This is a genomic window from Streptomyces sp. NPDC046977, assembly GCF_040644455.1.
Classification (GTDB): Bacteria; Actinomycetota; Actinomycetes; order Streptomycetales; family Streptomycetaceae; genus Actinacidiphila.
In genome coordinates, this window is the sequence record NZ_JBEYWO010000033.1 from 1 (window position 1) to 57,671 (window position 57,671).

Consider the following 57,671-nt stretch of genomic DNA (forward strand, 5'->3'; position numbering starts at 1 on the left):
GTGGACTGTCCATGTTGCCGCAGACGAATCCGTACAGCCCTCCGCACCCGCTACGGCCACCCCCACGCCAGGGGTGAACGAGCCCGGCAGCGCGAGCACCCCCCGCCCTCGCAGCAGCAGCGACCGGTCCCTGTCGGCGCTCGCGAAGACAGCCGACAGCACGGGGATCGCGACGCAGAACGTTGTCATCGACGACGGCCACGTGGATGCGATCGCCGGGAAGATGGTGGGCGGCACGCTGCGGACGCTGTTCAAGGACAGCCGCAATCCCGGCAACATCATCTGGCGGGAACCATCCTCGGTGGTCGTCCACGTCAAGCAACAGGCCAAGGAGAAGGTGCCCGGCAACAGCACCTACGCCTTCCTGGGCAAGCCTGGAAGCGACTTCTGGCTCATCCCGCAGGTCCAAAAGCAGGGCGTGGTCTGGGCCGGATGGAACACCGAGGCGCTCGGCAGCAGCGACTTCAAGGGGCCACTCGACATGATGCTGACCAAGGTCAGCGGACCGGGATCGCTGGCCATCTGGGAAACTGCGGGCCTGGGTGGGGCTCAGGTCCTCTACAACAGCAGGGACGGCCTTCCCGACTCCCAGAAGGTCAACCTCGGCGTCCACGCGCACGGCAACTGGGGCTTCAGCAAGCAGGGCGTCTACAAGCTGACGTTGCAGCTCAGCGGAACACTGGCATCGGGAAAGACCGCGTCCGACACCCGGACGTACACCTTCGCGGTCGGTGACGTCGGCACCTCGCACGTCACCCCCGGTGGCGGCAACACCACCGGGCCAGGCGGATCCACCGGCGGACCCGGCAAGACCGGATCTTCCGACGGTTCGACTCCGAGCGGCTCGGGTTCCTCCACTACCGACGGCAGCCTTGCCCACACCGGCAGCGGCCCGGCCCAGGCCCTCGCGCTCGGTGCCGGAGTGCTCGTTCTGGGAGGCGCCGCCGCCGTCGGCATGAGTGCGGCAGCCCGCCGGCGTGCTACCGCATCCGGCTCGCGCGACATCGCCCAGCCATGAACGGGTGCCCGCCACACCTTCGGCGGCGGGCACTCTTCCCCGGGCGGCGCCGGGCCCTGCTGTCCCCCTCACCCGGCGCCGCCCCCTGTCTAGGGAGTCCTCTTCTCATGCCTTTGCCCCGCCCGATGACCCGGGCACTGGCCACCGCGGCAGTCCTCGGTCTCGCCGTGACCGGCTGCAAGGGAAACGCCCGGCCCGTGGCCGACACCGACAACCCGAACGCAGCCCTGCGCGTGGTCACCACCACCGAAATCCTTGCCGACCTGGTACGTCAGGTCGGCGGCGACCGGGTCCAGGTCGACTCGATCGTGCCACCCGGCGGCGACCCGCACTCCTACGAGCCTACGCCCAGGGACGCCGACGCGGTCTCCAAGGCCGATGTCACCTTCACCAACCATCTGCTCCTGGAAGAGCACGCCCTGATCAAGACCGTCGATTTCAACGCACGCAAGGGCACCCCCAACGTCTCCCTCGCCGAGGCGTCGGAAACCTACGGCGCGAACGTCATCCCGCTGGTCGAGAACATCGGACTGGATGTGATCTGGCTCGGACTGCGGGTCCGCGGCGAAGGAGAAGCACGAGGAGCCACCCGCTCCTCCGACATCCTGCTGACGGCCACCGATGTCCAGGGCCCCGGTGATCTGGTGGCCTACCTCACGGAGTCCCTCGGTCAGCCGAAGATCTACTTCAACTCCGCCGACGGCTTCACCACCACGGACACCACCACTCTTCCACCGGCCGCCCACACTCATCTGAACTGGGCCTTCACCAAACCCGGCGTGTACAGGCTCAGCCTGGAAGCCAAGCTGAAGAACCCCGGGAACACGTCACCACAGCCGGTCGGCAGGGGAACCTTCACCTTTGCGGTGGGCGTCGACCCGCACACCGTGGCCGGACCCGGAGACACGATCCTGGACGACGGCCACACGGACCTGACGGTCAACATCGACACCGGGCAGATGTCCGCCTACACGGACCTGCGAACCGAAGGAAAGACGCAAGAGGAGATACCGCCCGGTGACGTCGTCATCGACGTACCCAACCGGGCCCTGGACAAGGTCCCTGCCGGCAAGCAGTTCTCCTTCCTCGGCCACCCTGGCGGGGACGTCTACCAACTGCCACAGGCAGTCCTGGGCAAGCACGTGCACGGCGAGATCGACCCGCACCTGTGGCAGGACGTCCAGAACGCCAAGGCCTACGTGCAACTGATCCGCGACACCCTCAAGAAGCAGGACCCCGACGGCGCCTCCGCCTACGACGCGAACAGCCGCCGCTACGAGAACCAACTCGACACCCTGGACGGCTACGTACGCGGTCGGATCGCCAGGATTCCCGCCGACAAGCGGCAGCTGATCACCACCCACGACGCCTTCGGCTACCTCGCCGACGCCTACGGCATGACCGTCGCCGGGTTCGTCGTCCCCAACCCCGCCCAGGAGCCCAGTGCGGAAGACGTCGAAAAGCTCTCCCGCACCATCGCGAACCTCAAGGTCCCGGCCGTGTTCATGGAACCCAACCTGGTCCAGCGCGCCACCGTGCTCACCCAGGTCGCCAAGGACCAGCACGTGAAGGTCTGCATGCTCTACGGCGACGCCTTCGACGAGCACGCCCGGCACTACACCGACATGATGCGGCACAACGCCGACGAGCTCCTGTCCTGTCTCGGAGGCAGCACGCCATGAACCTCCCCCCTCTACGCGCCGCAACCATCACGGTCACCGCACTGCTGATCGCCATGAGCCCCCTGACCGCCTCGGCAGCCCCCGCACCGTCAACGGCCCCGACCTCGGGACCGGAGTCCGACGCGGCACCGGAGACCGGCCGCGGTCGCACCGTCATCGGCGACGGGCACATCGACATGGGTCCGCGCTTCGACCACGGACGATGGACGGTGCAAATCCGCGACGACACCGGCAAACCCGCGGTATGGCGCAACACCGACGACGTGGTCCTGCAGGTCAAGGACCAGGCCAAGGTCGAAGTCCCGCAGGACAAGACATTCGCTTTCCTCGGCAAGCCCGGCAGCCACGTCTGGCTGCTTCCCCAGGTGCAGCAGGACGGCGTGCTCTGGCCGGGCTGGAACAGCCAGGAACCCGAGGTCGCCGCCACCGTCGAACGTGAGGTGACCTGGCAGCTCACCGACGTGAACGGCCCCGGCGACTTCATCCTCTTCCTCAACGGCAGCTTCGGCACGCCCGGCATCATCTTCGACGGACGCAAGCGGCTTCCGCAGGAGACGGGCATCGAGGTCAACAGCCACGTCCACGGCAACTGGGCCTTCACCCGTCCCGGCACCTATCTCATCCAGGTGCGGATGAGCGCGAAGATCAAGGACGGCACCGGCCACACCGACACCCGCACGCTGCGGTTCTCGGTCGGCCCGCAGGACCCCCACAAGGCCTTCGCCGCAAAGACTGCCCAGACCCCCGACGCCGCCAAACCGGCAGGACCGTCCACCGACGCCTCCTCCGCCGCCCTGTGGTGGGGAGCCGGAGCGGCCGCGGCCGCGCTGGCGGCATCCGTGGTCTGGCGCCGCGGCCGCCGCCTGCAGACCGCGCCCGGAGCCAGCGATGCCGCTACCGAAGGGGACACGAAGTGACTGACACTCCCGCGCTGAAGGTGGAGTCCGTCTCGGTGGAACTGGGCGGGCGCCTGGCCCTGCACGATGTCGACCTCGCCGTGCACACCGGTGAACTGGTCGGCCTGATCGGGCCCAACGGTGCAGGCAAGACCACCCTCCTGCGTACGATCCTGGGCCTGCTGCCTCCTCACGGCGGCGTCATTCGCCTCGACGGGCAGCCCGCCGGGCGTCGACGCGGCACCATCGGATATGTCCCCCAGCGCCACGAGTTCGCCTGGGACTTCCCGCTGTCGGTGGAGAAGGCCGTCCTCACCGGCCGCACCCACAAGGTCGGCTGGCTGCGGCGGCCCGGCAAAGCCGACCGTGAGGCGGTCCACGAGGCGCTCGAACGTGTCGCCATGACCGACCTGCGGAGCCGTCCGATCGGTGAACTGTCCGGGGGCCAGCGCCAGCGCGTCCTGGTGGCCCGCGCCCTGGCCCTGCGTCCGACTCTCTTGTTGCTGGACGAGCCGTTCACCGGCTTGGACGTACCCACCCAGGAACTGCTCACCACCCTGTTCCGGCAGCTGCAGCGGGAGGACAAAGCGCTTCTGATGACCACGCACGACCTGCCGGCGGCAGCGGACATGGCCGGCCGCCTGTGCCTGCTCAACAAAACAGTGATCGCCGACGGCCCGCCCGAGACCCTGCGGGACCCTGCGGTGTGGCTGCGCGCCTTCGGCGTGACCAAGTCCGACCAGCTCCTGACCTCCCTGGCGGTGACTCGATGAGCGCGATCGTCGACTTCCTCACCGGACCGTGGGAGCACCTGTTCATGCAGCGTGCGTTCGCCGTCGCCGTCATGTGCGGCATCGTCTCGGGCGTCATCGGTGCTCATGTCGTCCTGCGCGGCATGGCCTTCATCGGCGACGCGGTCTCCCACTCCGTCTTCCCCGGAGTGGCCATCGCCTTCGTCTTCCAGTTCAACCTGGTCCTCGGCGGCGCCATAGCCGGCCTGCTCACCGCACTGGCCGTAGCGGTCTTCTCCCAGAACCGGCGCCTGAAGGAGGACAGCGTCATCGGTGTCTTCTTCGCCGCCGCCTTCGGCCTGGGCATCGTCATCCTCAGCACCGCACCCGGCTACAGCGGATCCCTAGAATCCTTCCTGTTCGGACAGATCCTCGGCATCAGCGACGGCGACGTCGCCACCGTCGCCGTGATGGGACTGCTCCTGCTCCTGGTGGCCGCGGCCATACACAAGGAACTCGTCACCGTCAGCCTGGACCGGGAGACCGCCAAAGCCGCGGGACTTCCCGTCTTCGCCCTCGACATCGTGCTGTACGCGCTGGTCACGGTCACCGTGGTGATCTCCCTGCAGGCGGTCGGCAACATCCTCGTACTCGCGCTGCTCATCACACCCGCGGCGTGCGCGCGGCTGCTGACCGACCGTATCGGCACCATGGTGGTCCTCGCCCCCGCGATCGGCGCGGGGTCGGCCGTGGTGGGCCTGTACCTGTCGTACGCCTACAACCTCGCCGCGGGCGGCCTGATCGTCCTGGTCGTCACGGCCGTATTCATCCTGTGCTGGCTTCTTGCCCCGCGCCACGGGCTCTTGGTGGCCAGGCGCGGACGGCGCAGCCCCGCCGTTGAACCGTCCCAGGCTCAGGAGCCCGGGCCCCGGTCCACCCCGGACCGGGTACCGCTTGAGGAGTCGGCGACGTCGTGACCACGAGCCACCGGCTGCTTCGCGGCGCGAGCGATGCCGCGCTGACCCTGGGTCTGCTGCTGGTGCTGTTCGCGACCTACCTGTTGTGGTGGACCAACCACACCGCTCAGGCGCAGGCACGCCAGGAGGTGCACCGGCTGGAGCAGCAGTGGGCCCAGAGCGACCGGGTGGGCATCCCCGACAGGGCCGGTGAATCCGCCGCGGCCACGAAGAGCGACGGCTCCCGCCGGCCGGCGAAGGATCGCAGCCCGGGTGCGGGGGCGCCAGCAGAGCTGCGGTCCTTCGCGATCCTGCGGATCCCGCGGCTCGCGCTGAACGTGCCGGTCACGGAAGGCGTGGACAAGCACCGGATCCTGGACCGGGGCTTCGTCGGACACTACCCGGGCACGGCGCTGCCCGGCCGTGAAGGGAACTTCGCGGTGGCCGCGCACCGCAACACCCACGGTGAACCCTTCCGGTATCTGAACCGGATGCGCCCCGGCGACATTGTGACCGTCACCACCGCCGACGGCGACTTCCAGTACCGGATCGACTCCGTGCTGCCGCAGACCTCACCCAGCGACAGTGCCACCATTGCGCCGGTGCCGACCACGTCGCTGGCTCACCGGATGCGTGCCGTCGGGTATGACATACCCGGTCGCTACCTCACGCTGACCACCTGCACACCGGAATTCACCTCCCGCTACCGGATGGTGGTCTGGGGCCATCTCGTAGGAGTCCGCTGACCTGCGGCCGACAACAGCGCCCGTGCCCGCATGCCGGGCCTTATCCGTCGGCACGTCAGCACGTGTGTGGGGGACCGCAGTCCTGCGGTCCCCCACACACGTCCCGGACGGGGTCAGCAGTCACGGAACTCCGGCGATTGGTTGAGCACCTGGGACCGGACCGAGGTGAAGCGGGCGTGGATCTCGCCGCCCTGGTCCTCGGGCCGGAAGACGGCAACCCGGTGACAGTTCTGGAAGGCCAGCGTCACCCCGAAGTGCCGCTCCAGGCTTCCACGGATCGCGTCGCTCGCCAGGGCCCGCAGCAACTGGCCGCGTTCCTTCTCCGACGGCGGAGGAGTCTGGTTGTCGGCGAAGGTCGCGCTGCCGGCACGCAACTGGTCCACGAGTGCGGCGATCAGGTTGTAGGCGTAGGGCAGTGAGGTGCGGACGGTGTCGACGAAGTCCTGCGGGTCGACGTCGCCGCTTTCGGCGTCGGCAAGCAGCTGGGGCGAAACATCCAAAGACATGGCGGGGGTTCCTGTCGGGTAGCGGGTCGGATGATCGGTTGCGAAACGTTGCCCAGCGGTTATCAGGCCGCAGGCGTCGTCAATGCGGCGGGGCCGTGCCGGAAGTCGGGGTCGATCTGGTCGGCGAGGTTGCGGCCGGTGGCCCGGTTCGCCCATGCGGTGGCGTTGCGAAGGTGAAACTCGACGGCGTGAGCCTGGAACGCCGTCCAGTCCTTGTTGCGGGCGTCGAGGGCGGCCCGCAGCTGGCGCAGGGTATGGAGATTGTGCGGCTCGAGCTCTCCCTGGCCGCGGCCCTGTTCCTGGGCCCGGACCCAGGAGGAGTGCGCGCAGTAGGCCAGCAGGTCGTCGCCCACGTGCTCCTTGAGGAAGAGCAGGTCGTCCTCGTCCTGCACCTTGTTGCCGACCACCGCCAGGGGAATGCCGAATTCGGCGGCGTGGTCCCGGTACTGCCGGTATACCGATACGCCCTTGCGGGTGGGCTCGGCGACCAGGAACGTCATGTCGAAGCGTGTGAACAGGCCCGAGGCGAAGGCATCGGCGCCTGCGGTCATGTCGACGACGACGTACTCTCCCGGCCCGTCCACGAGGTGATTGAGGTAGAGCTCCACCGCGCCGAGCTTGGAGTGGTAGCACGCCACTCCCAGGTCACTCTCGTCGAAAGCGCCGGTGACCATCAGCGGGACCCCGCTGACGGGCTGGACATGCCGGGCGTGCACCGGGTCGTCGCCGAGGAGCCGCAACAGACGCGAGCCCCGCCCGGGCGGCGTCGTCTTGACCATAGCCTCGCGGGACGGGATCCGCGGATTGGTTCCCCGTAGGTAGTCCTTGATCTCGCCCACCTGGGTACCCAGGGGTGGGGCAGCGAAGGAACCACCATCCTGCAGCCCCAGCGCGTGCGCCAGGTGCTGGTTGATGTCCCCGTCGATGGCGACGACCGGCGCACCCGACTGGGCCAGATGCCGGGCGAAGAGAGCCGACAGGGTCGTCTTTCCGCTGCCGCCCTTGCCGACGAACGCGGCGCGCACCGTCACCACCACCTTTTGAAAATGGATGTCATGTTCCAAGACTCATCAGTTGCGGGAGCGGTGTCAAATCACGTGGGACCAACTGGCCCGGACTCGCAATGCAGTTCGAAGTTCAGGGAGTCCTTGGAATGCCTCGGGTTGCGGCGAGCGTGGCACTGGGAGGGGCTGGGGGCGGCGAGGACGTGCTTTAAAAATGGAAACCATATTCATTAGGGGCTGATGTGGAGCACAGACCGCCCAGCCGACGCAGGCAGCGGTCCAGCCTGGCTGCGCGTGCCGCGTGCCGGCACGCGGAGCCGGGGCGGGCGCTGGATCGTTCCTGCCAGGGGCACTACCCGCACTGCGTCTCGCTTGCGACCAGGTTTCGAAGGGCGGCGCTGCGGTGCACCCCGGCGCGGTCCTGCAACGGGATCCCCGGGATCGCGGGTGTGGTCAAAAGCCTGGGGCCCTTCGGGTCCGACGTCCTTGCCGAGGCGGCTGCCGGCTGGTTGCGGGGCGGCCTGCCGCGTCGTCTTCGTCCCGTGCCGGCTTTTCGGCAGCACCGATCCGAGCCGAGGGGAAACCTGTGCCCAAGGGCAGTCTGACGGTGGTCATCGGCAATACGCCGGCGTCGAGGGGCGCCGCGGTCGACGAACTGTCGCGAGCGCACCCGGACGCCGTACTCATGGCTGTCTCCGTTCACAACCGGGACAGCCGCTATCCGCTGGTGCAGCGCTTCACGGTCGGCGCGCACCCCGGGGCCATCCCGTCCACACCCCGTGGCGCCACCGGAGACCCCGCTGTCATCGTCCACCAGGACCTGATGGCCCTGCGTAAGGCGATGGGGAACCCGCGGGTCATCCTCGCCCTGCCTGATGAACTGGACACCGCGTCATTCGTGGTGGAGCTCTGGCGCCCCCGGGTGGGTCACAGTGCTCTGGAAGACCACTACGAACCGGCCCCCATCGTCATGGGCCTGGATCCCGGGTCCTTCCTCATCGACCTGAAGTGCGTCCACCAGGCGCAACCGCTCTGGGACGGCGGCAATGGGGCGGTGCGAATGACGACTGCGGAAATCGCCGCCCGCCAAGTGGAAGCCGCCGACTGCGTGTTCTTGCTCGGAACCTCCGGCGGCCAGCAAGGCGTCGACAGGGCCGAAGTCCTCGTACGCCACTTGAACCCTGCGGTAGCGCTACACGTTGCGGAGAGCAGTGGAGCCGTCGACGTACCTGCCGACAACAGCACACTCCTGGATGCCTGGCGACATCGCCTTGAACCGATACGAGTGCTTCGCGTCCACGGGGCCACCGGCCACGACATCGGTTCCTTCGTGTGGCGGACCCGCAGGCCCGTGCACCCCCAACGGCTGGCCGACGCGCTCGGGGTCGTCATGTTCGGAGTGCTGCGCAGCCGCGGTCACCTGTGGCTCTGCAGCCGTCCCGAAGCTGTGGTCCTCTGGCGATCTGCCGGTCCCCACCTCGAACTGCTGGAATCCGGGCACTGGCTGAAGGAGGACGACATCTCGGCATGGCAGACGGCCTCCGCGCAGCGCAGGACGATGGCCTCATGGTTCTTGCACACACGCTTCGGCGAACGCCGTAACGAGATCGCTTTCACGGGTGCTCTGCTTGACCACTGCCGCATTCGCGGTGCCCTCGATGCGGCCTTGCTGGACGACTCCGAACTCGCGCTGGGCCCGCAGAGCTGGGCATCCGTCCATGACCCGCTGCTTTTCGAAGCCGACCCGTGAACGAACTCAGAGCTGGGTCACGCGCGCAGCCCCGCTGCACCGACCGTAGTCGTCCTGGGGCTCATGAATGCCGCTGCCGCGCCGGGGGCTGCACCCGCCGGCGGGGGGAGTCGTCTCAGTGGTCGTCCCAGTGTCCGTCGTGGGCCGCGTGACGGTGCCCATCGTGGACGTAGTCGACGTGGTCACCATGCGGCACGCCAACATGCCCGCAATCCTCGGCGTGCTCGTGACTGTGCCCCTCGTGGGCCACGTGCGCCGTCGCCTCGCATTCGTCGATGTGGTCGCCGTGGGTGCGATGAACGTGTCCGTCGTGGGCGTAGTCAGTGTGATCGCCGTGCGGCACGGAAACATGGCCGCAGCCTTCGCCATGGGTGTGCTCGTGCTGGTCGTGCGGGCGGTGCTGGTCTGTGCTCTGCATCCGAACTCCTTCGGGACGCCTCGCGCGTGCACGAGCCGCCGGTCACTCGTCACCACTGGCGCATCTCCGGCCGAAAGGCATCGTATCGCCGGATATGCTCCCATCGCTCGCCGATGCCCGCACCGACGGACACGGACAGGCCCGCGTTTATCGCAGAAGTAGATGGTTTTGAAATTCGTTCTCATCTACTCTGGAGGCACCTTGAACTCCGCCGTCACAAGGCCCCGCAACTGTCGAAAGAGACCCTCCATCGTGATCGCCGCCATAGCACCACCCATCCGCCGCCGGCCACTCCTCAACAGCTCCGGTCCGCTGTGACGCTCGCCGGTGAGCAGGCCTGGACCGTCACGTACGGTCGATCCGCTGTTGCCCCGACCTGGAGGCCGGCGTGACAGCCATCCGTTACGACGGAGAAGTGGTCGTGCTGGGCGGCCGACGCACCCCTCAACGCAAATGGGTCCTGAACGCCCTGATCGACAGCAATGGCTTCGTGAGCGCGCAGACCCTCTACACCCGCCTGGTCCAGCTGGGTAGCCCGGTGGGGCTGAGTACCGTGTACCGGACCCTCAGAGTTCTGACCGAGGGCGGCCGCGCCGACATCGTCCGAGACAGCAACGGCGAGCGGCTCTTTCGCTACCGCCCATCTGTCGAACATCAGCATTACATCCTGTGCCGTCGCTGCGGACTCAGTACGGCGGTCGAAGCCACAGCGGTTGAGGCGTGGGCCAAGAACGTCGCCACATTCTCGGGCTTCGCCGAAGTCGAGCACACGGTCGAACTCAGCGGTCTGTGCCCGCAGTGCCGCGTACGGGGATGAGTGTCGGCAACGTCCGAGACGGTGACGCTCGCAAGTTCGGCGAGGTCTGGCTCGCGTCGCTTTCGGGCGTCGAGAAGAACCGCTCACTGCCCCAAAGTTTCGTCACATATGGTGCGAATAGCGCAGATCTGACGGCGCAGGTCGTTAACCTGGCCTCACAGTTGGAAGGTGAGGGTATGGCCGATCACGACCGTGTCTTGGTGCCGTCACGGCCATCCGAGCGCGAGCAGAGCCGGTCATCCGGTCTGGGAGGCCCGATTCGGTGGGCAGCCGCGGCCATGCGCGCTGGCGTCGTCGTGGCCCTCGCCGGGTGCGCAGCAGCGCTGGTCGGTATCACCAGCGTCCTTCTGGGACCTGAACTCGTACTCTGGCTGAACACTGGCGCCGCGGCGGCCTGGCGGACCGTGTTCATTGCGATCGTCGTCCAGGGTGTGCCGTTTCTCCTGCTCGGTACCTTGGTCTCGGCAGCCATCAGCGCCTTCGTCCCAGCCCACGTCTTCACACGCGTACTGCCCCGCAACCCCGTGCTCGCGGTGCCCGTGGCGGGTGCTGCGGGTGTTGTGCTCCCGGGATGCGAGTGCGCATCAGTTCCCGTCGCGGGCAGCCTGATGCGCCGCGGGGTCACCCCAGCTGCCGCCCTCGCATTCCTGCTGTCCGCCCCGGCCATCAACCCCATAGTGCTTGTCGCCACCTACGTGGCTTTCCCTGCCAGCCCGCAGATGGTGGCGGCACGGTTGCTCGCCTCACTGGCCACTTCTGTTCTCATGGGCTGGCTGTGGCTCACGGTCGGCCGTCCCGAGTGGTTGCGGCTGTCCAAGGGCCCGACCGGTCACGCCCCGGGCGCCGGCCGGCTGGAGGAGTTCAGGCTCTCACTTCAGCACGACTTCCTTCACGCCGGAGGGTTCCTCGTCCTGGGCAGTGCGGCCGCAGCCACCTTCAACGTCGCCGTCCCGCACTCCGTGCTGAGCCTGTTCTCCGACAACCCCTGGCTGTCGGTTCTCATGCTCGCGCTGCTCGCCGTCGTCCTGGCCGTCTGCTCCGAAGCAGACGCCTTTGTCGCGGCCTCACTCACCGGGTTCTCCCCGACCGCACGGCTCGCCTTCATGGTCGTCGGCCCAATGGTCGACCTGAAACTCATCGCCTTGCAGTCCGGTACCTTCAGTCGCGCCTTCGCTTTCCGCTTTTCCTCGGTCACCTGGATCACGGCAGTGCTGTGCAGCGCCGGCGTCGGATGGTGGCTGCTGTGAAACGCAACCTGCAGGTTCTCCTGTTGCTTCTCACCGGTGCAGGGCTGCTCCACATCACGGTGTTCACCGACCTGTACCTGCGTTACGTCCAGCCCGGTCTGCGACCGCTGCTCATCGCGTCGGCAGTGGTGCTGACCATCCTCGGCGTCGTCAGCGCTGCGCGAGACGGCTTTCCGTTCACCCGCCACAGCGGTCATGACGGCCACATGCAAGACCAGGATCGTGGCCACGACGTCAGCCACGGCCACGACCACACCTCAGGCCCCCTCATCGCCTGGCTGTTGTACGTCCCAGCATTGATCTTGATCCTCTTCGCGCCGCCGGCGCTGGGCTCGTACACCGCCGCCCGCGACGATGCCCGCGCTTCGGTGGCAGGCGCCGGTGGTTTCCCAGCGCTTCCCGGTACTGGGACGATCACCCTCTCACTGAGCGAGTTCAGCTCTCGCGCCGTGTGGGACACCAGCAGCTCCCTGCAGGGACGCACCGTGCGCCTCACGGGTTTTGTCACGCCCGGCGATGATGGCATCTGGTACCTGAGCCGCCTGCTCGTCTCCTGCTGTGCCGCCGATGCCCGGGTTCTCAAAGTGCGCATCCATGCAGCCGCGCCACCGCCCGCTGACAGTTGGGCGACGGTGACCGGCACCTGGCACCCGGAGGGCAAGCCAGGCACTGACTCCGCCAACCCGTCCCTGGACGCCCTGCGGGTCCAGCGAGTCGACGCCCCGGCCAACCCGTACAAGGATGCCGCTGATACGCGGAAACGGAACTGACGCCAATACGTGGCGAAACAGCAGCGTCGGCCTTGCGAATCGGTCTGTGGCGGGGCCGGGCAGTGCCGTGGCTGCGGCCACCGCCCGGCCCGGGGTCTAGAGGGACTGCGTCAACTAACCCGCATGCTCGTGCTCACAGGCATCGTCCGCCTCGTGGACGAGCCACTCGGGAAACGGGTCGCTCGCCGGGGCGTCGTCCTCGTCGGCCATCAGGCAGGCCGTCAGTGCCGCGTGCAAGGCCTCCGAGCGCAGGCCCACTCCGATGAACACCAGCTCCTGGGCGTGGGGCGAGTCGGCCTCAAGAGCGCCGGAGGGTTCGAACCGCGCGACGGAACCGGCCTGCGACCACAGCCCCGTCACCTGCGGCCTGCTGACGAGGCGGAAGAACCCCTTGGAACGCAGCACTTGCCCGAAGGCGCCGCTGTCGAGACTTCCCGTGACGAAGGCCCACAGGCGCCCGGGATGAAAGAGGCGGTCGGAGCGAAAGACGGTGCTGGAGATGCCGTACTCCTCGGTCTCCGGCACATGGTCCCCGTTGAGTTCCATGACCCACCCAGGAGCTTGCTGAGCCCGTTCCAGGTCGAATCGCCCGGTGCCGAGCACCTGACGGACATCGACCCGACCGTGCCGGGCCGGCACGATGTGCGCGGCCGGGTTGAGGCGCGTGAGCGTCGCCTGAAGCCGGTCGGCGTCGCGGTCGTCCACGAGGTCGAGCTTGTTGAGCACGATGACGTCGGCGAACTCGATCTGGTCCACGAGCAGGTCGCTGACCGTACGCTCGTCGTCCTCGTACTGGTCGAGTCCACGTTCGGCGAGACCGTCCCCGCCTGCGAGTTCGGACAGGAAGTTCGCGGCGTCGACGACGGTGACCATGGTGTCGAGCTGGGCCAGATCGCCGAGCGTCGCGCCGTCGTCGCGGGGGAAAGCGAAGGTCGCAGCCACCGGCATCGGCTCGGAGATGCCGCTGGACTCGATGAGCAGGTAATCGAAGCGCCCCTCCCCGGCCAGCCGGGCCACTTCTTCGAGCAGGTCGTCCCGCAGGGTGCAGCAGATGCAGCCCCGTTGGTCATCTCGACCAGGCGTTCCTCTGTGCGGGACAGGGCCGCCTGGCCGCCACGCACCAGTGCGGCATCGATGTTGATCTCGCTCATGTCGTTGACGATCACCGCGACACGCAGGCCGTCGCGATTGCGGAGCACATGGTTGAGCAGCGTGGTCTTGCCCGCGCCGAGGAAGCCCGACAGCACCGTCACCGGCAGTCGATCGTGTGCCACGCCCGTCAGCCTTCCGGGCGGAGCAGGCCTCGCTCGTAGGCCCTGGCCAGCCTGCGAGGTACCCGGTACACCGATCCGTCCACCACGACGGGGACCAACTCCGCCGGAGTGGCCTTCCACTGGGCCCGGCGATGGCGGGTGTTGCTCCGAGACACCTTGCGCTTCGGTACGGCCACGACAGATCACTCCTCGTTGAAGTCGAGGCCACGCTATATGAAAATGATTTCCGTTACAAAAAGGGTCCGTAGTGGCCACTCCGGAGGGTGGGGTGACAGATTTCGGCGCCGAAGTGTCGCGATGGCAAGCACCTGACGCGCGACGCCCCCCTTCGCCGGTAATACGGCGCCTCAAGCGCACGCTCGCCCTGCCATCGACTTCGGCAGCGGCGCGAGCTGCTGGGGGCGTGGAGTGAGGGTGCGGCAGCCTTCGCGGGCTCTTTACTTACCCCATGTCGATAGTGGTAGTCGTTTTCATCTAAGCTGCCTGTGTGTGCGTGGCCATGAGCCCGCTCCAACGACTTCTCTTCGTAGGCCTTGGAGGCTTCCTTCATGTCCCAGTCTTCTTCCCGCCTTGCCGTGCTGCTGGCCGGTGCCGCATCGCTCAGCCTGCTGACCGGCTGCGGGGGTGCCTCCGACGACGCCGCCAGCGACAAGAGCAGCGGTTCCGCGTCCAAGGTCACCGTCGTCGCCTCCACCAACGTCTACGGCGACATCGTCGAGCGCATAGGCGGCGACCGGGTCGACGTCACGTCGATCATCAGCGACCCCGACCAGGACCCGCACTCCTACGAGGCCAGCACCCGCAACCAGCTCGCCCTGTCCAAGGCGAAGGTCGTGGTGGAGAACGGCGGCGGCTACGACGACTTCATCGACCGGATGCTGGACAGCGGCAACGCCTCCGTGGACGTCATCAACGCCGTCGAGGTCTCGGGCCACACCGCTCCCGCCGGCGAGGAACTCAACGAACACGTCTGGTACGACTTCCCCTCGGTGAGCAAGATTGCCGACCGCATCGCCGACGCCCTGGGCAAGGCGGACCCGGACAACGCCGCCACCTTCACCAAGAACGCGGCCGCCTTCAAGGAGAAGGTCACTGCGCTGGAGGACAAGGAAGCCGCCCTCAAGTCTGCGCACACCGGCGACGGCGTGGCGATCACCGAACCGGTGCCGGTGTACCTGCTCGAAGCGTCCGGCCTGGTCAACAAGACCCCCGGGGAGTTCAGCGAGGCCATTGAGGAGGGCGACGACGTGTCCGCCAAGGTCCTCAAGGCCACCCTGGACCTCTTCTCCGGCAAGAAGGTCAAGGCCCTCGTCTACAACGAGCAAACCTCCGGCGCCCAGACCGAGAAGGTCAAGTCGGCCGCCGAGGCGGCCGGTGTGCCCGTGGTGCCCGTCACCGAGACCCTGCCCGAGGGCAAGGACTACCTGACCTGGATGGGCGACAACGTCGACGCACTCGCCGACGCCCTGAACAAGTGACCGGCGAGACCCCGCCGTCGGTACCCGGGCCCCGTACCGGGAACACCGGCGGTCATGGCGGGCCGGGGCCCCTGATCCGGATGAGGAAGGGCGGTCTGCGGTACGGGGACCGCACCCTGTGGAAGGACCTCGATCTGGACGTGGCCCCCGGGGAGTTCTGGGCGGTGCTCGGACCGAACGGCTCCGGCAAGTCCAGTCTGGTCCAGGCCCTCCTGGGACGCCGGCCGCTGTCCTTTGGCAGCCTCAGCGTCCTCGGCGGCCAACCCCGGCAGGCCGCGCGCCACATCGGGTACGTGCCGCAGCAGGGAACAGCCACGTCGAACGACATGGTCCGGGCCCGCGATCTGGTGGGCTACGGCTTGGACGGACACCGGTTCGGGCTCCGCCGGCGCGACGCCGCCACCCGGCGCCGCATCGACGCCATCCTGGATGCCGTCGGCGCGTCGGCCTACGCGAACGCGCCGCTCGGCTCCCTCTCGGGCGGCGAACGGCAGCGCGTCCGCATCGGGCAGGCCCTGGCCACCGACCCGCGCGTGCTGCTGTGCGACGAGCCGACACTCTCCCTGGACCTCCACCACCAGCGGGCGGTGACCGAGCTCATCGACCGCAGGCGCCGAGAGCACGGGACCGCGGTGGTGTTCGTGACCCATGAGATCAATCCCGTCCTCGACCTGGTGGACCGGGTGCTCTACCTCGCCCCACAGGGACACCGCACCGGTACGCCGGAGGAGGTACTCACCTCGGAGTCCCTGTCGGCCCTGTACGGCTCGCAGGTCGACGTGCTGCGCGTACGAGGCAGGATCGTTGTCGTCGGCACCCATGACCAGCAGGCTGTGCACCACCCAGAACTCGATGCTGCGGACGAACATGCGACGGACGGAGCACGCCCATGACGGCAGCTGAGATGTGGCACCAGATGTTCAACTTTCAGGACTACGGCGCCCTGCTCGGCCTGGTGCGCAACTCACTGATCGTGGGCGGCGTGCTGGGGCTGGTCGGCGGGCTGACCGGAGTCTTTGTGGTGCTCCGGGACCTGCCCTTCGCGGTCCACGGGATCAGCGAGCTGTCCTTTGCAGGCGCCTCGGCTGCCCTGCTGCTCGGGGTGAACGTGGTGGCGGGCTCGATCGCTGGCTCGCTCATCGCCGCCCTGGTCATTGGAGTGCTGGGCGCCCGCGCCCGGGACCGCAACTCGGTGATCGGCATCCTGATGCCGTTCGGGCTCGGCCTCGGTGTGCTGTTCCTGGCCCTCTACAAAGGTCGCTCCGCCAATAAGTTCGGTCTGCTGACCGGCCAGATCGTCGCCGTCGACAACCCTCAGACCGGATGGATGCTGGCGGTGTCCGCACTGGTACTGGTCGTCCTCGCTGCCATCTGGCGTCCCTTGACCTTCGCCAGCGCCGACCCGCAGGTCGCCGAGGCGCGCGGCCTGCCCGTCCGTGGCCTGTCCGTGGCCTTCATGCTCCTCCTGGGACTGACGATCGCCCTCTCTGTACAGGTAGTTGGAGCACTCCTAGTCCTCAGCCTGGTCGTCACCCCCGCCGCCGCGGCCTCCCGGGTGACAGCCTCTCCGGTACTCCGGCCCCTGCTCAGCGTGCTGTTCGCCATCGTCGCCATGGAGGGCGGCATCCTCCTCGCCCTCGGCAGCAGCATCCCCATCAGCCCCTACGTCACGACGATCTCTTTCCTCGTCTACGTCGTGTGCCGGCTGATCGGGACCCGTCGCACTCGACACGGACGGACAATCCGCACCGTGACAGGGCTTGCCGGCGAATCGGTACGCCTCTGAAGTGCTTACAGAGCCTGCAAACTTCCCTGCCGCCAAGCCTCCAATCGGGCAGTTGGTCGGGACTCGGCGTGAGCGAAGTGACGTAGACGAATCCGCGGGAGGGGACGCTCGCAGCCGACTCGTTGGAATGCAGATCGGCCGAAGGTCGCCACGTCAGGGCATCGAGGGCGGCGCCTTCGGCCTGTAGGACTCCCGGACGCAAGAGCGGCGGCATCCGGGCGGGTGCCGCCGCTCGGCGTTGACGCCGGGGTCAGGGCCGGCGCCGCCGGCGGGTGAGGTCGGGGACCGAGGCATGGGCGACCACCTGCTGCTCCAGGGCCGCGTTGGTCTCCTTGAGCTTGCTGTTCTCGATCTCCAGGACGTGGACGATTCTGGCCAGGAGCTGCGCCTGCCCGCGCAGATCGTCGCGTTCGGCGCGGACGCGGGCCAGGTCCTGCTGCTGCTTGGCCGCACGGGCCCGCGCCGAGTCGGACAACGTCTCGGGGACGGGGGTGCGGGCCTTGACCAGGGCATAGAACAGGTCCTTGAGGCCGGTGTGCTTGTGGGTGAGCTTGTTGCGGCGCAGTCCGGCTTCGGCGGCCAGGGAGACAACGGTCAGCTTGCCGTCGGAGTGCAGCGGGGCGCCGATCAGCAGGCGCACCATGGCGTCGGTGATGGCTCTGATCTCCGCGGCGTCCTCGGTGGCTGCGTAGCCCTGGGCGTGGGCCAAGGCCTCGCCGACGAGCTGGGCCAGCGCCGCGCTGTCGCGCGGTCCGGGGGCGGCCGCGGCAGGGCCATTCATTGTCGCTCCGCAGGTTCGGTGTCGGCCGGCGGCTGGGCGTCGTGGCGGCGGATGATGACGGTGAGTTGGTTCTTGCGCTGCTGTTCGCGGGCGGCTGGGGTAGGGGTCGAGGCCAGCGTCGGCGGCGGCGTCGATCCGCGCGACCTCGGTGCGCAGGGCGGTGATCTGGCTGTCGGTGCGGCTGATGTTCGCGCACGCCGGGTGGCAGCGGGAGTGGTCTGGGGTGTTCCGGCCGCTGTCGCCTGCCCGGTCACGGTCGGGGTTGCACAGCGCGGTGAACGCGTCGTGGTTGCAGGTCAGGAACGCCTTCGGGTCCTCGTAGACCTGGAGGCGGGGGTTGGCTACCAGCGCGCGCAGTTCGCGTTTGCCGAGGTAGGTCCCGGTGTAGCGGTCGGAGAACTCGGCGGCCGCGGCGCGGTAGCGATCGGCGGCCGGGCCGCTGACCTGCTCGCCGGCGGCCAGGCGTTCGCTGGCCTCGGTGAGGGTCTCGGCCAGGGCCAGGCCCTTCTCCTGGTCCAGGACCTCGAGCATGTCGGTCGCCGGGCGTGACCTGAGAGAGTTCGGTGATGCCGCGGCCGCCGAGCCAGGAGGCGAAGCGGGTCCAGATCTGAAAGTAGTGGCGCAAAGTGCCCGGTTGGGTGGTGGAGCGCGAGGCCCGCTGCTAGAGCAGCACGGCCGGGGTCGGCACGTTCAGCTCGGCGAAGGCCGCGCGCATGAAGCCGGGCCGCAGCCCGGCAGGACAGCGGCTCCAGTCGATGACCAATGAGCGGTTCGGCTCCTTGGGGCTGATCAGCGCCAAGCGCCAGGCCAGATCGCGGAACCGCGGCAGCTGCTCCGGGTCGAAGCCGGGCCGCAGTCGGTTGAACGGGAGGACGAAGGTGTCCGGGGCGGGGTCGATCACTTCCGGCCCGGCGGGAAGGGGCGAGGACGCATTCACGGGTCGAGCCTCCGTTCCAGCATCGCGTGGATCAGCTCCCGCTCGCTGTCGGCCGCGGCGGCGACCAGTTGGGGCCGCGCGTCGGTGGTGGTGTAGGTGGTCAGGAAGTCACCGATTCGCGCATGGTGTGTCACCCAGTCCGCAGCCCACACCGTCGGGGTCACGGCCGATCGCAGGGATTCGAGCGCCTGGTGCAGATAGGCAATGCGGGGCAGGTCTCGGCCGATGGCGACCGCGTTGCGGCAGGCGAAGCACAGCAGGAATGACACCGCGCACGGCATCCCGGCCGTGCTGTGGTCGGAGTTGAGGAAGTCCGCGCACGAGGCGACCGGGGTGCGCAGACGGCCGGCCACGATCCGGCGCGCCACCTCCACGTCGATCCCGGCCTCCTTGGCCACGAGCTCGGCACTCACCTCGCCCTCGGCGTCGAGCCCGTCGACCAGGCGCATGGCGACCGTCTGCCGGGCGGAGGCCAGAGCCTGGGCCAGCCCGAGCTCCACAGCGCCGCGCGAGGCAGCGCGGACGTCCTCGTCCTTGAGCTGGTAGTCCCGCTCGTGGGTGGCCTGGGTGTTGTTGCGGGCCCGACCGTGGTGCGCCTGCGCGCTGTGGCGCAGCGCCTGGGCGTGCACCCGGGCGGGCAGGTCGACGCCGCCGTCGCGGACCTGCTGCTGCCAGCGCCGGATCGCCCCGTCCAGGGCTGCACCGAGCACGTGGTCGCGCAGATTCTCGCGTCCGCCCAGGCCGCGGTGGCCGACCAGCAGCTTCGTCGCCGGGCGGCCCAGCGCCTCCAGGGTGGCCCTGGCTGGCGCGGTCAGCTCCAGCACATGCCGCAGGGCCCGGCCGCTGGAACCCTCGCCCACGTCGACGAGCGTGTTGCTCGCGTGCCGGCGACGACCCCGCCGCGCCTTGTCCGTGTCGACCTGGTGCACGGCGGGGTCGTCGCGGTCCGCGTTCGGCCACCAGGTGGGGACATCCATCTTCTTGAGCACCGACAGGTTCCACCCCTCGTGCACGATCAGCAGCACGGCCGCCGCCCCGATCTCCACCGGCGTTGCGAACAGCCGACTCAGCGAGGCGGCATTGCCCTCGAAGCCGCACGCGCGTTCCGCGTACGCGGTCACCGCGCGGTCGGCGCTGTTGGGGTAGCGCGGCAGGTCCCCGGTGCGGGCCAGCACGTCCAGCACCTCCCCGAGGGGCCAGTCGCCGTCCCCGGGCTCGATCGCCCCCGCTCTCCACCGCTGAAGGACCACGGTGTTCGCCGCGATCCTCAGCCGCCCGGCGCGCACCGTCGCGGCGGCCGCGTCCCGGATCCGGCGCAGTTCCTCCCGGGTGTGGGCCTGCTTGCGCGGCCGCCCGCGCCGGGCTGGCGGCCGGCGCCGCGGCGTCTCCATGAATACCCGGGTCGCCTCCGGCACCCCGGGCGCCCGCCTGACGACCGCGGCCAGGACCCGGCGGGTATGGGTGTCGCCGGTCCGCTGCTTCCACCACTCCACCGTGATCTGCCCGGTCGCGGCGACGGGCGGTTCGGCCGCCGCAGCGTCCTTGAACAGCAGTTTCAGCGCGCCGGCGTTGGTCTGGTAGGTGTCCTGGCTGCCCCAGCCCCGGCCCTGCGCGGCCAGCGCGGCCACCAGCGCCCGCCGGAAGTCGACGGGGCCGGCGCTGTCCCGGAAGTCCCACACGCCCAGAGGCTTCCCGGCGCCGCTGACCGGGCGGATGACCAGGCCGTCCGCGTCCAGCACCGGCGCCTTGCGGTAGTCCGTCGGCGGCAGCGCCGCCCGGCGCCCCCGCCCGCTCACGCCGCGTCCAGGATCAGGCCCGTGCGCGCCGCCAGCTCCGCGATCGTCTCCGCGTTCACCGGGTTGTCGTCGTCGCCGAGCAGCGACTCCAGCTGCAGCCCGCGCACCGGCTCCAGGTACACGTCCCGCGTCACCTGCTCACTGCGGTGCCCGAGCATGTCCTTGACCATCAGCCAGACCTGCCCGTACACCTCCTCGTAGTGCAGGCGCTCGGCCGGTGTCAGACCGAGTCGGCGGTCCAGGGCGTTGTGCAGCGCGATCAGCGTCCGCAGGGCCATGGAGTGCCGCAGCATCTTCGGCGTCGCGAAGACCTTGAGCCCCGCGGCGGCGCACCGGTCGCTCGCCCGCTCGAAGACCTTCGTCCAGCTCGTGTACCGCAGAGGCAGCCCGCTCTCGGTCAGCCACAGCATCGCCGGCTCCAGGCCGTCCTCACCCTCGACGAACAATCGCATCCGCTCAGCGGCCGTCAGCCGCCCCAGCGCACTCTCGCCCGCACGCCCGTCCCGCCCCTTCCACTGCACGCGGCCCGCCCGGCTGACCCTCTGGATGATGCGCAGGTCGGGCAGCCGGTCGTAGACGCCGCGCCGCCGGGCGCGCGCCACCGCGAAGGCGCGCGTGCTCATCCGGTAGCCCTCGACGCGCTGAAGCGCCTGATGGCCGACGTAGAAGGTGTAGCCGGCCCTCTTGGCCACAGCCTGGCCCACGCGGCCCGCGTAGTAGTTCCGTCGCCCGAGCGCCGGGAGCTCGCACAGCAGCAGGGTGCCGCCCTCGCGGCGCCGCAGGCCGCTGGAGTACATCAGGTCGGCGTAAGCCGTGTCCCGGCCAGCCGAGCGGCCGCGCCACGCCTCGTCCTCCAGGCCGCTCGGCAGCATGCCGCCGAGCCCGACGTTGCGCCACAGCCGAAAGGCCCGGGGCGACAGCCACTTCACGTCCGAGGTCTTCACGTCCGACGGCGAGGTGAGCGTCACCGGGTTCGCCGGTACGAGGCCGCGCTGGGCCGCGATGCCATACAGCAGCTTCAACGCGGCCTGCTCCTTCGCCCACGTACCGCCGTCGACCGGCGCCGGATTCGTCGCCCCTCGTCGACGCCAGTCCTCCCAGTCCTCGACGTCGTCCTCCGACGCCTCGTCCCAGTTCAACCCGCGCTGCCACAGGAACGTGAAGAACAGCCGGTAGAGCGGGGCGTAGGTGACCTGGGTGCCCTGCGCCTTGGCTGAAAACGCCGAGCGCCGGAGGCACTCACTCAACCGAGGATCAACCCGGCCATCCGGCGAGACGAGGATCGGCTGCCGCTCGCGCAGCCCGAGCGCCCGCTCGCGAGCCTCCAAGTCCTCCCAGCCGGGGACAGGTCGGCCTCCGACGGGATCACCGCCGTCGCCCACCCAGAACAGCCGCCATTCGTAGATCACTTGACTCCCTCAGCCGCAACACGACATGAGGCAACACAGCGTATGTCCACAGAACACCGGTACGCCCTGGCCATCGGCCCGCGCACCCAGCGCCCTGAGATCCGCGGCACCGTGCTGCCGTACCCGAAGCCCTACGCCGAGGCCTTCACGGGCAGGTGAGGTTCTTCCTGGGCAGCCACATGCCGCACTGGCTCGGTGAGCTGGACGTGTCGCTGTGCATCAACCGCAACCGGCTGGTCAAGCGCAAAACCTTCCCGCGGGCCCGCGCCCCGTGGGCCCTGGACAGCGGCGCCTTCACCGAACTGAAGGAACACGGCCGCTGGCGCATCACCGCGGCCGAGTACGCCGCCGAAGTCCGCCGCTACCACGACGCCATCGGGCAGCTGGTGTGGGCCGGTCCACAGGACTGGATGTGCGAGCCGTGGGTGATCTTCGGAAGGAACCGCCACCTGGCGCCTGGGCACCGCGACCGGTTCGAGGGCACGCGCCTGGCGCGCGGCCTCGAACCGGACGACCCGGAACAGGACCTCACCACTGCGGTCCGCTTCCACCAGGAGCAGACCGTCGCGAACTTCCTGGAACTGAAGGAGATCGCTCCAGACCTGCCGATCATGCCGGTGGTCCAGGGGTGGACCCTGGCCGACTACAAGCACTGCCTCCGCCTCTACAAGCGGGCCGGGATCGACCTGGCCGGTGAACTCATCGTCGGTGTCGGCTCGGTGTGCCGCCGGCAGGCCACCGCCGAAGTCGGCGCCATCATGACCACGCTCGCCGACCGCGGACTGAGGCTCCACGGCTACGGCGTCAAAGCCCTGGGCATCGCCGCGTATGGCCACCTGCTCGTCTCCTCGGACTCGCTCGCATGGAGCACCGGCGCTCGGTACGGCAAACGGCTGCCCGGCTGCACCCACCGGGCCGCCAAATGCCAGAACTGCCCCCGCTACGCCCTCCAGTGGCGCAGCCGGATCGTCACCACTGACCCCGGCTGGCGCCAACTCGCCCTCACAGAGCCCCTCGACACACAGGCATGACCCCAAGGAGACCCCCAATGCCCCAACGAGAGTGCCGCCGAGGCCGCTCGCGGCCGATCCCCTTCACGTGCCGCCGCGGCGTCGGCCACCGCGGACCCTGCAGTCCGTTCACCCATCCTCCGCAGCCACCTGCCGATCCGACGGCACACGCCGCGCTGCTCGCCATGAGCCGCAGCACCCGGCGACAGCTCAGCCCGACGACCACACATCCGCCTATGCCGACCCGCAACGCCAAGGAGACGACATGCCCCGCGGCTGCACCCTTCCTCCCTCGGACTGTCAACTCGACACCGGCCACCCCGGTCCCTGCAGCCCCTTCCCTCAACGCTCGTTCCTCGTCCCGCACGCCCCGCTGATCATTCACGTCTGGCTGCACCGGCCCACCGGCGCCGTCGGCGTCTCCCACATCTGGCGACTCCCCCAGGGCTGGCCCACGGCAGGACACGGAAGCCGGCTGATGGAGCCCACACACCCGCTGCCCTACCGCCGCGAGGATCCCTGGTCGCCCCGCACCCCCGGTGACATCGAGGAGGTCCTGCAGGCCCTCGGGTGGCGGACGATCTCTCGTGCCGAGGCCGCACGCACGCTGACCGGGAAGTTCACAGTGCCGCGCCCCGAGTGGGGCGTGGGCCTCATTCATTCCGCCGAGCCCGATGACGTCACCTGGCTCGTGTCTGAGTTCGAGGCGGTGGCCTTTGCTGTCCGCCAGGCCGCCCAGGGTTCCGCCCGCTCCGCTGCAACGCCTCACAGTGGACGTCCCCTGATCCGGCACACCAGCTACGGCCGCGTCCTGGTGCTGTGCCCGGCCGGCCACCTGGTCCAGTCCGTGCAAGCCACGGATTGGACGGGATCCGCACTAGCCGCACGCTGTGCCGACGCCGGACTTCACGGTCGACTGCGACGGCGGCAGGACGTGACCGCGGCCGGGTGTGCACGTTGGCCGGTTCAGGTTCCGAAGTTGACACTCATCACAGAAGCGTGCATCATTACAAGTGTCGGCCGCGGGAGCGGCAGACAGAATGATGGCCGGCAGGAACACCTCGAGAGGTGTCGGCCGCGGGCGGCAACCCCGACCGAACGTCCTACCGACCATCGGTACTCCAGCCCACCAAAGGAAGGAGTACCTCCAGTGTACGGGCCCTCGACCCGTGCCAGCACCCCGTCCCACCAGACCCTGCGGAGGTCCCACGACATGGCCAAGCAGCCCAACCCCGAAACCCGCACCTTCAACGGCCGCGTCGTGGTCAACCGCGACTGGATGGCTGAGCAGACCGGTGCCAGCCGTGCCACGGTCAATCTCTGGTACACCAAGCGCTCCGAGCAGCCCGAGGATGCGCGCCACCCGGAGAAGGCCGTGACGATCGAGCGCGTCGACTTCTATGACCAGGAGGAGTTCGAGCGGTTCTACGCGGCGCACCAGGAGCGCAAGAAGGCGAAGGTGCTGCCCAGCGACCCGGCCTTGTACGAGGGCGACGTCGACGACGTGCTCTCCATCAACCAGGCTGCCGAGCTGCTCGGCTTCACCGATGCCGGCGCCATCCGCAAGTACCTGAGCATGGACACCGGGTACTTCCCCCAGCCCGTCGGGACCGTTGTCAGCCCCAGCGGCCGCCGGCAGATCGCTGCCTTCCGCCGCGGCGACCTGCAGGACTTCGACCGCCGCCGGACCGGCGACGGCACCGGCGCAGCCGGCCGACCCACAGGACCTCAGCCGCGCGAGCGCAAGTCCGAGACCGTGGAGCGCGTCGAGACCGCCGTGGCCTACCTGCGGGAACACGGCTATCAGCGCGGCGTAGGCGCCAAGCTCGCTGTCATCCACGGTGAGCCGGCCTGGAAGTGGGAGCGCATCGTCAAGGAGGCTCGTCAGCACCTGGAGTCCGGAACCGAGTCCTGATCCCGCACGGTGACACCAGGACTCGGTGCGGCACACCGATCTGTCACCCAGTGACCCGCAGACTGCCTGCGGGCCACTTGCCTTTGCGCACGCCGCCGGTACTGCCTCCCGGCTTTGGGCACTTCGCTGATCTGGCTGCGCAGCGCCCTGTGTGTTCCTGCGCAGTGGGCCGTGCGCAGCGACGTCCCCCGTGCCGATACCGACGGCGGGACCTGCGCGTCCGAGCGATGCGCAATCACTCGGTGAGTGTGCTGTGCATCGCCGGTGAGCAGCTTTCTGGGGCCCGGTGCCGAACGGCTCGGCAGTGTCCGCACTTCTGCACTGAAGACGCGGCGCCCGGCTCGCCGGTGATACTCCGGGCTCTTCGGGTCCTCGAAAAGGGACTCGGCGCTGCCGGCGATGGCGGCCGGACAGTCCCACACCGGATCCACAACTGCCGGGCCGTTGGAACACGGTGAGTGGCGGCGCAGCTCTTGTGACCTGCGGTGGTGAGCAAAGTCGTCGCAGCTCACCGGCTATTCGGTGCTACTCACCGACTACTCACCGAAACGACTGATGCCGAACTGTAATTTTTGACCCCCCAATTCGGTGAGCGAATCGGTGAGTGGTCCCGGGCTTCATGGAGGACGTCCCCCCGTCCCCACCATGGGAGCCCTGGCATGACCACAGACGTCCGACAGCCGCCACCGTCCACCGTCGCGTCCGCAGCCCTACATACTCCACGCCTGTCGTTGCGCAGCTTGCGCACCACCCGCCGGGGGGTGTCGCTGGCCCGGATCGGGGTGTGGGCAGCCCTGGCCGCCGGCCCACTGGCCCTCCTGACGAACTGCGCAACGCCCCACACGAGCGGAGCAGTTGTGCAGCCGAAGGCCCCCGTCGCGGCTGCGGTGCGCATCGCTGATCCGGGCGGTGTGGCCGCCCTGTTCACGGATCTGTGGCTGCGCAGCGGCAGCGCCGATGACCAGAGCGGCACTGCGCAGGCGGTGCGTGCGCTCGCGCCCACCGTTGCTCTCCCGCAGCGGTCCGGCAAGCCGGCCGGGCTGGTCCTCCAGCGCACGGTGGCGGTGCGCAGTGTCGAACTCGGCAACGGCAGCTGGTCCGTGGTCGTGGCCGCGCAGTTCGACTCCGCCGGTGCGCAGGGAGCGTCGACGACGCCGGCCGTGCGGCTGCGTTCGGTGCGGTACTTCGCCGTGCCCGTTCAGTCGGCCGAGCACAGCGACGGGGCGGGCGCGTTCACGGTGACCGCGCCGCCGGCGGAAGTCGCCGGACCCGCGTCGGCTCCGGTGCCGGAGTCGACTCTTTCCCGTCCGTTGCCGACCAACGGGCCGGTCACACGCTCGCTGGCGGAGTTCTTCGCCGCCTACCTGACCGGCGTCGGTGAGGTCGACCGGTACCTGTCGCCAGGGACCGCGCTCGCCGCCGTACGCGGTACCCGGTACCGGTCGGTGACTGTCGACCAGGTCGACGCGGACAGCGACAGCGCTGACGGCGCTGTCCCGAACGCCGGCCGGCGTGTGACGGTGCGAGCGCAGGTCACCGCGACAGATCCGGCCGGTGACCAGTGGCCGCTGTCGTACGTGCTGTCCCTGGCCGCCCGCGGCGGACGGTGGGAGGTCACCGCCCTGGAAGCCGGAGCCCCGCTCAAGACGACGCACGTGCAGACGACGCCCGGCGCAGGAACCGCGACCGGCGGTGAGGGCCGATGACCACCACGGGCACGCTGATGGCGGGGAAGTTCGCCGACGTCGGCAACTCGCTGATCACTCTCGTGGGCAGCTGGGCCGAGCGGTCCCTGCCGATCGTCCTCACTGTCATCGTCGTGGTCACCGCAGCCCGGAAGTTCTCCGTGAAGGCCGCGGTCGGCGCGCTGATCGGGCTGGCGCTGTGCATGGGCCTGTACGCCTCTCGTGACGTGCTGTCCGATGCGTTCACCGACGAGATCAACAACCCGTCCAAGGGGTCCGGCGTCATCGAGCGGACCGTCACCGACCTGCCCGCACCGCCGCCCTCCGGGGCGGCGGGTACGACGGGCGGGGTGCTGTGAGCGCCGCGGCGGAGCGGGACCAGGTCGCCCGTGTCTACACCTCGGCGCGGCGGCATCCGTGGGTGCTGGGCAAGTTGGGCGACTTCACCTTGCCGTTCGGCCCCTACACACCGACGCAGCTGGGTGTCATGGCCGGCGGGGCGCTCGTGCTGATCAGGACGTTCTCCTGGTGGTCGTGGCTCGGGCCGCTGCCTGTCGTGGCGTGGGGCGTGGCGATCTGGGCGGCCCGGGGGACGAAGATCGCGGGTCGGTCTCCGATGGCGGCCGCCGTGGGCTGGCTGATGCTGCTGGCCGCGCCTGCGGCCGGGCGGATCGGCGGCCGTGCTGCCCGCGACCGTGGCCCTCACCGCCTGAGCGGGGCGTTCGTCATCGAGGACGCGCCCACCGCGTCAGCCAGGCCTCGCCGTCGGGCGAAGCGCCGCCGGTCCCCCTCTTCCGCCAGCCCCGCCCCGGTCCGACCGGTCAGCGGCCTGGCCCAGCTGCTCCACAACAGCAACCCCACGCTCGGAGGCATGCGATGAGGATTCCGTTTCGGCACATCGCCGGGCACTTGGTGTGGTCCACCTCCGGCACAGTCTGGGCGGTCTGGCGGGTGGGGCCGATGGGCGGCCGTTACGTGCCGGCTCGTGTGCGGGACGAGCTGCTGGGGCGGGTGACGGGACTGGTGCGGTCGCTGGCCGGGTCCCCTCGGCTGTTCGGCTTGGCTGCACAAGTCGATCCGGGGGAGATCGCCGAGCAGATGGTGACCGGCCTGGACTGGCGGCACCTCCCGGCGTGGCGGGAGACGGCGGCCGCGTCGCTGAAACTGTTGGCCGGGCAGGAGATGCACCGCCGCACCTTGTGGCTGGCGGTCCCGCTGACCACTCCGAGCGGCTCGTACGACCTGTCGGCCACGGTCCAGGCGATGTGGTCCGAGCTGGCTACCGCGACCGGTCTGCCTCCGACGCCGGTTCCTGAACCAAAAGTCACCGAGTACACCGAGCAGGCCAGCCGGGTACAGGCCGCCCTCGGTGGCGGTCTGTCGCTGCGGCCCGCGTCGCCTGCGGAGATCGTGTGGATGGTCCAGCACGCTCTGCACCGCGGCCTGAACGAACCGCTGCTCGCCGACGCCGAGGCCTCCGTGCTGTACGGCGGTTCGGTGCGGGACGGGCGGCTTCGTTCCCCGTCCTACGCCGACCTCGGGCAGGTCCGTCTCGCCGAAGGCGGCCGCCCCTCACCGAGCGAGTCCGCCGACGGCTCGAGCAAGGCAGCCCGTCGGAACGAGGGGACCGGGGGACGCCCGTGGTGGAAGCGTGACGAGGCCGCGTCCCCGTTGGTACGTCGGTGGCTGCAGGTCGAGTGCGAGGCCGGCACCGGCTACCAGGCCCACCTCGCGCTCGCCGAGCTCCCCCCAAGCCGCGCGGTTGACACCTCGGATGTGCTCGCACAGCTGGAAGGGCTGGACTTCCCGGTCGACTTCACCGTCGATCTGCAGATCGTGGCCGCCGACAAGGCCCGGCAGCAGGTACAGCGCAAGAAGAGGGAGCTGTTGGACCAGGCTGAGCAGTACGGCGCGCAGCCGACCGGGATGCCGCATTCGCTGCCGCACGCGGCCGGTGACCTGGCCGAGGAGGACGCCCGGCTCTCGCGCAGCAGCGTCGAGGTCGAAGTCCAGTCGGTCACGGTGCTGACCGTGTGGAACGAGGATGCGGTGGTGTGCGACGCCCGGGCCCGCGCGCTGGCGGCGGTGCTGTCGGGGGCGGACTACCGGGCGATCCGCCCCCACGGCATGCAGGAGCAGCTGTTCGCGCTCGGGCTGCCCGGCGCGGCCCGGCCTGCGGTGGTGCGGGAGTTCACCCAGCACCAGCTGTCGCAGGACTGGGCTGCTGCCGGTGCCTTCACGTCGATGTCCGTGGGTGACCCGACAGGACTGATGGTTGGCGTCGATCTGGACTGCGGCACGATCCGGCCGGTCCTGCTCAACATCGCCGACGCACCGCAGCGCAACGCCAGTGCGTCCCTGGGCATTGTCGGCGACCTGGGCGCCGGCAAGAGCGTCGTGGAAAAGCTCCTCACCTCGTCAGTGGTGGACCGGGGCGGGCGGGCGATCGTCATCGACCGGACCCCGGTCCGCGAGTGGGCCGGCTTCGGCCGGTCCGCCGCCGGAGAGCGCTGCCAGGTCATCGACGCCGCGAAGGCCGAACTGTCCATCGACCCGCTGCGGGTGTTCGGCGGGCGGATCGGCGCGCACTACGCCCTGTCCTACCTGACGCTGCAGCTGGGGGTCGGGCCGATGACCGCTGCCGGCGCCGTCCTCCACCACGCCGTCGCACAGGCCGCCGCCGACCCGAAGCCGTCCATGAGCCTCGTGCTGGACTTCCTAGCCACCCTGGCCGCGGACGATCAGATGCCCGGCACCCGGCGGGACGCGGCCGCCACCATGGCCGACCTGGTGAGCATCGTCGCATCCAACCCGCTCGCTGGAATGGTGTTCGACCCGGGCCTGCCGCCGGTCTCCCTCGATGGCGACCTCGGCTCCGACATGGTCGTGGTCACCACTGCCGGCCTCACGCTCCCCCCGAAGGAGGCAATCGGCAGCATCGACGTGCTGCGGCAGCAACCGCTGGAGGCGCTGATCGGCCGGGCAGTGCTGTATCTGATCGCCGCGCTGGCCCGGCAGGCCGCGTTCACCGACACGAGCCGGTTCTGCACGGTGGCCCTGGACGAGTGCTACTGGCTCACCTCGAGCGCGGAGGGCTCCGCGCTGGTCTCGGAAATACTCCACGACGGCCGCAAGCACGCCGCCGGCGTCATCCTCGGCGCCCACGACGTCGACGAGCTCGGCCCCGACGCAGGTCTGCTCGCCTACAAGCTGCTGGCCCGCACCAGCGACCACGCCCGGGCCGCAAAGGGCCTGTCCTTCCTCGGTCTCGACCCCGAGTCGGAGGACCTGGTGCGGCTGGTCACCACCGGTCTGTCCCCGGTCGGACAGGCCGGCCGGGAGGGCGAAATGCTGCTGCGCGACCCGCGCATGAACGTCGGACGCATCAAGGTCCACGTCCCGCCCGTGCCACGCATCCACGACGCAATCTTCACCACCCCCGGGGCGGCCCCGAGCGTACCGGCCAGCACCGGGCGGGCACCGAAAACGGACACCGCCGTGCCCTTCACCACACCGGCCGGGAGTTTCCAATGAAGCCCCGTGGAACACGGACGCGGCTGGTGCTGACCCTCGGCACCGCGGCCGCCCTCATCGGATGCCTCGTGGCGGTCTGGGCTCTGCCGCGACCTGTCGCGGCGTCGGCCACCGGTCCGGCACCGCAGCAGACGGCCACGACCACCGCCGCGGCGGCTGGCAGCCCGTGCGACCTGATCGTCGGTCCCGCCCGTGACTACTGCGCTCCTGCTGGCTTGGAGGCCACTGGTCCCGCTGCGCTGACCGGCCGGGTGCCGAGTCGGGCTCAAGGGTTGTGGCTGGTCGGATTCTCCACGGCCGCGCTGACGGCCGCCATCGGTCTGATCGTCACCGCCAGCGGGAGGGCACGATGAAGCGCTGGGACCGCGGCACGCTCCGCTCCGCCGGATTCGTAGCCCTGCTGGTCGTGGTGTTCCTGACGGTGAACACCTCCGTCGCCGCGGCCGCCGACCACGCCGCGACCGCCGGGGGCGGCGGTCTGCTGGCGCCGCTGAACGTGACGACCTCCGAGGGCGCTCCCTTGAGCGGGTACAAGCTGCGGGCCGACGGCGGTGACATCACCGACGTCACCAGCCAGTTCCAGACCCTCATCCTCGGGGGGCTGTTCTCCCTGGTGAGGCTGCTGGTCGGTTTGGCGTGCTGGCTGATCGGCTTCGCGTTCCGGTTCCCTCTGCTGACCGCGATGCTCCGCCCGGCTCAAGCCGTGTCCGACGCCTACGCCACCCACGTGGTCGGCGCGATCGGCCTGGAAGGCATGCTGCTGTCCTGGGCGTTCGTGTTCGGGCTGATCCTGGTCGCCCGCGGCAAGGTCGGCCGGGGCCTCGGTGAGATCGTCCTGACACTGGTCATCGCCGCGCTGGCCGCATCCGCGTTCGTCCGGCCGGACTACCTCCTGGCCAAGGACGGCCCGCTGGACCAGACCCACCAGGCCGCCGTCGAGCTCGCTGCCATCACCAGCAACTCCTACTTCGGCAACACCCCCACCAGCGGCCCGGGCAGCCCTACATGCGACCGCGTGGACCGGCCCGCACCGGCCAGTTGCTCCAGCCCCGCGGTGGGCAGCGGGGACGACGTGGCGAAGTCGGTGCAGGACGCGCTGACGAACGCCCTGGTCGTCAAGCCGTTCCAGTTGCTGCAGTACGGGCGGCTCCTCGACGATGGCAAGCCCGAGAACCGGGCCGCCTACGCCGCCCACCTGAAGATGGTCAAAGGCGCGGGCGAAGCCGACAAGGACGAAAACAGTCCCTGCGCGGAAATCCACGGCCCGGCGAAGGACTACTGCAACGGCACGGCGACCTCACCGCTGGAGCCGGGCCCCTCGGACCCCGAGTTCGCCGCGCTGCTGGACGACCTCGACAACGCCGGCGACGTCGGGAAGCAGGCAGCCGACTACGCCCGCGCTCCGTCGTGGGACCGGATCGGCGGGGTCCTGCTGCTGGGTGTCGCCGCCGTGGTCGTCACCGCCATGGCTGCCTCGCTCGCGGTGATCCTGCTGGGCACGCAGGCCGCCGATGTCGCCGCTGCCGCGGTCGGCGGGGTCACGTTCATCTGGGGCATGCTGCCCGGTCCGTCCCGCATGGCCGTGTGGCGGTGGATCGGCACGTTCCTGGCCTCGGTGATGGTCATGTTCACCACCGCCATGACGATCCCCCTGTTCGGGATCGGCATCGACGCCCTGCTCACCTCCACCGACAGCAGCTCCATGATCGAACGGCTGCTGCTGCTCGATGCGTTCGCCATCGCGGCCCTGGTCTTCCACCGCCGGCTGCAGGCCGCCACCGCCCAGTTCGGTCAGCGCCTGGCACTGCGGTTGCGGTACTCCAAGATCGGCGGCACCCACCTGCCCGGCGACAGCTCCGAACTCGGTGCCGCGATCGGCGCCCACCTGTCCACCAACGGTGGAGGCGGTCTGCGCCTCGGAGGAGGGAGCGGCCTGTCCGGTGCGCACGGCGCACTGCTGCTGCGCCAGCGATTCCTGTCCAACGCCCTGGCGATGACGGACACCACGGGCACGCCGCTCGACGGCGGCCGCATGACGAGCGACGCGCTGGCCGAGGCCCGCCGCGGGCTCGCCCCGGTCGGCATGGCCGTCACCGCGGCCACGCTCGGCCTGCGCGGCGCCTACGCCACCCTGATCGGCCGCCGCCCCGACGACGAAGCGCTGGAGCGGATGCGCCGCCCAGTCGGGCCGGACATGCGGGACGGCAAAGGTGACATCATCCAGCAGGGCGAAGCCCCGGTGACCAACCGGCACACCGGGGAGCTCTTCCACGACCCGGACACGGACCGGACGCTGCTCAGCTCCCGCGTCCACAACCGGGCGGTCCGCTTCCGCGGCTACCGCATCGCCCGACGCGGTGCGCTCATCGCCCATGGAGCGACCCTCGGCCTCCCGCGCAGTGTCTCCGAGGGCCGTCGGCACGCCACCGCCTTCACACGCGATGCCCTACACCAGTTGCAGGTGACCCGGGGACGCGTCGGCGAGAGCATAGACGACTGGGCGGCCGTGGGACGCGATGTCCAGCGGGGAACCGCGCACGTCGGGCAGCGCCTGGCCACCGCCATCGACGTCCACGACCCGGCAGCCCAAGCCCGGGCCTTCGTCCGCGACGCCGCGGTCGGTGGCTGGCTGCTCGGCGCCGGCAGCGAGCGGCGAATGGCGGATCCACGGGAGCCTGGGCCGACCGCATTCCACCCGGACCAGGGGCCAGGAGCGGACCGGCGCCGAGTGTTCGACGCCCTGATGGAAGCTCAGCGCACCGACTGGCAATGGGACCGCGACCATGGCGGTGAGTCGTGAAGGGCGTACGGAGGGGCTGCTGGCTGATCGCGTTGATGATGGCAGCTGCGGTGTGCTGCGCTGGGCCGGTCGGCGCGATCCTGGCTGCCGGGATCAGTCGAACAGCCGTGACCGGTGGCGTCGCCGCGGTCACGGGCATCCCGGCCCGGATCCTCACCGCCATCACCCACCAGGCTCAAGCGGTGACCAGGGTGTCGCCCACGTGTCGGGGGATGCGCTGGCAGGTCCTCGCCGGCGTTGCCACCATCGAGTCGGACAACGCCGCCGGGCACGCCATCAGCCCGGGCGGGGACATCACTCCCCGAATCCTCGGGCCGCGCCTGGACGGCTCCGGCGCGGGCGGCAACACCACCGCGATCCGCGACACCGACCACGGCCGCTGGGACGGCGACGTCCAATTCGACCGGGCAGTCGGCCCATTCCAGTTCCTGCCCGCGACGTTCGCCACGTACGGCAGGGACGCGAACGGCGACGGCCACATCGACCCGCACAACGCCGACGACGCAGCGCTCACCGCCGCGAACTATCTGTGCGGGAACGGGCGCGACCTCGCCGACGAGGACCAGTTGCGGGCCGCGGTGTTCTCCTACAACCACTCCACCGCCTACGTCACCGACGTCCTGAACGCGATCCACCGCTACGACGTCACCGTCACCACGGCCGGAACCGAGGGCGCGTCCGGGGCGACCGGGGACGCCCGGACAGTGGTCGCCGCTGCTCTGGCTCAGCTCGGCGTCCCGTACTCCTGGGGCGGCGGCAACGCCAACGGCCCCTCCCCCGGGATCTGCTGCTCTCCCGGGCAGCACCAGGACGGCCGCACCGTCGTCGGCTTCGACTGCTCCGGGCTGACCTTGTACGCGTATGCGCAGGTCGGCGTTCGCCTGCCGCGGACCACCGAACCCCAGGCGGGAGTCGGCCGCCGCATCCCCGCCTCCGCCGGATTCGGCGCCCTCCAGCCCGGTGACCTGATCTTCTACGGTCCCGACCCGACCAGCAACGCCGGCATCCATCACGTCGGGATCTACCTCGGCAACGGCCAAATGATCAATGCCCCGAAGCCAGGAACCCGGGTCCGGATCGACCCGCTCACCGCCCTGCCCGACTACGCCGGAGGAGCTCGAATACTATGAATTCCCTTTTGTCGCCGCGGTTTTCGGGATCCGCTCTGCTCGCGATCGCAGTGGTCCTGGCCGCCGGCGGCGCCAGCATGATCCTCTTTGCGCTGCCCGAGGGAACGGCGCCGCCCTCCGCAGGGTCGTCACCGCGCCCAGCCCCGGCTGCTGCCGACAGCTCTGTCCATCGTGAAAGCTCCTCTCCGGGCCCCACTCGGAGCTTCAGCCCCGGCCGCCTGGCCGCCGCCACGGCCGCCGTGGTCGGACCGCGCGCACGGTTGCCGACCAGCGGGCTGGTGACCACGACGCCCACCACGATGGACGCGCCGCCGCTCGGCGCGGGACCGGCCGCGGACCACCTCATACAGGAGGGCTTGGACCGGGCCGAACCCTCTGGCCTCGGCTTGCCCGCCGACACAGCAGCCCGCGCGGTCGCGATCGGCCGGGCGGTGTGGACCGCTGATGCCACCGGTGCCGGCCGCGAGCAGTGGCCGGACTACTTCACCGGCTCCGCCCCGGCCGCCGCCTACACCCGCTTCCGCATCCAGGCCGCCGCCGCACAGGCCGACCGCGATCACCCCCAGGGCGTCGTGGTGCGGCTGGTGTGGGCCGGCGCCGACCCGGCCGGAACTTTCCTCGACCAGCGCACGGCCACCGTCCGCCTCATCCGGAAAGGAACGTCATGGACCCCCGCACAGTAGATCTCGCCTCCAGCCCTTGGTGGAGCGTCGCCTTCGGACTGATCGTCTGGACCTGGCACGCCGGGGTGTGGCTGATGGGCAACGCGTGGTGGCTGGCACTGATCGCCGCCCTGGTATGGGCCGGGTGGGAGGCGGTGCGGCATCACCTGGCCGAAGAGGCACTCAAGCAGCGAATGTTCGTCGAGCTGGTGCCCTCCGGCCAGTTCGAGACGAACGAAGAGGAGATCCTGCGGTTCGGCGCCCAGCTGATCCGGGCTGCCTCTGCCGGCAAGTGGTGGGCTCCCCGCCACGCCCGCACCGTACGGATCCGGCTGCGGGCCGACGGCAGCAAACCGCTCACCTACCGGGTGGAAGGCCCGGCCTCAGCTCAGCACCTGCTGCAGCAGACCCCCTACGCCCGGGTACAGACTGAGCCGGCCCGTCCGGTGGCATACAAGAAGAGCAAGCACACCGTGCGCGCGGTGTTCGCCCTGCACGGCACAGCAAGCTCGAAGCTGCGGGAGGTTCCGCTCCAGCCGGATCCGCTGCAGCCGCTGATCGACGCGGTGGCTGACCTGCGGTCCGATCTTGGCGACCTCGCCGAGGTGTGCCTGGATCTGTCGCCCGCCTCGAAGTGGGGGATCAAGAGCCGCCGTTGGCACGTGGTCCATGCGTCCCGGCAGCGGGCGCGGCAGGAGGCCCAGCGCGAGGCGCGTTGGATGGCCCAGGACTCCGCTGCTTTGGAGGATTCGTGGGGCTGGCAGCTGACCCAGCTGCTGGCGCCGCCGGATCAACGCGGCGGCCGACGGCTGATACGGATGCCGCGCCCGCCACGGATTGACCGGGAAAAGGCGCTCGGCAAGCTGATGGAGGACACCGGCCTGGTCCGGGTGCAGTTGCTGGTGCGGTGTTCCTCGGAGGAGACCGGGCGTGCCGAGCGGCGATTGCGGCACATCGAGGCCGCGCTGGATGTGTTCGCGGCGCGGACCAGGTTGTCGTCGGTGGGCTGGTCGTGGGGACCAGTGCGGTTCGGTCCGGACTCCTGGCCGTGGCGGTCACGGTTCGACCGCCGCTGGGCCAGCGGTCTGATCCGGCCGGGCCGGGATTCCTGGGTTCGCATGGAGGAACTCGCCGGTCTCCTCAAGCCCCCGACGATGCATGCCCGGTTGCCGCTGATGGCCGGTGACATCCCCACGTACGTGCCGAAGTCGTCGTTGCTGCCGCAGGGTTGGCACCGGGGCCCGGACGGCACTGCTCGGCTTTTGGCGACCCGGGAGTCGGACACGCTGTTCGAGGTGCAGGTCGGAAAGGCTGGCTGGGGCAAGACCACCCGGGCCCTGGTCCAGGCTGTCGCTGTCGCCCACCACGGAGGCGGGTTGGCGTTCGTCGACCCGCACCGCGACTCCTGGGCCACCGTCGCCCCCTACCTCGCCCACGACACGATCATGGAACGGACGTGGCTGTTCGATCTGACCGTCCGGGATCCCGCCGATCGGCTGGCGTCCTGGAACCCGCTCAGCATGACCAGCGGGGCGGCGGCGCACGAGGTGACGGCGGCCGTCGTTGATGCCTTTGCCACCAGCCTCGGGTGGGGTGATGCCAACGCACCCCGCGCTATCACGATTTTGACCAAGGCCGTCGAAGCACTGGTTGCCGTCAACGCCAAGGCCGTCGCCGAGAGCAAGGCAGACTGCCAGGCCACCGTGTTCCAGATGCGCCCGCTGCTGACGGACGCCACCTTCCGGGCCTTGGTGATCGCCCGGCTCACCGCTGACGCCCAGCGGTGGTGGACGACCTCGTTCCCGGCGATCCCCGCCGACGCCCTGCCCACCGTCCTCAACCCCCTCGACCGGCTCGCTGCCTCCCCCGTCATCAAAGCCTTCCTCGGCTCCCCCACCGGCAGCTACGACATGCGCCGCGCCATGGACGAATCCAAGGTCGTGTGGATCTGCCCCGCCGGTACTGGCCCGACCGACCGGCTTCTGACCTCCATGATCGTCCGCGACATGCTCCGGGCCGGCCTGTCCCGGCGCGACCTGCCGGAAAAGCAACGCACCCCGTTCCGGCTGTATCTGGACGAGCTGATTTCACTGGACGGCTCCGCCTCAACCTCGCTGGCGGAAATCACCGAGCAGCTCCGCAAGTTCGGGGTCCGGATGCACGGCATGACCCAGCTCCTGCACCGGATCAGCCCCGACGTGCGGACCGCGCTGCTGCAAAACGCGTCATCACTGTCGACCACCGCCGGATCGACAGAGGCCGTCCGGTACGTCACCAATGAGTGGGGCGACCAGGTCAGCCCCGCCGACGCCGCCGAACTCGGCCGCTACCAACACTGGGCTTCCTTCACTGTCGGCGGAACACGCGTCGGGCCACTGCGGATCCGCGGCCCCGAACTCAACGAAGTCTTCGGTGACCTAGCCCTCGGAAGCAAGACCAAAGAGCTGCAGGACGCCGCCGACACCCATACCGACGCCAAGCCACTGGCGGAACTCACCGCCGTCGCCTCGACCCATGAAGCCATCGTCCGCGCGTTCCTCACCGTGCCCGGCAAGGCCCCCGGGCCAGAAGCGGACACCAGCCAACCCTCCACCTCCCAGCCGTCCCCCGGCGCGACCCGAAAAGGACAGTTCGCATGAACACCGATCCCGACCTCTACGCCGACCTGCCGCTCCCGGAAGAAGCGGAGGTGGACTCCCAGCCCAGTGCAGAGGACTCCCAGGCCCACCGGACTCTGGCTCTGCTGGCTCAGCACCGCCTGGCCACAACTCCTCAACTGCAGCAACTCGTGATGCCTGACGTGACCCGGCAGGCCGCGTCCCAGGTCCTGAACGCACTGCGGGAGGACAAACTCATCTCCTTCACGGTGCTACCCCGCAGCCGCATGACGCGTATCTGGTATCTCACCCACCGCGGAGCCCGGATTACCTCCGGCTGGCCGGAACTGCGGGGCAGGCTGGTGCAGCCGCTGACCGGGGGGACCGAAGCCTCACTGCGGGCCCCGCACACCCTGACCGTCCTGCGCACGCACCTGGCCTTCCTCGCAGACGCACGGACTCGCAGCGACGAGTACGGGCCTCTTGACTGGGTCCCGGAGATCGCGCACCGGCTGCCGGACACAGGCGGCGAGGACAAGCTGATCGCCGACGCCGTACTGCACTACACCGCCTCTGCTCCCAGGCGTCTGCAGTACCGGGCGTTCGTGGAGGTCGACCGGGCCACCATGAGCAGCGAACGCCTTTCGCGAAAGCTGATCTCCTACGCCCGTTTCCACGACTACACCCCGCAGCCTCCCGGCCGGCGGGGCACCGTCGCCGACCAGGAGACCATGCTCGCCTGGCAGCGGTTCTACCCGCGGTTTCCCCGCGTGTTGTTCGTCCTCACCGGCGCTGGACCGGAAGCCCTGCAACGGCGGATCAACGATCTCCGAGCAATGGTCGGAGTGCACTCCTTGGTGACACAGCTCGCCTCCCAGGTCGCGTTGGGGGCCGCGGTGCTGGAAGACCTCGAACAGCACGGGGCATCGGGGCCGGTGTGGACACCACTGGCCGGCCCGGCTGACCGCCGGTCGTGGATGGAGCTGTAGGCGCCGATGAGGAAGCTCCGGAGCCGGCCGCCTCGGTTCGTCGCCCTGGACAACCGGGCCGTGGACGACGTGCGGCTCAGTGTCCTGGACGTCGGGCTGCTCGCGATGGCGCTGCGGGCTCCGGACGGGGCGGACTTCACCGTCGCTGGCATGGCGCGCAAGCGCCGGCCCGGCAGGGAAGCGCTGACCAAGGCGATGCGGAACCTGGTGGCCTGCGGCTACATCGTCAAGCTGAAGATCCAGGACGCCGCGACCGGGACGTGGCGGACCGAGTTCTCCGTCGCTGACCTGCCATTCAGTCGTGAGGACGTTGACGGCATGCTCGGCTTCGTGACCGGGGCGCGGGCGGTGCGGGTCGAGCCGGCCTGGCTCGACCCGCGCGCCGCCGCGGCGTCGAATCCAGGAGCGGAAAGCGCCGCTCCTGCGGTGCCGGACCGAGTGACGGGATCCCGTCAGTCGGTGGTGACCAGCCGGAACATCGTTGATCCGCAGGTGGGACCGACTGACGGGTTTCCGGCGGTCGGTGAGCCGACGGTCGGTGACCCGTCGGCTAAAGAACAAAGACTTCACGTACAAGACGGAAGGGACTCTCTCTCCTCTCCTCCCGACGACCCGGCGCTCACGGCGGAGAGAGAAGGCGCGCCGCCGGGAGGTCCGTCGCTGATCGCGGTGCCGGGCCCGCTGCTCCTACCGTCACGGTCCGGCGAGTCCCTTCACGATCTCGGCAGCCTCGGCCGGCCCGTACTGGTCAACGCGCGGGCAGCCGGAATCCGGGTTGCCGACGCATGGGCTGAGGCCCGCCGGCGGCGTGGGCACCCGGTGCCGGTGCTCGGGCACCGGCGGCTGGCACGAGTCGCGGCCGCACTGGCGGCCGCTGGTAGCGCAGAAGAAGTCCTCGCTCAGGCGGCGGTGGACATGGCGCGGGAGCCGGCATGGCTGGATCTGGAGCGGCATCTGGAGCACTGGTCGCCGCCCTCGCCGAGACCGGCGCCGACCGGGTCGGTGCCGTTTTGCGGGAGCTGCGACTACGGCTGGGTCACCGGCGACGACGACCGAGTCCGCAAGTGCCCTTGCCGGTCGGGCGGGGCGCCGTGACCGACCGCTCGATTCCACTCACCGAAATCGTCGGTGACGTGCAGTGAAAAGTCACCGCCCCGCATACGAGGGCAAAGGCGCACGGAACGGTTCAGTGCGCTCGTGATCCCCGTTGGAAGCGGTGAGTTGGCGCCGTACGGTGCGTCGTACATCGCACCGCGACACCTGCCGCATGATGCGCCGTCTCCCCGACGGCGTGTATCAGCGTCGGGCGTCACCGACGGATGCGCAGCCGATGTAAGGGGGAGGCAGTCCCGTGCCGAGCACCACCACCGACAAGACTCACCGCCAGGTCCGTCGTGTCCACCGCGGTGCCGTCGTGGCAGCCGCCGTCGTCATCGGCGTATTCGCCCTGGCTGCCTGCGCAGGTGACAAGGACTCCGCCGAGCCGGCCTCCGTGTCCAAGGCCCCCAAGAGCACGGCGTCGAAGGTGGCGGCCGCCTCACCGAACCCGACGGCAGCCGCGCAGGACAAGGTCGCCGCCGCGTTCCAGGGTCTGGTCGATGCGGAGACCGCCGGGTTCGCGAAGGCCACGTTCGAGGGCACCGGCATCGAGCACTACGCCTCCGGGCAGGTCCTCGCCGACGACAAGAAGACGCTGCTGATCAACCGCGCCAACGGCATCGTCACCCAGGGCAAGCCCGCTTTCACCGTCACCAAGACCACGGTGGATCTGTCGGTGAGCCCGCACCGGGGCGCGTTGACCGTGTGCTGGGACGACACCGGCTGGACTCCGGTGAAGAAGGCGACCGGCAAGAGCGTCGCCGCCCCGGACCAGGCCCAGCGGTACGTGGTGAACTCCAAGCTCCGCACGATCGGGACCCGATGGGTCGTCACCGACAGCACCGCCACCCGGGACCAGTCGTGCTGAGGCGAACGTTGCCGGCAGTCGCCGTCCTGGCCGGCGGACTCCTGCTGGGATCAGTAGGTCCAGCCGCCGCGGACAACGGCGTGGTCTGCCCCTCGCGGGGCGACTGCTCGGTCGGGGTGACCGTGCCCGGGCAACCCGGTGGCAGCACTCCCGGCAACGACAACCCTGGCGGCGGAATCTCTGCCCGCCGGTGTGTGGACACCCTGCAGAACGTGGAAGTGCCCTGCTACCTGAAGGATCTGGGGTGGTGGAGCCCGAACTGCTACTACCAGGTCATGGACCCGCAGCCACCGGCCGGGGACCCGGCCTGGGAAGGCCACAAGCCCGGCGACGGCGCGGTGTACGACGCGTACTGCCCCGATGAGGGTCGGCCGGTGCAGTGGCGGGCGACGCCGCCGCCCGGGGCGAACGGGGGCGTCGACCCTGCCCAGCTTGCTGCCGAGGCCGTGAAGCGGCTGCCGATCGACGGTCCGGACATCGGGATCGTCCCCAAGCCCGGCACGACCGGCGTGGTCGGCATGCCGGTGTGGCTGTGGAACCGCACCAGTCCCCGTACGTGGGGCCCGGCCGCAGAGTCGGTCACCGCGGGCGGCGTGACGGTGACCGCGACCGCGCACGTGTGGCAGATCCAGTGGGACATGGGCGACGGCCACACCGTCACCTGCGGCGCCGGCACCCCGTACAAGGCCTCGTACGGCGCGAAGGAGTCCCCGGACTGCGGCTACCGCTACACCACCACCTCCAACGGCGGCGAGGGCGACGTGTTCTGGGTGACCGCGACCGCCACATGGGACGTGCACTGGGCCGGCGGAGGCCAGCGCGGCGACCTCACGACGACCCGCTCTTCCCAGGTTCAGCTGCGCGTCGGCGAAGTCCAGGTCCTCGGCCAGTGACCGCTGGCCTCCCCACACAGGAGGCACCCCTCGTGAACCCCACCACCACGCCATCACCTTCTCTCGCTGGCACGCAGGCAGCCCCGGCAGGGCCACCAGCCGGCCCGGTCGCGCCGCCGCGGATGGTCCGGCAACGCCGACGCCGCCCCGGACTGATCGCCTTGTCGGTCGCGCTGATCGCCGCCGGCGGCCTGTCCGGAGCCGTTCTCTACTCAAGCTCAGGGCACCGCACCGCGGTGGTCGTGGTCGCCCGGGACGTGCCGGTCGGCTCCCGCATCACCCAGCAGGACCTGACGACGGCGTCCATCGCGTTGGACCCTGCCGTGCAGTCGGTGAAGGCCTCCCGTGTCGGTGACCTTGTCGGCCGACGCGCCGCGACCGATCTGAAGACGGGTTCGCTGCTCGCGCTCTCGCAGATCACGGACCAGTCGCTGATCGGGCCGGGCGAGCAGCTGGTCGGGGTGAGCGTGAAGCCGTCCCAGCTTCCGGCGACTCCCCTGGTCCCCGGGCAGAAGGTACTGATCGTGGCCACGCCGGACCCGGATGCCGGAGCCGTCCGGCCCGGCACCGGCAACAGCAACGCCGCGGCGGGAAACGGCACGTCGCCGGTGACGCTGTCGGCGAAGGTCGTCGCGGTCGGCCGGCCCGCGACCGCCACGGGCGAGGTGGTGGTCGACGTCGTCGTGCCCGCTGCCGACGGGCCCGCGCTGGCCGCCCGGGTGGCAACCGGGAACGTCGCCGTCGTCGTCCTCGCGCGGGATGGTGCGTGATGGCGGTCATCGCGCTGGCCGGAGGCCTCGGCGCGCCCGGAGCGACCACCACGGCAATGGCACTGCTGCTGACCTGGCCGCTGGAGGCCGGCCACCGGGTGGTGCTGGCAGAGTGCGACCCGGACGGCGGGGCGATCCTGCCCGGAGCCCTTCAGGGGACTCTCAGCGGCTCTCATGGGCTGCGGAACCTCGCGCTCGCGGCGCGGCAAGGACAGCTCCAGGAGGCGTTCTGGCGGCAGTTGGTCGACGTCACCGACGCCCGCACCCGCGACCGTCTCGTCCTGCCCGGCCTGTACGACCCGGCGCACGCGTCCTCGATGGGCCCGGTGTGGAAGCCACTCTCGGCGATGTTCGCCGGGATCGAAGCCCACGCGCACGACGTGCTGGTCGACCTCGGCCGGCGCGGGGCGTTCGGCCCGTCCCAGGTCCTCGCGCAGCGCGCCGACGTAGTGCTGCTGGTCGCCCGGAACGGCCTGCGCGGACTGCAGAGCGCCGAGGTCCGCCTCGCCGCTCTGCGGGAGCAGCTCGGCACCACCACCGAGGTCCGGCTGCTGCTGGTCGACGGCGGCCCGTTCCCGGCCGCCGAGGTCCAACGACAGCTCCAGGCGCAGGTAGTTGGGGTGCTGCCGTGGCGGCCGCGGGAGGCTGCGGTGCTGTCCGACGGTGCGGAGCAGCCGCGGAAGTTCGAGCTGTCGGAGCTGATGCGCTCTGCCCGGTCGGCGACCACGCGGATCCGGCAGTTGGTCGCGACCCGCCGTGCCCGCTTGTCCGTCCCGGCGCGTGGTTCCCTCGAGGAAAGGACGGAGACCGGTGCGCGCTGAACCCCTGCACACCCAACCGGTCCCGGCGCCCCAGTCGGCACCGGCACAGATGCGCCCGCTGCACCTGGCGCCAAGCACCCCAGCAACGGCTGCGGCACATTCCCCCACATCAGTTGATAACCCGGCTGCGCCGCAGGCCTCCGTCGACTACGCCGCGGTGCGCCTGATCAAGAAGGAGGTCGGCGACCGCCTCGGTGAACTCCTGCGCACCCGGCCGGGCATGAGCGCGGCCGCGCAAGAGCAGCAGGGCCGCGCGCTGATCAACGAGCAGGTCGCGATCTGGTCAGACGCCGAAGCCATCCGCCGCGGCCAAGCCACCAGCCCGGTCGAGGACGCGGCGATCGCCCAGGCAGTCTTCCACCTGCAGTTCCGCGCCGGCCGACTCCAGCAGCACCTGGACAACCCACTGGTGGAGAACATCTTCATCAACGGCCACCGCAACGTCGTACTCGACTTCACCGACGGCCGCCGCACCCAGGTCGCCCCCGTCGCGGACTCCGACGACGAACTCCGCGAGCTCCTGCACGACCTCGCCCGGCGCACCACGGGCCAGTCGGAGAGAAGCCTTTCGACTGCGGACCCGTTCCTGGCGCTCCGCCTGGCCGACGGGTCCCGTCTTCAAGCGGTCACCGACGTCACGCCCGGCATCTACGTGACGATCCGCCGGCACTCCATGCGCCACGCCGACCTGACCGAACTGGTGCAGCGCGGCATGCTCGACACCACGTTGCAGGCGTTCCTGTCCGCGTGCGTGCGGGCGGAGAAGAACGTCATGGTCGTGGGCGGTCAGGCCGCCGGAAAGACGACGCTGCTGCGGGCCCTGCTGAAGGAGATCGACCCGGCCGAGCGGTTCGCGACGCTGGAGACGGAGTACGAACTGTTCGCGCATGAGAACGGCCACCACCAGCAGGTCGTGCCGATGGAGGCGCGGGAGTCCAACGGCGAACGCGTCGACGGGCACGGCGCCGGCGAGATCACGCTGATGGACCTGATGTACCGGGCGCTGCGGATGAGCCTCGCGCGGATCGTGGTCGGTGAGGTCCGCGGTCCGGAGATCGTCGCGATGCTGCAGGCGATGACCAACGGGCAGGGCGGGAACCTGTCCACGCTGCACGCGATCCACCCGTCGGTGGTGTTCGACCGGATCGCCGAGCTGTACCTTCTCGCGCAGGCGAACATGAGCGAGGCCTTGGCGTACCGGCAGGCCGCGAACGGCCTGGACTTCATCGTGTTCGTCAGCTCCATCGATGAGACCCGCATCGGCGGGCACCGGCACCGGTTCGTCTCCCACGTGCTGGAGGTCACCGGCATCGGCGAGGGCGGCCGCCCCGACACGAACCTGATCTTCGGGCCGGGCCCGGAGTGGGACGAGCCCAGGGCCATGCCGCTGATGCAACCCCGCTGCATCCCCGACCTGCGGCGGGCCGGCTTCGACCCCGACCTCCTCAACACCCCGCACGGCACCTGGCCCGTACCGCTGCCGCTGCTGATCCGGGAGGCTTCGTGACGGGCGGGACGGGGCTGCTGCTGTGGGTCATCACCGGCGCGGCACTGATCGCCGGGCTGGTCGGCATAGTCATCGGCGTGACCGGCACCGACGTCCCGAAGCGACCGCCGCTGGCGGCACGGCTTCGCGTGGCGCGCTCGGGCGGCGGGGCGTTGGAAGGCCGCAGGGCGAAGCTCGCCGCCGGTGCGGTAGCGGGCGCGATGGTGTGGGCGGTCACGGGGGTGTTCGTGGCGGGTGCTCTCGTGTTGCTGGCGGTTCCGGGGGTGCCGTGGCTACTGTCCCCGACCATGGGCGCAGCCCAGCGCATCGGCCGGCTGGAGGCTCTCGGGGACTGGACGCAGCGCCTGTCGAACGTGCTGCGGCTCGGCCGCGGTCTGGATGAAGCCCTTGCGCTGTCCCGCAAGGGCGTGCCGGAGCCGATCGCGGTCGATGTCGGCGACCTGGTCGACCGGCTCGCCGTCGGCTGGCGCCCGGCTGAGGCCCTGCGCGTCTTCGGTGACGCGCTCGACGACGTGACCGCGGACAAGGTCGTCGCCGCGCTCATCCTGTCCGCCGCCGACCGCGGACCGGGCCTGGCGCAGGCGTTGGACGACCTGGCGGCGTCGGTGCACGACGAGGTCGCCAAGCGGCGGCAGATCGAGGCGGACCGGGCCAAGCCCCGTACCACCGTGCGGTGGATGACCCTGATCACCCTGGGTGTGGTCGCCTTCGGGTTCCTCATCCCCGGCTACACCGCCCCGTATGGGTCGTTGCTCGGACAGTTGGTCCTCGCGTTGCTGGCCGCCGCTTTCGTGGCGGTGCTGGTGTGGATGCGGCAGCTCGCCGACCACCACCCGGTGGCGCGGTTCCTCATCGCCGACCCGCGCAGCCGCGTCACCGGAACAGCCGTGGCGCCCACTGCCAGTGAGCCGATCGGTGCCCTCGTTGCCGCCAGTGGTGGGGAGGCGCGGTGATCCCGGTGGGTGCGCTGCTTGCCGGCGCCATGGTCGGCGCCGGGACGGCGCTGCTGGTCAAGGAACTCCTGCGGCCCGCTCCCGCGTTGGGTCCCGCGCTGCAGCGGCTCAACCACCCCGTTCCCCCGGCCCCGGAACTGGTCGGCACGGACCGCGATGAGCGGTGGGGGGCGTGGCTGGTCGACCACCTCGGGACACTGCCCGGCGTGCGGATACCCCGGAAGCACCTCGCCCTGGTCGGGACGTCGCCGGGGAAGTTCCTGCTGACCAAGACCGCGCTCGCGGCCGCCGGGCTGCTGGTGCCGCCGCTCGCCGGCATCCCACTGCTGTTCCTCGGCCTTCCCCTCTATCTACCGGCCGTGGTCGGCTTGTTGTTCGCCGCGGTGCTGTGGTTCGGCCCGGACCTCGCCCTGCGCGACCAGGCGAAGCGGGCCCGGGAGGAGTTCGCGCACGCCATGGCCGCCTACCTGGACCTGATCGCGCTCCGGCGGGCCGGGAACGTCTCCGCTGAACAGGCCCTGGAGCAGGCGGCGCAGGTCGGGCAGGGGTGGGCGTTCGTCCGGATCCAGCAGGCGCTGGTGCAGTCACGGGTGGACAAGGTCCCGCACTGGGAGAGCCTGACGCGGCTGACCGGCGAGCTGGACCTGCCGGTGGTGGAGGACCTCGCCGCGATCATGCGGCAGTCCAGCGACGACGGCGCCGCCGTCTACGCGACGCTGCGCGCCCGGGCCCGCAACCTGCGCACCGAACTCCTGGCCGCGCAAGCGGCGGAGGCCAACGCCGACAGCGAGAAGATGACCGCCCCCGGCGCTCTGCTCGCCGTTTTGGTGATGCTTCTCATCGCGTTCCCCGCGGTCATCCGCATCCTCACGACCTGACGTCCATGCCGAAGGAGCACCCGACGATGCACCACCTCACCCGCGCTGCGACCGTCGCCGTCCTGTGGGTCCGCGGCCGCCTCGAAGAAGGCCGTGCCCGCGGCGGCGACCGCGGCGACATCTCCATCACCACCGTCATCATCTGGGCCGCCGCCGTCGGCGGCGCGATCGCCATCGCCGCCACCATCAGCGTCATCGTCACCAAGTACAACGGCCTGCTCACCGGGATCTGACGAGCCGATGGCCAGGACAACGGGGAAGGGCAGATCCGCGGGACGGGCCGCACGCCGGGTGGCGGCCCGGACCCGGTGCCTTGGTGACCGGGGCGATACGTCGATCCAGATGGCGATCGTGTTCCCGTTCGTCATCCTGCTCACGCTCGCCGTGGTGCAGGCCGGCATGTGGTTCCACGCCCGCAACATCGCCCTGACCGCCGCCCGCGAAGGCGTCACCGCCGCCCGCACCTACCAGTCCGCCGACGCTGACGGTGCCGCCCGAGCGCGTGAGGTCCTGGACCGGACCGCCGGGGACAGCCTCCGTGACCCGGCCGTCAGCACGGCAGGAAGCGGCGCCGAGGCCGTGCGTGTCACGGTGACCGGGACCGCCCCGTCGCTGCTGCCCGGCATCGCGGGCCTTCGCATCAACCAGTCCGCCGCTGCTCCACGCGAACACTGGACCACACCATGATCCCCTCAACGCCACAGCAGCGACGTGGACGGTTCCGCGGTGACCAGGGCAGTGAGGCGATCCAGGCAGCGATCGTCACCCCGCTGCTGATCGCGTTCCTGTGCCTGGCCATCGCCGCCGGACGCCTCGCGGTCGCCGGCGGGAAAGCCGACGCGGCAGCTGAGGACGCCGCCCGCGCCGCCACACTGGCACGCACCGAACCCGCCGCCGAGTCCGCGGCCGTCGACGCCGCCACCCGGTCCTTCGCTGACCAGGGCGTCCGCTGCGCCCGTACCGACGTGGACGTTGACGCCTCTGGCTTCACGGTGCCGGTCGGCCAGGTCGGCTACGTCACCGTCACCGTCCGCTGCACCGTGGACCTCTCGGACCTTCTGCTGCCGGGAACTCCCGGAGCCAGAACTCTCACCAGTACCTTCACCAGCGTCGTTGACGTGCACCGCGCCCGGCAGGACACATGACGACCACCACGGGACCGGCGGGGAGCCGGCCGGCTCGGGGCGACCGGGGCGGAGTCGCGGTGTTCGTCGCCATCTGCACGATGGCGCTGCTCGCGATCGCCGGGCTGGTCCTGGACGGCGGCGGCAAACTACGTGCGACCGAGCGCGCCGATGCCCTTGCCGTGGAAGCCGCCCGCGCCGGCGGCCAGGCCCTCGACCCGGCCGGGGCCATCACCGGCACCGTGATCCGCGTCGACCCCGCAGCCGCGCAGGCCGCCGCCACCGAGTACCTGCGCCAGGCCGGTGTCCACGGGACCGTGACCCTCTCCCCGGACCGCAGCCAGCTCACTGTCGTTGTCGACACCACGTATGCCACCCGGTTCCTGCCCGTGATCGGCATCGCCTCCATGGACGTCACCGGACACGGCACCGCGACGCTGCTGCACGGCGTCGACCAGCCCGAATAGCCCACGAGAAGGGCCACCCGCCATGCCCCAGCCCGCCGTTGTCCGTCCTGCTCGCAAGCATCCTTCCGACCCGACCCGAACCCGCGGCGCTGCTGTCCGTGCGATCGGGCGCGCGACGGCAAGCCTGACGCTGCTGGCCACGCTGCTGCTCGGCCTGCCTCTGGTGTTGTGGTGGGGCACCGCCATCGTCGCCCCGGCCGGCATCCAAGCCCTGGGCAACCTGCTGACCACGCAGGACTCCGGGCAGGTGTTCCTGCTCGCTCTCGCCGTGGCCGGCTGGGCCGGGTGGGCAGGCTTCGCGGCCGCCGTCCTCGTGGAGATCCCGGCTCAGCTGCGCGGCCGGACCGCCCCACGGCTCAAACTGCTGGTCGGCCAGCGCGCGGCCGCCGCGCTGGTCGGCGCCATCCTGGTCGCGCTGCCCACCAGCACCGCCCTGGCCTCCCCCACCCCCGCCCACGCTGTCACCAGCACCGCGGCGGCCGCCATCACGCAGGCCCGGGTACCAGAGAGCCACGACCGTTCCAGCCCCAGCGCGGCCGCACGAGCTGAACAGGAGGGGGCGACAACGCACACGGTGCAGGCGGTCCGGCCGGCGGAGAGCTTGTGGTCGATCGCCGAGGACCGGCTCGGTGACGGCCAACGATGGGAGGAGATCGCCGCCCTCAACAACGGACGCACCATGCCCGACGGCACCACCTTCCGTGCCGAGGACCTCATCCGGCCCGGGTGGGTACTGCTCCTGCCCGGCGATGCCGCCCGCGTCGGCCTTCATGCTGAGGGCGACCGCGGGAGCGTCCTCGAGGAAAGCGGCCCTTCCCAGTACACGGTGCGGCCGGGCGACACCCTGTCGCGGATCGCGGAAGACGAACTCGGGGACGCCGACCGCTACCCCGCGATCTTCCGGCTCAACCAAGGCGAACCGCAGCCCGGCGGTGGTCGCTTCACCGATCCCGATCGCATCTACCCCGGCCAGCACCTCGACCTACCCGTTCGGCACCAGCACCCTCCCACGGCTGGCCCGCAGCGCGACATCCACGAGCAGTCCCGTGACCGGGTGCCGCCACGAGGTAACGCCGACGTTCCCAGGGAGCTCGACCGTACGGCGGGCCCCTCTACGGCAGCGCAGACACCGCCGTCGACAACGGTCACTCCACCGGCGGCCGCGCCTTCGACGACGCAGATACCGACGACGCCACCCAGGGCGGCAGAACCCTCAGGACCGGCCGAGACTGCCTCGCAGGCACGACCCCCAGGGACGACCAGCGCAGCCCCACCGACGGCTGCCCCCACCCACGAGTCACCGCGACCTGCCGCCCCGACCACGGCGCCCGCCGCCTCGCCACCAGCCACTCCGCCGTCATCGCCGTCATCGCCGTCCACGCCCCTGGCCCCGGCAAGGGCCGTTCATGCCGCGCAGGACTCCGGTGGTGACCGGCAGATGGTGCTGACGGCGGGAATCGGCGCGCTGCTCGCCGCATTGCTGACCGGGGCCTTGGGGGTACGGCGGATTCTGCAGCAGCGGCGGCGCCGGGCGGGCGAGACCATCGCGATCGACGACGACCCGACCCGGACCGAGCAGGTCCTGCAGGCCACCGGCGAGCCGGCCGACGTCGCGCTCCTGGACACCGTGTTGCGCACCCTCGCCCACCGTGCGGCCAGCTCCGGCCACCCAGTCCCCGCGGTGCGCGGCGCCCGGGTCACCGCGTCCGGCGCGGTGCACCTGGTCGTCGACGACCCCGAGGCCGACCCAGTCCCGCCGTTCACCGCAGGGCCCGCAGCCGGGGTGTGGGTGCTCGACAGCGATCTGCCGCTGCTTCCGGCGGAGCAGGCTCGGGAGGTTCCAGCGCCGTATCCGGGGCTGGTCACGCTCGGCGCGGCCGAATCCGGCGACCTGGTGCTCATCGACCTCTTCCACACCGGTGGGCTCCTCCTGGACGGAGCGGCGGAGGACGTCCTGGCTGTGGCCCGGGCGCTGGCGCTGGAGGCAGGCACCAGCGCATGGAGCGACCACACCGAAGTCCTCACCGTGGGCCTGGGAAGCCGTCTCGCGAGGCTGTTGCCGAAGGGCCGACTGAGGGCGATGCCACATCTGTCGTCGGTGGTCTCCGACCTCGGGGCGCTGCTGGTGGAGGTGTATCAGCACAGCGAGGACCAGGCGGTGGAGCCGCTGCCGTGGATCCTGGTCTGCGCAGCCGACGTCGAACCCGCACAGGTCTGGCAGCTCGCCGACGCGATCGCCGCGGCCCGGCACCTGCCGGTCACCGTGGTCCTGCCCGAGAATCCGGCAACCCGGCAGGCCTTCCCCGACGCCGGCACCGTTCCCGTCGCCCACGGCACGACGGCGGTCTTCCCCCATCTGGTGACCGGGCCGGTGGAGTTGCAGCGGCTGTCGGACGAGCAGTACCGGGAGCTGGTTCACGCTCTCGACGTTGCTGATCACGCGGCGGCTCGCGCGACGGGCGCGTGGCAGTTCGCTGAGGACCACGACCGCAGCGCAACCTCCTCCCGCCCTGTACCAACCCCGCTGCTGCTGGTCGCGGGCACCGGCGCAGACGAACCGGCCGAAGCGGGCAGCCCGTTCCCGTCTCTGCTGGCCACCGCCGCCCCAGGTCGGATCCACCTCGTCCAACCGACAGCCGCGGACGACTCCAGCACCCACAGCACCGGAACCCACGACCCCGTCGACGACGGCTCGGTCCCCGGCGATGCAGGTGCGGCACTGGCGGCCGCCGGCCAGGACCACGACCTGTCGGTGCCGGTCCGGATGGATGAGGGCGCGCCTGAGATCAACGTGCTCGGTCCGCTGAAGGTCTCCGGAATCACCGGGTCCGGGCACGGCCCGCGGGTCGAGATGCTCGCGGCGCTGATCTACCTCAAGCCGGGCCGCACCGCCGATGCGCTGTGTACGGCGATGGACCCGGCTTCGCCCTGGTCGACCCGCACCCTGCAGTCACGGCTGTCGGAACTGCGGGCCCGGTTCGGCACCAACGCCCGCGGCGAGCCGTACCTGCCGCGGCCGCGATCTGGCTACGCCTTCCTCCCGTCGGTGCGCTCGGACTGGGCTGAGTTCCAACGGCTGGCGACGCGCGCGCTCGCGGCGGGCCCAGTGGCGGGGATGGCCGATCTCGAGGCCGCTCTGGCTCTGGTCCGCGGCCGGCCCTTCGACGGCCATGAACAACCGTGGGCCGCCTCGGTGCAGCAGGAAATCCTGTCCCGCATCGTCGACGTCGCCCACACCCTCGCCACCTGGCTCACCACCGGTGACACCCCGGACCTGGACGCGGCCCGCGCTGCGGTGCTACGCGGCCTGGACATCGATGAGACCGCCGAAGTCCTCTACCGGGACTGGATGGCCATCGAGCACACCGCCGGCAGCGTCTCCGGCGTCCGCAAAGCCGTCTCACGCGTGCAGCAGGTCACCGCGGCCTACGACATCTCCATGGACCCGCGCACCGAGTACGCCATCACCGAAGTCCTCGAATCGCAGGACCTGGCGGCCGCCACCGGCCACGGACTCTGAGGCCAGCCAAGGACGCGGTTGCCGGACCGCGACGGGGGATGCACGGTCCGGCAACCACTGCCCACCAGACTACGCACAGGAAGAGAGGACACCAGGTGGTTGCCGCGGTACGACTCGAACCAGACGGCACATGCGAGGCATTCGACCTGCCCGAGGACTACACGAGACAACACCACTTCCTGCGATCCCTGTTGGGTGGCACCGTAGACGGCGCGGTCTACCACCGCCGCGCCCTCCTCCACGTCCACGGCGAAGGCGCCCTCAGCCTGGACCGGGAGTTCAACGTCGCAGCGTGGGCGCTCGCGAGCATCTGGCGCGGCGCCGATCTGTCCTACGGGCTGTACGGGACCGCGGTGGTGACCGGACCCAACCGCGGCGACGGCAGTTCGGCCGAGCTCGACAACGACCTGGTCGAACAGGTCCGGGCCGTGGGCGGCGCCGTTTCCGACACGGTGCGCGTCTGGCGGACCGGGCCCCCCGCCAGTGAGGCGGCGGCACGCGCCGAGGTCCTGGCTGCTGCACGAGCGGCCGCGGGGCTGTGCACACCGCAGGGGTGACGTGGCCGCCATGATCGACTAGCGTGTCCGGCGTCTGCACGAAAGAGAGGGGGGGAACATCATGAGCGACACTTCGTGGGCCGCCGGTGACAGCACCTGGGGCTTCGACATGGGCTGGTAGCCAGCACCGTCGAAGGGGCTCCCGCCGCCACCCGTTGGCGGCGGGAGCCCCTTCGACTCTGGCGGAGGACGTCAGCCGACACGCCCCCGCTGCCTGCAGCGGGCCGCCCACCGGCCCGGTGATGCGTCGCGGGCGCCGCCCGGTGGCCGGGCGGCGGTCTGCGGTGAGGACATGGCCGACTGCTGCTCGCCCGGGGACTGGCAGCGTGGGCACAGTTCGTGGTGGCCGAGGTCGGTGACGATGGTTCCCCATCCGCGACAGTGTTCGCAGTCGCGGGCCAAGGCGGCGTTGGCTCGGGGAGCGGGGCTTACCCCGTCAGTCATGGGGTGCTTCCTCCGATGCGTCTCATTTGTGACCCTTGAGTCATTTGTAAGCGACCGGCACCACACCCGCCAAATACGCGCTCGACGCTAGGCGTCGCTCAGCATCTGGTCGGCCGCGAGTGCAGCACGACGGCGCGGGAAGTCTTCCACGAACGGCTGGAGTTTGCCCGGGGTGTAGACGGCCCCGTACTGGGCGACGACGCCGCGGTCGGTCAGCAGCTGCGCGAGCAGGTACTCGTCGGGTGCGACGCCCTCGCGCTCCACGTGGTCGTTCCAGGCGGCGTAGATCCGAAATTCCGGCAGGTAGCGGCGCAGGGTGGAGGGGCTGACGGGGCGGCCGCCGCGTCCGGTCATGCCGCGGACCGCGCAGTAGGCGGACAGTTCCTTGTCGTTGGGTTCCGTGCCTTCGGCCCGCGCATGCTCGTCCCAGACCCGGTAGTAGCGGTCGACCATCGTCAGCTGCCGGACCGGCCCGCCGGCTCTCTCGGCGACGGCCGGCTCTTCGGGCACGGCGGGTTCCACGAGGGCGTCCGTCTCAGTCTCCGGTTCCGGGCTCGGCTCCGGAACGGCGACGGTCACCGTGAGGCGGCGCGTCGGAGTCTCGGTGGCGGCCGCCGTCTGCGCTGGAGCCACGGTGACGTCGGCGTCCGGGGCCGTGGGGTAACGCAACTGCTTCACCACCACCGGGGCGTCGGCCGGGTCGGAGTCGCCTCGTTGCGTGGGGACAGACCCAAGTGCCTTCATGGCCGGCGCCTCCGGGGCGGGGGGCAGTTCGATGCCGGCGGCGGCAAGGCCAGCGGGGCCGGTTTCGGTGAGCGGGATGCCGAAGCGGGTGAGCTGGAGCGGCATGAGGGCGTCGACGGGGGCCTTTCGGCGCCAGGCGCGGCCGTAGCGGGCGCGGAGCCGGGCCTGGTAGATGAGGCGTTCCTGCTCGAGGCGGATGACGTCGTCGTAGGAGCGGAGCTCCCACAGTTTCATGCGGCGCCAGAGCCGGAACGTGGGCGCTGGCGCCAGGAGCCAGCGCGCGAGGCGGACGGACTCCATTTGCTTGTCGGCGGTGATGTCGGCGACCCGGCCGATCGCGTGCCGGGCCGCCTCCACCGAGACCACGAAGAGGACCGGGATGATGCCGTGCATCCCGACGCCGAGCGGGTCCGGCCAGGCCGCCGCGCCGTTGAAGGCGATCGTCGCGGCGGTCAGCAGCCACGCGGTCTGGCGCAGCAGCGGGAACGGGATCCGCAGCCAGGACAGCAGCAGGTCCAGTGCGAGCAGGACCACGATGCCGGCGTCCACCCCGATCGGGAAGATGTTGGCGAACCAGCCGAACCCCTTGGCCAGCGCGAGCTCGCGCACCGCCGCGTACGAGCCCGCGAAACCGATCGCCGCGATGACCACCGCACCGATCACGACCACACCGATCAGGATCCGCTGGGCACGCCCCAGCTGCTCGGTGCCCTGTGCTGCCCCCTCCACGACCGGCGGCCCCTCCTGCATCTCCTGTCACACCCTGCAGCCAGAGCCAACACTCTCACGGCAGGGTGCATGATTCACCTGCTTGGCCTACCAGGAGACCGCTGTGCGGCTTAGACGCCCTGCGGCGAAGCTCAACGCGGGGCACCCCCGTCTGCCGGACGGCGCGCATGGGCGCGCCTCAGGCGTTGTCGGGGCGTGGACCAGGTCCTCTACGCGCCGTACATCGACGACGTAGCTACCGCCTTGACGGAGCTGGCATCACCGCTCGCCCTTGGATGCGGCATCCGGGCCGGTGTGGTGTAGCTGCCTCTCCTGGCGTGCCTGTTCCTGCTGGTACCGGTGATCACGGTCACCTCCCGGGAACGTCTTTGACCGTTCCACTCGCAGAAAAGGTGGCACCGGCGGTACCGTCAGTGCCATGCCTGCCATGAATGTGCCATTCGATGAAGAAGACGAGCTGCGGGCGGTGACCGAAGCGGCCGCCGCCGCAGGCGTCAGCACCCGCCAGTTCATCCGCGACGCCGCCCTGGACCGCGCCCTGGCCAAGCCGCGCGCGTTCCTCGCGGCCGCCCTCGCCGAGCAGGACCGCATCGCCGCGGCGTTCGCCGAGTATGACCCCGAGGACGCCCAGCCCGACCCCGCGCGCCGCGCAGCGGAAGCCGAGGCCGCCGCCGCCCTGGCCGCCATGGACAGCGACACCGCCCACGGGACCGCTGCGTGACCCACCCGGAACCCGAGCTCGCCGAAGTTTCGTGGCTGCTGCAGGTCGCCGAGCACGTCACCGGCGACCCGCAGCTCATCGACCTCGGCCCGCTCTTTGCCGCAGTCAGCCGGCACCGCTCCCGCGCGATGAACCGCGACGTGTACGGCTCGGTGTGGCTCAAGGCTGCGGCGCTCATGGAGACCCTGGCCAGGCTCCCGGCCCTTGAGCACTCCAACCGCCAGTTCGCATGGCTGTCCGCAGTGGCGTTCCTCACGGTGAACGGCTGCACCCTGGACTACCCGCAGAAGGACGCGGTGGCCCTGGTGAACGATGTCGCTCGGGGCGCCACCGCAGTGCAGGCCTCCGCGCTGCAACTCCGCCGCTGGGCGGTGTGAGGCGCGGTAACGTAGCGCACGACGGAGGCCCCCTGGCGGGCTGCCGGTTCATGAGCGGTCGCCGCGATGGCCTCAAACCCGGCTCGGACGGGATCCGACTCGTTCCCGACGATCACCGGGCGATGCGCGCGTTCCTCGACCCGCTACCGGTTGCGGCCCTATACGGGGTGGGCCCCGTACAGGGCCGCGGTTCTGGAGCGGTACGGGCTCCGCACCCTCGGCCAGGTGGCCCGGGTGCCGCTGGAAACCCTGCAGCGCGTTCTGGAGGGACGCGTGCAAGCACGGTTGGTCCACGAGCGGGCCCGGGGCATCGACCCGCGGCCCGTCATCGCGACAGCGCTCCCCCAGAGCATCGGCGTCCAACGGACGCCTGCCACATCTCACCATTCACCCTGACGAGGTGTGTACCGCGATCATCGACGCCGTGGTGGACGTTGCCCAGCAGCTCCGTGAGCGCGGGCAGGTCGCCCGCACACTCACCCTCGGAATCGCTCTCGCCGACAGCAGCATCAGCCGCTCCCGGACACTGCATAAGGCGTCGGCGTACATCGGCGACGTGATGAGTGCCGCCGTAGATCTTTTCCAGCGCATGGCCCTCCAGCGGGCCCGCGTGCGCGAACAGCTCGACTCTGCCGCGCCGTTGTACGGCGACCTGCCTGCCGACCCGCGCCGGCTGAGGGTGATCGAAGTGCATGTCGCCCAGCAGCTCCGGCGCACCGGTGAACAGCTCTACGAGGTGGAGACCGGCGATCGCCCCTGGGCATCGGGGCCCGGTGACAGCTGGCGACTCCAGACGCTGCCCACCGCGGTCAACCGGCCCACGCGGCAGGTCCTGCACCGGGCCGAGTGCTGGATCGACGGCGGAGACACCCTCACCGCGCCCCAAGCCGCGGCCGCCGCTGAGCGGCCGAACGTCCAGCCGTGCCCGCTGTGCCGCCCCACCCCGTCGCCGGGCCCGTTACCGGGTAGCCGCTCCCGCCTTCACAGCCGCATGAGGGCGACAGAGCGTCGTACGAACTTCAGAAATCATTCAGACAATTCGCGGTAGGCGAATTCATATTGCCGCCGGCAACGCTTCGAGCACCTACATACGGCGCCGAGAAGACCGCGACCTCGTGGCGCCGGGTGGGAAGGTGTTTGTCACCGGGACTCTCTGGGACCCTGTGTTGGGGCGACAGCCCGGCTGGCTGTGGCGGGATGACCAGTGCAGGGGTGAAGCCTGCTCGTGAGCTGGCGTCGGCAAGCGCTCGCTCTGCCGAGTCAGCACACGTCACTCGTGTGAGGGACCGACGGCGGCAAGGGCATCTGGCTACGCTGCTGGATGAACTGCGTCTGATGCGCGCACAGCAATGATGGGAGCGTCGGTGGCGTCGCTGGTGACTGAGGACCTCTTCCGGACCATGCTGGCTGAGCGCAGCGGGTTGCCCGCAGACGGCCTGTGGGTACAGGCGCACATGGTGCCGCGTGATTTTGGCGTCTCCTGGCCGCTTACGGTTCCGGAAGCTGATGCTGTGCTGACCAAGCTGCACGATCGCCTGCGCCAGGTACTCCCAATCCCCTTGGCGCACAGCGTGGGTAGCGGTAGTGGAGCCAGCCCAGGCCGCAGGTACACATACCTGGCGGAGATCACCGATCGGTACCAGCGCTGTGATACTCGGAGAATCCTGCAACGCATCCACCAGTGCGGAACAACCCCCCTGCGCCCGGCCTTCGGCAACGAGATCTACGACCCGCGTTCCGAGCGCGGTTGGGGAGCCCGTCCCTCAGCCACCCGCGACAGCGAGGGCAAGCCGAACTGGGCCTGGTGGCAAGGGGTCCGGGAGGCCGGGCCGCGGCCCCTCCACCGGATGCCGGACCCGTACGCGGGCGAGGGCGGGCCGCCCGTCGACCGTGCTCTGACTCTGCGCGGTGACCAGACCTCCTACCGTGAAGCACTGACGGTGGCGGTACGTGAGGACCCACGACAGATCGACTGCTGGGCACACCTCGGCAGTAATGCATTCGACCGTGCCGACACGGAAAAGGAAGCACTCTCCGACGCCTTGGGTTACTACCAGACGGCCGTCGCGGTGGCCGAACTGTCGTTGCCTGGAGCATTCACAGGCGTCCTGGCGTGGAGCGATCTGGACAACAGGCCTTTCCACCGGGCCATGCACGGACTTGGACTGACGTGGTGGCGACTGGGCGAGATGGAAAAGGCCGCAGCAGTCTTCCGAAACAGTCTGTGGACCAACCCGGACGACAACCAGGGCATTCGCTACCTGATCGGCCAGGTACAGGCAGGTGTGCTGTGACATCGAGCGGACCTGGACTGAGTCAATACAGCTCGCCACCATGCTGCCGTGAGTAGCATCCGGCAGCACACCCAGCACAAGGAGAGCGAGCCGTACATGCCCTCGGACATCCCCACCACGCCCCTGAAGGACGCCCCGACCATCCAGGTGGAGTACATCCGCCGCCTGGACGACGACCTTGCCCGCAACAGCACAGCCCAGGCTGAAGCCCAAGACGCCATTCAGAGCTGGCAGGAACGGCTCGCCGAGTTGGAGCAGGAGGCGGCCTGGCTCCTCGGCCTCAAAAGCACGGTGGCCGGCCAGCCCACCAGCCCAGACACCCGACAGAGCATCGACACAATGCCCGCCGCATCATCCAACACGGCGACAGCTGCGGAAGGTGCCGCGGAGCAGGCGGTCCCAGCCCCCCGTAGGGCTCGCGGCCCCCGAAGCAACGGCACAGAAAAGAAGGCCACTACGGCCAGGCGCCCAGCAGCGCGAAAGCCGCGGACCACGGCGTCCGGCGCTCCCACATTGAACACTCTGGTCCTTGAAGTACTACAGCAGCATCACCAGCCTCGCACCGCAGCGGAAGTCACGGCC

Annotated in this window: 53 protein-coding genes and 1 pseudogene (1 of these 54 running past the window's edge); 44 read left to right on the top strand and 10 right to left on the bottom strand. The window is 70.1% G+C overall.

The annotated features are described in order from the left end of the window. The 6 genes from ABZ883_RS35220 to ABZ883_RS35245 all read left to right on the top strand — a co-directional run. On the top strand, positions 1-1,018 hold a 1,018-nt coding region (locus ABZ883_RS35220), incomplete at its 5' end, for a choice-of-anchor M domain-containing protein (protein WP_360913618.1). 107 nt (positions 1,019-1,125) lie between these two features. Then, on the top strand, positions 1,126-2,700 hold the full coding sequence (locus ABZ883_RS35225) for an anchored repeat ABC transporter, substrate-binding protein (RefSeq protein ID WP_360913620.1): 1,575 nt from the start codon (positions 1,126-1,128) through the stop codon (positions 2,698-2,700). Continuing rightward, complete coding sequence (locus tag ABZ883_RS35230; protein WP_360913622.1) at positions 2,697-3,617, top strand: TIGR03773 family transporter-associated surface protein; 921 nt, start codon at positions 2,697-2,699, stop codon at positions 3,615-3,617. The genes ABZ883_RS35225 and ABZ883_RS35230 overlap by 4 nt, the downstream gene beginning before the upstream one ends. Further along, entirely contained in the window at positions 3,614-4,369 is a 756-nt protein-coding gene (locus ABZ883_RS35235; RefSeq protein WP_360913624.1) for an anchored repeat-type ABC transporter ATP-binding subunit, read from the top strand. The genes ABZ883_RS35230 and ABZ883_RS35235 overlap by 4 nt, the downstream gene beginning before the upstream one ends. Next, positions 4,366-5,304 carry an anchored repeat-type ABC transporter permease subunit gene (locus ABZ883_RS35240; protein WP_360913626.1) on the top strand — a complete coding sequence of 313 codons (939 nt, stop codon included), beginning with the start codon at positions 4,366-4,368 and terminating at the stop codon, positions 5,302-5,304. Before ABZ883_RS35235 ends, ABZ883_RS35240 begins: the two co-directional genes overlap by 4 nt. Next, complete coding sequence (locus tag ABZ883_RS35245; protein ID WP_360913628.1) at positions 5,301-6,029, top strand: class E sortase; 729 nt, start codon at positions 5,301-5,303, stop codon at positions 6,027-6,029. The genes ABZ883_RS35240 and ABZ883_RS35245 overlap by 4 nt, the downstream gene beginning before the upstream one ends. Positions 6,030-6,142: 113 nt before the next feature. Here ABZ883_RS35245 and ABZ883_RS35250 read toward each other — a convergent pair whose 3' ends face one another. Further along, positions 6,143-6,535: an SCO5389 family protein gene (locus tag ABZ883_RS35250; protein ID WP_360913630.1), complete on the bottom strand. Its 393-nt coding sequence runs from the start codon at positions 6,533-6,535 to the stop codon at positions 6,143-6,145. A gap of 62 nt (positions 6,536-6,597) precedes the next feature. After that, positions 6,598-7,560, bottom strand: a complete 963-nt coding sequence (locus ABZ883_RS35255; protein WP_360913782.1) for an ATP-binding protein — start codon at positions 7,558-7,560, stop codon at positions 6,598-6,600. Positions 7,561-8,125: 565 nt separating this feature from the next. Between ABZ883_RS35255 and ABZ883_RS35260 the strand changes: the two genes are divergently transcribed. Beyond that, the gene (locus ABZ883_RS35260; protein WP_360913632.1) at positions 8,126-9,289 is read left to right on the top strand and encodes a GTP-binding protein; all 1,164 of its coding nucleotides are present in this window, start codon (positions 8,126-8,128) and stop codon (positions 9,287-9,289) included. 115 nt (positions 9,290-9,404) lie between these two features. Here the strand turns inward: ABZ883_RS35260 and ABZ883_RS35265 are convergent, their stop codons facing one another. Further along, a complete protein-coding gene (locus ABZ883_RS35265) occupies positions 9,405-9,707 on the bottom strand; it encodes a hypothetical protein (protein ID WP_360913634.1) in 303 nt (100 codons plus the stop codon). A gap of 388 nt (positions 9,708-10,095) precedes the next feature. Between ABZ883_RS35265 and ABZ883_RS35270 the strand changes: the two genes are divergently transcribed. The 3 genes from ABZ883_RS35270 (at position 10,096) to ABZ883_RS35280 (ending at position 12,541) form a co-directional block, all read left to right on the top strand. After that, positions 10,096-10,524 (top strand): Fur family transcriptional regulator, encoded by a 429-nt coding sequence (locus ABZ883_RS35270; RefSeq protein WP_360913636.1) that lies wholly within the window; start codon positions 10,096-10,098, stop codon positions 10,522-10,524. A gap of 278 nt (positions 10,525-10,802) precedes the next feature. After that, positions 10,803-11,771: a permease gene (locus ABZ883_RS35275; RefSeq protein ID WP_360913784.1), complete on the top strand. Its 969-nt coding sequence runs from the start codon at positions 10,803-10,805 to the stop codon at positions 11,769-11,771. Beyond that, on the top strand, positions 11,768-12,541 hold the full coding sequence (locus ABZ883_RS35280; RefSeq protein ID WP_360913638.1) for a TIGR03943 family protein: 774 nt from the start codon (positions 11,768-11,770) through the stop codon (positions 12,539-12,541). The genes ABZ883_RS35275 and ABZ883_RS35280 overlap by 4 nt, the downstream gene beginning before the upstream one ends. Before the next feature lie 114 nt (positions 12,542-12,655). Here ABZ883_RS35280 and ABZ883_RS35285 read toward each other — a convergent pair. Both ABZ883_RS35285 and rpmF read right to left on the bottom strand, forming a co-directional pair. Further along, a pseudogene (locus tag ABZ883_RS35285) lies at positions 12,656-13,815 on the bottom strand (GTP-binding protein). 5 nt (positions 13,816-13,820) lie between these two features. Continuing rightward, positions 13,821-13,991, bottom strand: coding sequence for a 50S ribosomal protein L32 (rpmF, locus tag ABZ883_RS35290; protein ID WP_360913640.1), 171 nt, complete (start codon positions 13,989-13,991; stop codon positions 13,821-13,823). Positions 13,992-14,363: 372 nt separating this feature from the next. Here rpmF and ABZ883_RS35295 point away from each other — a divergent pair, with 372 nt between their 5' ends. From ABZ883_RS35295 to ABZ883_RS35305, 3 genes are all read left to right on the top strand, one after another. Further along, positions 14,364-15,293, top strand: a complete 930-nt coding sequence (locus ABZ883_RS35295) for a zinc ABC transporter substrate-binding protein (protein WP_360913642.1) — start codon at positions 14,364-14,366, stop codon at positions 15,291-15,293. 80 nt (positions 15,294-15,373) lie between these two features. Then, entirely contained in the window at positions 15,374-16,186 is an 813-nt protein-coding gene (locus tag ABZ883_RS35300) for a metal ABC transporter ATP-binding protein (RefSeq protein ID WP_360913644.1), read from the top strand. Continuing rightward, entirely contained in the window at positions 16,183-17,079 is an 897-nt protein-coding gene (locus ABZ883_RS35305; RefSeq protein ID WP_360913646.1) for a metal ABC transporter permease, read from the top strand. Before ABZ883_RS35300 ends, ABZ883_RS35305 begins: the two co-directional genes overlap by 4 nt. Positions 17,080-17,329: 250 nt before the next feature. On the opposite strand, the gene ABZ883_RS35310 is transcribed toward ABZ883_RS35305, so the two are convergent. The 4 genes from ABZ883_RS35310 to ABZ883_RS35325 all read right to left on the bottom strand — a co-directional run bounded on the left by ABZ883_RS35310 (position 17,330) and on the right by ABZ883_RS35325 (position 22,002). Further along, positions 17,330-18,391 carry a hypothetical protein gene (locus ABZ883_RS35310; protein WP_360913648.1) on the bottom strand — a complete coding sequence of 354 codons (1,062 nt, stop codon included), beginning with the start codon at positions 18,389-18,391 and terminating at the stop codon, positions 17,330-17,332. Between the two features lie 130 nt (positions 18,392-18,521). Continuing rightward, positions 18,522-18,797, bottom strand: coding sequence for a hypothetical protein (locus tag ABZ883_RS35315; protein WP_360913650.1), 276 nt, complete (start codon positions 18,795-18,797; stop codon positions 18,522-18,524). Continuing rightward, positions 18,794-20,593 (bottom strand): hypothetical protein, encoded by a 1,800-nt coding sequence (locus ABZ883_RS35320; protein ID WP_360913652.1) that lies wholly within the window; start codon positions 20,591-20,593, stop codon positions 18,794-18,796. Before ABZ883_RS35320 ends, ABZ883_RS35315 begins: the two co-directional genes overlap by 4 nt. Beyond that, on the bottom strand, positions 20,590-22,002 hold the full coding sequence (locus ABZ883_RS35325; protein ID WP_360913655.1) for an integrase: 1,413 nt from the start codon (positions 22,000-22,002) through the stop codon (positions 20,590-20,592). Before ABZ883_RS35325 ends, ABZ883_RS35320 begins: the two co-directional genes overlap by 4 nt. Before the next feature lie 155 nt (positions 22,003-22,157). Here ABZ883_RS35325 and ABZ883_RS35330 point away from each other — a divergent pair, with 155 nt between their 5' ends. The 26 genes from ABZ883_RS35330 to ABZ883_RS35455 all read left to right on the top strand — a co-directional run bounded on the left by ABZ883_RS35330 (position 22,158) and on the right by ABZ883_RS35455 (position 51,780). Further along, on the top strand, positions 22,158-23,033 hold the full coding sequence (locus ABZ883_RS35330; RefSeq protein WP_360913657.1) for a hypothetical protein: 876 nt from the start codon (positions 22,158-22,160) through the stop codon (positions 23,031-23,033). 1,192 nt (positions 23,034-24,225) lie between these two features. After that, positions 24,226-24,927, top strand: coding sequence for a hypothetical protein (locus tag ABZ883_RS35335; RefSeq protein WP_360913659.1), 702 nt, complete (start codon positions 24,226-24,228; stop codon positions 24,925-24,927). 659 nt (positions 24,928-25,586) lie between these two features. After that, positions 25,587-26,633, top strand: coding sequence for a conjugal transfer protein (locus tag ABZ883_RS35340; RefSeq protein WP_360913661.1), 1,047 nt, complete (start codon positions 25,587-25,589; stop codon positions 26,631-26,633). After that, entirely contained in the window at positions 26,630-26,971 is a 342-nt protein-coding gene (locus tag ABZ883_RS35345; RefSeq protein WP_360913663.1) for a hypothetical protein, read from the top strand. Before ABZ883_RS35340 ends, ABZ883_RS35345 begins: the two co-directional genes overlap by 4 nt. Further along, entirely contained in the window at positions 26,968-27,492 is a 525-nt protein-coding gene (locus tag ABZ883_RS35350; RefSeq protein ID WP_360913665.1) for a hypothetical protein, read from the top strand. Before ABZ883_RS35345 ends, ABZ883_RS35350 begins: the two co-directional genes overlap by 4 nt. Next, positions 27,489-30,146 (top strand): ATP-binding protein, encoded by a 2,658-nt coding sequence (locus tag ABZ883_RS35355; RefSeq protein WP_360913667.1) that lies wholly within the window; start codon positions 27,489-27,491, stop codon positions 30,144-30,146. The genes ABZ883_RS35350 and ABZ883_RS35355 overlap by 4 nt, the downstream gene beginning before the upstream one ends. Continuing rightward, the gene (locus ABZ883_RS35360; RefSeq protein ID WP_360913669.1) at positions 30,143-30,499 is read left to right on the top strand and encodes a hypothetical protein; all 357 of its coding nucleotides are present in this window, start codon (positions 30,143-30,145) and stop codon (positions 30,497-30,499) included. The genes ABZ883_RS35355 and ABZ883_RS35360 overlap by 4 nt, the downstream gene beginning before the upstream one ends. Beyond that, positions 30,496-32,946, top strand: a complete 2,451-nt coding sequence (locus tag ABZ883_RS35365; RefSeq protein WP_360913671.1) for a hypothetical protein — start codon at positions 30,496-30,498, stop codon at positions 32,944-32,946. Before ABZ883_RS35360 ends, ABZ883_RS35365 begins: the two co-directional genes overlap by 4 nt. A 107-nt stretch (positions 32,947-33,053) precedes the next feature. Beyond that, positions 33,054-34,076, top strand: coding sequence for an NlpC/P60 family protein (locus ABZ883_RS35370; protein WP_360913673.1), 1,023 nt, complete (start codon positions 33,054-33,056; stop codon positions 34,074-34,076). Positions 34,077-34,354: 278 nt separating this feature from the next. After that, complete coding sequence (locus tag ABZ883_RS35375) at positions 34,355-34,759, top strand: hypothetical protein (protein WP_360913675.1); 405 nt, start codon at positions 34,355-34,357, stop codon at positions 34,757-34,759. Further along, complete coding sequence (locus ABZ883_RS35380; protein WP_360913677.1) at positions 34,741-37,377, top strand: ATP/GTP-binding protein; 2,637 nt, start codon at positions 34,741-34,743, stop codon at positions 37,375-37,377. The genes ABZ883_RS35375 and ABZ883_RS35380 overlap by 19 nt, the downstream gene beginning before the upstream one ends. Then, the gene (locus ABZ883_RS35385) at positions 37,374-38,324 is read left to right on the top strand and encodes a replication-relaxation family protein (RefSeq protein WP_360913679.1); all 951 of its coding nucleotides are present in this window, start codon (positions 37,374-37,376) and stop codon (positions 38,322-38,324) included. The genes ABZ883_RS35380 and ABZ883_RS35385 overlap by 4 nt, the downstream gene beginning before the upstream one ends. A gap of 60 nt (positions 38,325-38,384) precedes the next feature. Beyond that, positions 38,385-39,419 carry a hypothetical protein gene (locus ABZ883_RS35390; RefSeq protein WP_360913681.1) on the top strand — a complete coding sequence of 345 codons (1,035 nt, stop codon included), beginning with the start codon at positions 38,385-38,387 and terminating at the stop codon, positions 39,417-39,419. Positions 39,420-39,675: 256 nt separating this feature from the next. Beyond that, positions 39,676-40,290, top strand: a complete 615-nt coding sequence (locus ABZ883_RS35395) for a hypothetical protein (protein WP_360913683.1) — start codon at positions 39,676-39,678, stop codon at positions 40,288-40,290. A gap of 194 nt (positions 40,291-40,484) precedes the next feature. Beyond that, entirely contained in the window at positions 40,485-41,183 is a 699-nt protein-coding gene (locus ABZ883_RS35400) for an ATP/GTP-binding protein (RefSeq protein ID WP_360913685.1), read from the top strand. Positions 41,184-41,344: 161 nt separating this feature from the next. Further along, positions 41,345-41,953 (top strand): SAF domain-containing protein, encoded by a 609-nt coding sequence (locus ABZ883_RS35405; RefSeq protein WP_360913687.1) that lies wholly within the window; start codon positions 41,345-41,347, stop codon positions 41,951-41,953. Continuing rightward, positions 41,953-42,774 (top strand): hypothetical protein, encoded by an 822-nt coding sequence (locus tag ABZ883_RS35410; RefSeq protein ID WP_360913689.1) that lies wholly within the window; start codon positions 41,953-41,955, stop codon positions 42,772-42,774. The genes ABZ883_RS35405 and ABZ883_RS35410 overlap by 1 nt, the downstream gene beginning before the upstream one ends. 157 nt (positions 42,775-42,931) lie before the next feature. Next, complete coding sequence (locus ABZ883_RS35415; protein WP_360913691.1) at positions 42,932-44,281, top strand: CpaF/VirB11 family protein; 1,350 nt, start codon at positions 42,932-42,934, stop codon at positions 44,279-44,281. Further along, positions 44,278-45,234: a type II secretion system F family protein gene (locus tag ABZ883_RS35420; RefSeq protein ID WP_360913693.1), complete on the top strand. Its 957-nt coding sequence runs from the start codon at positions 44,278-44,280 to the stop codon at positions 45,232-45,234. Before ABZ883_RS35415 ends, ABZ883_RS35420 begins: the two co-directional genes overlap by 4 nt. Further along, positions 45,231-46,112 carry a hypothetical protein gene (locus ABZ883_RS35425; RefSeq protein WP_360913695.1) on the top strand — a complete coding sequence of 294 codons (882 nt, stop codon included), beginning with the start codon at positions 45,231-45,233 and terminating at the stop codon, positions 46,110-46,112. Before ABZ883_RS35420 ends, ABZ883_RS35425 begins: the two co-directional genes overlap by 4 nt. Before the next feature lie 26 nt (positions 46,113-46,138). Continuing rightward, positions 46,139-46,345 (top strand): hypothetical protein, encoded by a 207-nt coding sequence (locus ABZ883_RS35430; RefSeq protein WP_360913696.1) that lies wholly within the window; start codon positions 46,139-46,141, stop codon positions 46,343-46,345. A gap of 109 nt (positions 46,346-46,454) precedes the next feature. Beyond that, a complete protein-coding gene (locus ABZ883_RS35435; protein WP_360913698.1) occupies positions 46,455-46,799 on the top strand; it encodes a TadE family protein in 345 nt (114 codons plus the stop codon). After that, positions 46,796-47,257: a TadE/TadG family type IV pilus assembly protein gene (locus ABZ883_RS35440; RefSeq protein WP_360913700.1), complete on the top strand. Its 462-nt coding sequence runs from the start codon at positions 46,796-46,798 to the stop codon at positions 47,255-47,257. The genes ABZ883_RS35435 and ABZ883_RS35440 overlap by 4 nt, the downstream gene beginning before the upstream one ends. Next, positions 47,254-47,703: a hypothetical protein gene (locus ABZ883_RS35445; RefSeq protein ID WP_360913702.1), complete on the top strand. Its 450-nt coding sequence runs from the start codon at positions 47,254-47,256 to the stop codon at positions 47,701-47,703. The genes ABZ883_RS35440 and ABZ883_RS35445 overlap by 4 nt, the downstream gene beginning before the upstream one ends. A gap of 22 nt (positions 47,704-47,725) precedes the next feature. Beyond that, on the top strand, positions 47,726-51,223 hold the full coding sequence (locus ABZ883_RS35450; protein WP_360913704.1) for a LysM peptidoglycan-binding domain-containing protein: 3,498 nt from the start codon (positions 47,726-47,728) through the stop codon (positions 51,221-51,223). Between the two features lie 191 nt (positions 51,224-51,414). After that, positions 51,415-51,780, top strand: coding sequence for a hypothetical protein (locus ABZ883_RS35455; RefSeq protein ID WP_360913706.1), 366 nt, complete (start codon positions 51,415-51,417; stop codon positions 51,778-51,780). 531 nt (positions 51,781-52,311) lie between these two features. Here ABZ883_RS35455 and ABZ883_RS35460 read toward each other — a convergent pair. Then, a complete protein-coding gene (locus ABZ883_RS35460; RefSeq protein ID WP_360913786.1) occupies positions 52,312-53,667 on the bottom strand; it encodes a DUF2637 domain-containing protein in 1,356 nt (451 codons plus the stop codon). Positions 53,668-54,115: 448 nt separating this feature from the next. On the opposite strand from ABZ883_RS35460, the gene ABZ883_RS35465 reads away from it, so the two are divergent. The 5 genes from ABZ883_RS35465 to ABZ883_RS35485 form a co-directional block, all read left to right on the top strand. Continuing rightward, on the top strand, positions 54,116-54,418 hold the full coding sequence (locus ABZ883_RS35465) for a hypothetical protein (protein ID WP_360913708.1): 303 nt from the start codon (positions 54,116-54,118) through the stop codon (positions 54,416-54,418). After that, the gene (locus tag ABZ883_RS35470; RefSeq protein WP_360913710.1) at positions 54,415-54,795 is read left to right on the top strand and encodes a fic family toxin-antitoxin system, toxin component; all 381 of its coding nucleotides are present in this window, start codon (positions 54,415-54,417) and stop codon (positions 54,793-54,795) included. Before ABZ883_RS35465 ends, ABZ883_RS35470 begins: the two co-directional genes overlap by 4 nt. Before the next feature lie 385 nt (positions 54,796-55,180). Then, on the top strand, positions 55,181-55,843 hold the full coding sequence (locus ABZ883_RS35475) for a DUF6233 domain-containing protein (protein WP_360913788.1): 663 nt from the start codon (positions 55,181-55,183) through the stop codon (positions 55,841-55,843). A gap of 316 nt (positions 55,844-56,159) precedes the next feature. Beyond that, a complete protein-coding gene (locus ABZ883_RS35480; RefSeq protein WP_360913712.1) occupies positions 56,160-57,089 on the top strand; it encodes a hypothetical protein in 930 nt (309 codons plus the stop codon). 48 nt (positions 57,090-57,137) lie between these two features. Beyond that, positions 57,138-57,671: the 5' portion of a BlaI/MecI/CopY family transcriptional regulator gene (locus ABZ883_RS35485; protein WP_360913714.1), read on the top strand. Its footprint extends 183 nt past the window's final position; only the first 534 of its 717 coding nucleotides appear in the window; the start codon lies at positions 57,138-57,140; the stop codon falls past the right edge of the window.

What these genes read in the sequence shown, in the direction of transcription:
- ABZ883_RS35450 (WP_360913704.1), top strand. Translation starts at nt 47,726, where the DNA reads ATGCCCCAGCCCGCCGTTGTCCGTCCTGCTCGCAAGCATCCTTCCGAC.
- ABZ883_RS35440 (WP_360913700.1), top strand. Translation starts at nt 46,796, where the DNA reads ATGATCCCCTCAACGCCACAGCAGCGACGTGGACGGTTCCGCGGTGAC.
- ABZ883_RS35275 (WP_360913784.1), top strand. Translation starts at nt 10,803, where the DNA reads ATGCGCGCTGGCGTCGTCGTGGCCCTCGCCGGGTGCGCAGCAGCGCTG.
- ABZ883_RS35310 (WP_360913648.1), bottom strand. Translation starts at nt 18,391, where the DNA reads ATGCTCGAGGTCCTGGACCAGGAGAAGGGCCTGGCCCTGGCCGAGACC.
- ABZ883_RS35435 (WP_360913698.1), top strand. Translation starts at nt 46,455, where the DNA reads ATGGCGATCGTGTTCCCGTTCGTCATCCTGCTCACGCTCGCCGTGGTG.
- ABZ883_RS35225 (WP_360913620.1), top strand. Translation starts at nt 1,126, where the DNA reads ATGCCTTTGCCCCGCCCGATGACCCGGGCACTGGCCACCGCGGCAGTC.
- ABZ883_RS35295 (WP_360913642.1), top strand. Translation starts at nt 14,364, where the DNA reads ATGTCCCAGTCTTCTTCCCGCCTTGCCGTGCTGCTGGCCGGTGCCGCA.
- ABZ883_RS35430 (WP_360913696.1), top strand. Translation starts at nt 46,139, where the DNA reads ATGCACCACCTCACCCGCGCTGCGACCGTCGCCGTCCTGTGGGTCCGC.
- ABZ883_RS35410 (WP_360913689.1), top strand. Translation starts at nt 41,953, where the DNA reads ATGGCGGTCATCGCGCTGGCCGGAGGCCTCGGCGCGCCCGGAGCGACC.
- ABZ883_RS35345 (WP_360913663.1), top strand. Translation starts at nt 26,630, where the DNA reads ATGACCACCACGGGCACGCTGATGGCGGGGAAGTTCGCCGACGTCGGC.
- ABZ883_RS35265 (WP_360913634.1), bottom strand. Translation starts at nt 9,707, where the DNA reads ATGCAGAGCACAGACCAGCACCGCCCGCACGACCAGCACGAGCACACC.
- ABZ883_RS35465 (WP_360913708.1), top strand. Translation starts at nt 54,116, where the DNA reads ATGCCTGCCATGAATGTGCCATTCGATGAAGAAGACGAGCTGCGGGCG.
- ABZ883_RS35240 (WP_360913626.1), top strand. Translation starts at nt 4,366, where the DNA reads ATGAGCGCGATCGTCGACTTCCTCACCGGACCGTGGGAGCACCTGTTC.
- ABZ883_RS35340 (WP_360913661.1), top strand. Translation starts at nt 25,587, where the DNA reads ATGACCACAGACGTCCGACAGCCGCCACCGTCCACCGTCGCGTCCGCA.
- ABZ883_RS35445 (WP_360913702.1), top strand. Translation starts at nt 47,254, where the DNA reads ATGACGACCACCACGGGACCGGCGGGGAGCCGGCCGGCTCGGGGCGAC.
- ABZ883_RS35300 (WP_360913644.1), top strand. Translation starts at nt 15,374, where the DNA reads ATGAGGAAGGGCGGTCTGCGGTACGGGGACCGCACCCTGTGGAAGGAC.
- ABZ883_RS35250 (WP_360913630.1), bottom strand. Translation starts at nt 6,535, where the DNA reads ATGTCTTTGGATGTTTCGCCCCAGCTGCTTGCCGACGCCGAAAGCGGC.
- ABZ883_RS35305 (WP_360913646.1), top strand. Translation starts at nt 16,183, where the DNA reads ATGACGGCAGCTGAGATGTGGCACCAGATGTTCAACTTTCAGGACTAC.
- ABZ883_RS35380 (WP_360913677.1), top strand. Translation starts at nt 34,741, where the DNA reads ATGGACCCCCGCACAGTAGATCTCGCCTCCAGCCCTTGGTGGAGCGTC.
- ABZ883_RS35335 (WP_360913659.1), top strand. Translation starts at nt 24,226, where the DNA reads ATGGCCAAGCAGCCCAACCCCGAAACCCGCACCTTCAACGGCCGCGTC.
- ABZ883_RS35365 (WP_360913671.1), top strand. Translation starts at nt 30,496, where the DNA reads ATGAAGCGCTGGGACCGCGGCACGCTCCGCTCCGCCGGATTCGTAGCC.
- ABZ883_RS35360 (WP_360913669.1), top strand. Translation starts at nt 30,143, where the DNA reads ATGAAGCCCCGTGGAACACGGACGCGGCTGGTGCTGACCCTCGGCACC.
- ABZ883_RS35355 (WP_360913667.1), top strand. Translation starts at nt 27,489, where the DNA reads ATGAGGATTCCGTTTCGGCACATCGCCGGGCACTTGGTGTGGTCCACC.
- ABZ883_RS35385 (WP_360913679.1), top strand. Translation starts at nt 37,374, where the DNA reads ATGAACACCGATCCCGACCTCTACGCCGACCTGCCGCTCCCGGAAGAA.
- ABZ883_RS35230 (WP_360913622.1), top strand. Translation starts at nt 2,697, where the DNA reads ATGAACCTCCCCCCTCTACGCGCCGCAACCATCACGGTCACCGCACTG.